Here is a 57671-nt window from a genome sequence, read left to right as displayed (position 1 = left end):
CCAATAGCTTCTTACAAACAACCCTGCATGAGCACCTTCAACAACAGAAGACAGATCAGCTAGTTATCTGTGGCATGATGACACACATGTGTGTTGACTCTACCACTCGTCAGGCAGTTGAATTCGGTTATCAACCAATTGTTATTGCAGATGCATGCGCAACACTGAATCTGGAGTTCAATAGCAACATCATTAGTGCAACAAATGTGCAAAACAGTTTTTTAGCCGCATTGAATTATCTTGCGACTGTACAATCTGCTGAACAGTTCCTCAGTTAATACTTTTAACAGTATACAATTTTACTTGAATCACAATTCAGTCAGCAGTTTACATAAATTTTTAGAAATACGCCTGTTAACCTTATCCACTTACAGAATAACGAGACGTATTTCTGATGCTGAATTTAACTTCTTGTCAAAGTTACCGATTTTATCCAGCAACCATTATTAATTTTTTCAATCGGGTTTAGTCTGTCTCTATCTATATATAAGTTAATTTATTTATGCATAAAAACAGCACTTACTTTCTGAATTTATTTATCCAGTGAATAAGTGCTATTTTATGTGTAAACAGAATTAATTAACTCTGATGCTCACATTGGCAGGAAACGGCTGGGATCCTGTGGCTGTCCATTTTCACGTAATTCAAAATGCAGCTGAGTGCGTTTAGCATCAGTATTACCCATAGTAGCAATCTGCTGGCCACGTTTGACCTGCTGACCTTCTTTTACCAGAATATTCTGGTTGTTACCATAGGCGGTCAGATATGTCTGATTATGCTGTACGATAATCAGATTACCATAGCCACGCAAACCATTACCGGCATACACTACTTTACCAGAAGCAGCTGCCAAAATAGGCTGCCCGGCATTACCACCATAATCAATACCTTTACTGCTGCCGCCATAACTCTGCAGAATATTACCAGCGGTCGGACGCTGCCATTCAATTCCGCTTACATTGCGGACGCCTCCAACACTCACTGTTTTACTGGTTGATACAGTACTTGTACTGGTTGGTGTAGTTGTCGTGGTTGTACTGGTGGTGGTAGTGACATTTGCTGTTTGTACAGGAGCAGTCACAGTAGTAGTTGTGTTTGTACTACCAGCCGGCGCCACATAGCCGGCTGGCTTCACGCGCAGAACCTGCCCCACCTTAATTTCATTCTCTATTATATTATTCCATGAACGCAGATTATCCTGAGTAATCTGATAACGTTTGGAAATGTTATATACCGTATCTCCGCGCTGTACCGTATGCGTTGCTGCATTAATATCAACCGGAGAGTAATTGCCCACATAACCAGTAGAAGTACCTGCAGCGGCAGGTGTATAAGCCGGAGCTGTATTTGCCGGTGGCGTATAAGGAGCAGCACCATATGGATTGTCGGCAGTGGTAGCAGCAGTACCTGTAGTGGCATCACTGCTGCCCGTTTCTGTCGGCGCTGCCGGCTGTTTGAAAAGAGTACAGGCACTTAATGCCAGTACCAGCAAGCACCAGCCGGAACGATTCACACTTTTTTTCAACATAACGGTTTACCTTAAATCATTGCAATATTCAGGGGGTGCCAGCGCAACAGCGGCGGCAATAGCCAATTCAGACAGTATCATAAACAATGACCAGCATTGTGTAAAATAGCATCGGGCATAAATTATTTTAACATGTCCTAATGATTGTGTTTATTCTGATAACTTTTTAGCATTAATTACCCAATCATATAAAGCTTTTCTGTTTTCACCACTAATCTGCGCAGCCAGTACGGCAGCCTGCTTGGTTGGCAGTTCCTGCACTAAAATCTGCATAATATTAATAGCTTCAGCAGACAGCTCGGTATTTTTTTCTACTGGTGCCGGATGAAGTATCAGTACCATCTCGCCACGTTTCTGATTAGCATCTGCCTGCACAATCGACTGAATTTCAGAAACTGTGCCGCATAGATAGGTTTCATGGGTTTTACTGATTTCACGTGCCAGCATCAGAGTACGTTGCGGATAAAGTAAAACCATTTGTGCCAGTGTATCTGTAATTCTGTGAGGCGTTTCAAACATAACTACCGGATAAGATACTTCTTTCCATAACTGTAGCTTTTGATGACGTTCACCACTTTTTGCCGGTAAAAATCCCGCAAAATAAAAATCTGACTGAGTAACTCCCGCAACACTCAAAGCTGTCATCACCGCACTCGGGCCGGCTACCGGCACTACCTGATAACCAGCTGCACGTACCCGCGTTACCAGCCGTGCCCCGGGATCACACACTGCCGGCGTACCGGCATCAGAAACCTGCGCCACTACCTGACCGGCAGCCAGAGCAGCAATAACGCGTTCTGCCATACTTTGTTCGTTCTGTTCACGCACACTGATCAATCGTGCAGAAACACCGTATGCACGCAGTAATTGCTGTGTTACGCGTGTATCTTCTGCACAAATTAAATCTGCCCGGGATAATACTGCCAATGCATGAAAACTCAGATCTGCCAGATTACCAATCGGAGTAGCCACTACATAAAGGGTTTGCGGTACAATGCTGGCAACAGCTTTCTGGTAATGGGCTTGCATTTATAAATCCGTAATCTGATTAAACTTTAGCATCAGGCATTAAACTGAAAACTCAGCACATAAGCCTGAAACTGTTACTATACCATGTAGTGATAATGTTTCAGAGTTTACGGTTAACAATTACACGGGTTATAAACCGTATAATAGTGCCGTTTCAGAAGTCACGCAGCCTGAAACCTGCACAGGGGTATTTACGCGTAATACATTGTAAATACCAAGCATATTGCCTGCTCCCGCCTTAATTAACAAATTAATTTATATGACAGAATCCATCTCCGTCCATCAACATTTTGCCGATAGTGCCCAGCTTCTGAACGAGTGTGCAGACTTACTGGCTGAACCAATTGCCGAAGTTGCTCAGGGAATACTGATGGCCTTGATGAGTGATGGCAAGCTGCTTATTGCCGGTAATGGTGCATATGCATCACTGGCAAACACGCTGGCTGCCTATATGGTGACCCGACTACAACAGGAACGCATGGCACTGGCTGCCTTATCACTGTGCAATAATCCTTCTGTACTCAGTATATTGACCGACAGCGGTCCTAACGATATGTTTGCCAAGCAAATTCATGCGCTTGGCAAACAGCATGATATGCTCTGTGTACTATCGGCAGATGGTCAGAATATCAATCTGGTTAGTGCGATTAAAACCGCGCATGAACGTGATATGCGAGTGCTGGCGATTACCGGCGGAAGCGGTGGTGAAGTTGCCGGATTATTGCGCGATGACGATCTCTGGCTTAATGTACCCGGCGACCATCCTTTACGTGTACTTGAGGCACATCAGGTAACTATTCATGCTTTGTGCGCACAGATTGACCAATTATTGCTAGGTGGTATATAACCAGCAACAACCAATTTACAGGTGTATTTCATGAAAAAATATCTTTCTGCTCTGGCATTGGGACTTTGCCTGACCACTACCCTGACCGGCTGTCCGGCTGTTCTGGTAGGTGGCGCCACTGTTGGTACGCTTTCAGTTATCGACCGACGTACTACTGGCGCACAGGCAGATGACAAAATAATGGAAGTTCGGATTCATGATGGTGCTATCTCATACCTGAATAGTCAGGCACAGGAAAGTAAATTCCAGCCTACACTGTCCGTTATCAGCTACAACCGGCAGATATTACTGCTTGGCTTAGTAGCCAGTGAAAATGATAAAAATCTGGTAGAGCGCGTTGCCCGTGCCCAGCCTGCGGCACAAAAAATCTATAACTACATTGATATCGCCACTCAGAATCGTAAATTAAGTCATGTTACAGATGATACCTGGGTTACCTCAAAAATACGTTCCAATCTGCTAAATACCAAAGGCGTATCGGCAAACCACGTCAAAGTAGTTACTTATAATGGCGTCACCTATGTAATGGGTATTCTGACACCAGATGAACAACAGGCCGCTACAACGGCCATCAGTACAACGTCTGGTGTTCAGAAAGTTATTACTTTGTATCAAACCTTTGAAAATACTCCGAAGAGTACACCGACCAATCCCTGATAACCGACATTCTGCTGCGATACAACCATATAGACCAAGCTTATCGAAGCAGTAAATTGCCAGTATCTGATTAGCGTAAACAAAATTTTGCGTATAATAACGATATTATACGCAACAATATCCCTGAAGGATTACCTGTCATGAGCACTAAACCTACCGCACCGGGAACAAAAAACAAAAAAAAAGCGGTTAAAACTGGTCTGAGTACATTCACCAAAATTCTACTGACTTTATTTCTGATTCTGGCCATATTTGTTGTCTGGTTTGTTTTTCACGCATGGCAAGTTCTGAATTCTACCTCTGAAACCACAGAGTTCGCCTCTCAGGCAAGCTTTGAAGTACTGACTCCGACCGGTGCACCGGTAACAGGCAGTAATGTTCCAACACCAGTATTTTCACCCAATCCCGCTATAGCTGCTTCAGAGAGTACAGAACCTGACACTGCTTCCGAACCTGCTCTACCTGTTACTACCGGCAGAGCTAATACCAGAGACAGAGACAATCCGGAAAATACACAAGAAATTCGGCCTATTACACCCATAAACGTACCCGCTACCACTAATAGAGAAAATAACTCTGAAACTCCTGTTAATACCGCTCCGACAACAAAACCAAAACCGGCAGCAAACGGAAATAACGGCAAACCGCTGGATAATCTGTTTTAAACCAATATTCACAGCAACAATAACGCCCATCCTGATGATGGGCGTTATTTATGGACAACTGGCGACCCTGACAAAATTTCATAGTTGTATTTTATCATTTTAAAGGCAACAGAAAACCATTGCTATGTACACAATAAATTGGGATACATAACCAAATATTCAGAACTCCGGCAGATAAAGTTCGATGAGTGCTTAAGCAGTACACACTATCAATACATTATTGATAGGGGTTCTCCACTGCGTTCATCAGTTCGCTCAGATAAGTGCGTAACTGTTTTTCCTGACATCCCATCAGTAATCCGTCTTCAAAAGCTTCCTGTGCCAGCTCATAGATCTCCTGCATATTTTGCTGCATCACCTTAATTTTTTCAGTGCAAGAGACCACATTGCCCGCATCATCTACCCACTTTGGCATCGGTGGTAAAGGTTTCATCAGTGTTTCACCCTGCGCGCAGTCACAAAAGCACGAGACCAATAACCCTGTTCAATACTGGTAATTTCAATATTCTTACCCGTACGCGGCGCATGGATCATCCGGCCATTACCGATATACATACCCACATGGGAAATTCCACCACCACCCGGACTAAAAAATACCAGATCCCCCGGCTGCAAACTGGTTCGGCTGACTGCTTCACCTACCGTAGCCATCTGCCGTGAACTGCGCGGCAAAGTAACACCCATACTGCGCCGAAAGATATATTGCATAAAACCACTGCAATCCAGTCCGCTTGTGGGTGAATTTCCGCCAAAATGATAGGCAACACCAAGCAGTCCCATTGCGTTCATAATCAGGTCACTGGCGTCATCACCTGTACGCACAGCCGGTGTAGCAGTTCGGTCACGAATCAAACGCTCCAGCGCCGCATTATCCAGACCTTCATCCGGTGCCGCCATTACCGGCGAAATCAGAATGAAATTGGCACACAAGCATACCGTTGCCGTCTTCATTAATGTTTTTATCCACTTCATGCCAACATTATTCCATCAGTTCATCAAACAATTCTGCTATCCTGTAAATAGCAATTGTTCGGGACATCATCATATGTACTCACCCAGCTCATCCCATATCAGCGATTGGGCGCGTATGCGCGAAATTATCACCATTCTGGCCAAACACGGTCTGGGTGAATTTCTTGTTCGTATCAAATTACCAAGACGCTGGTACAAACACTCCGACCCATCAGGCCAGAATCACCAGCACTACCTGAGCACACCAAAACGAGTGCGGCTCGCCTTTGAAGAGCTCGGACCAACATTCATCAAACTCGGACAAATATTGGCTACCCGTACCGATGTCTTCGGAGAAGAATGGACAGAGGAATTTGCCCATCTGCAAAACAACACACATCCTCTTCCGATTCCAGACATCAGAAATATTATTCAGGCTCAGCTTAACCAGCCACTGGAAAGCATTTTCAGTAATATAGAAGCTCAGCCTGTCGGCAGCGCATCCATAGCACAGGTTCACCGCGCCACACTTATCAGCGGAGAACAGGTCGCCATTAAAGTTAAACGCCCGGGCATTGAGTCAACCGTAGCAGCTGATCTGCGTATTCTTAACCACATAGCACAACTGCTTGAATCGGAAATACCCGAGTCCAGACGTTACTATCCGGTACAAATGGTGCAATATTTTGCCCGTTCACTCGAAAAAGAAACAGATTTGTCTGCCGAACGTCGCAATATGCAACATTTTTCCCGTCTTTACAACCATCAGCAGCAAATCCATATACCACAAACTTATGCGGCATATTCTAACCGGCAAATATTAGTACAAGAATATATTGACGATACTTTACTTAAAAATCTTGATTTCACCGGCTGGGACAAGCAGCAGCGAAAAAAACTTGCAGCCACACTGGTCGATACCATTCTTGATATGATATTACAGCATGGTTTATTTCACGCAGACCCGCATCCGGGTAATATTTTAGTACGAAATGATGGACGAATCACCTTAATTGATTTCGGGCTTGTCGGCCGGTTAAGCCAGCAGCGCCATCAGGAAATCATCACTCTGATTCATGCACTGCTGGAGCACGACCAGTTTGCACTGCAATATGTTCTGTCCAACTGGGCGCAGGGAGAAATTATTAATGAAGACCAGCTCGGAACAGATGTATTGGAAATGCTGAATAATTATGAGCAGCTCAATAGTAAAGAACTGCGTATCAGTCAGATAATTAACGATATTACCCATATTATTCGTGAACATGGTCTCACCCTGCCTGCGGATCTGATTATCCTGTTCAAATGCCTGATTACCCTTGATGGCGTGATAAAAAAAATAGACGGCGACTTTGAACTGTTAAATCATGCACGAAACACCATCAAAAACGTACTGCGCAATCGCTTTAATATCCAGACAATCTGGCGCCACAATAAAATACAGTTACATCTTTTAGCTCAGGTAATAGATACACTACCCCAAAATCTATTACGTCTAAGTAAACGCATCCGGCACGGACAGCTCCCTGTTAACCTGAACATTCAGCACATCGATAAATTTAATAACCAGCTGGATAAAGTTGTTAATCGCCTGACAATGGGAATTGTTACAGCGGCACTTATCATTGGCTCATCTATTGTTATGAGTATTAATTCCGGCCCGAAAATATTCGGCCTGTCGTTTTTCGGACTGATTGGCTATTTACTGGCATTCAGCAACAGTCTCTGGGTAATCTGGTCAATCTGGCGCTCAGGTCGACACTGAATCAACACCGCAGTTACTCAGTTACCCTTGTAAGAAAACAGCTGATACCATTAAAATATATACTTGAAGTAATAGAAATCCTTTCACACAGCAAATGTGTTATTGAAAACTGAATAACCACGTGGTTCGCAATCCATCCCACGAAAAAAAACTAGGAGCCCTGCTACACATGTATCAACTGTATTCTGCAATATCATCTTCTCTTAATGACAAATCTTTCTTCTTTGGCTTTTAGACAGAAAATATGTTTAAAATCGCCAAAGAATTCCAGTTTGATGCCTGCCATATGCTGGACGGGCATCAGGGCAAATGTCATAACCTGCACGGACACACCTATCGCCTGATTGTCGAAGTAAGCGACCAGCTACATCAGCAAGGATCCAGCAAAGAAATGGTTATGGATTTTTCCGACATCAAAAATATCATTAACCAGCATATTATCAGCCAGCTGGATCATGCCTATCTGTATGATGAAACCAATAGCAATGAATGTAAAATCGCAGCCCTCCTTCGCCAAATGGAGCGAAAAGTATTTGCCTTTCCCTGTCGCACTACTGCTGAAAGCATGAGCCGGTTTATCTTCAACAAGCTTACAGCTCATCTGCCAGTATCCAAAATTACCCTATGGGAAACCCCTACTTCCTATTGCGAATATCAGAATACCAGCTCATGATCCAGTTTAATATTGTCGAAATCTTCGAATCCCTGCAGGGCGAAGGCTACAATACCGGTATGCCTGCTGTTTTCATCCGTCTGGCAGCCTGTAACCTCAAATGCCCATGGTGCGATACTGACTTCATGAGTTACCAAAGTATGAGCCTGGAGCACATCCTCAATACCGTCAGTCAGTTTCAGAGTAAAAACATAATCATTACCGGCGGCGAACCTACTATCAACAAAAAACTGCCCCTACTTTTACACGCACTTAAACAGGAAAATTATTATCTTGCCATCGAAAGCAATGGTTTGGGCACAGTAGATCCGCTTATCGACTATATAGCCCTGAGCCCGAAATTTTATTATCGTCACCAATATCCATTTCCACTACAGCGTCAGGCTGACGAAGTACGCATCGTAGTTGAAAACCATCTGGATTTTCTTACCTTCTGCCAGAACATAGAACAACATATTCAGGCCAGACACTATTTTCTTTCGCCCTGCGAACAAAACAACCAGTTCAATATGCTTACTACATTACAATATCTCGGCAGACTGAATCAAAACCGCCATAATAATAAATGGTTGCTAAGCATTCAGACACACAAACTGGCCAATATAGAATAATATCTCTGCTCATCTATGTATTCTGCCGGCGATTCAAAATCCTTGAAAAAATCCAAATCAGCCTAATATTATTAGAAATATATTTAAAAATAAAAATCAACATTTTTATTGTAACAATTCATCATTATTGTGCATATTTTGCCAACAATTGTTACAATATAATCAACCAGAGAAATTATTTACTGACAAAATCACGGAGAATATTATTCATGAAATCTCGTAACACTTACGATTTTACCCAGCTGGGTCAGGCAGAAGACAACCAGCAAACCGTTGTTCTGCGCAAAGCCTACAGCCTGCTCGGACTTTCTTTCCTGCCCTGTGCCGCAGGTGCTTACGCAGGTAATTATATAAATTTCTATGCTCTGTTTAGCAATTCATGGCTATCAGTTGTAGCGTTTTTTATTCTTGCTTACGGGCTGATGTTTGCAATTGAAAAAAACCGTTATAACAATCTGGGTATAGCCTTGTTAATGGTTTTTACTTTTGTTATCGGATTTTTCATCTCTCCGCTTTTACAACTGGCTGTGGCTTCTGCTGTCGGATCACAAATTGTAGGTATGGCAGCATTAATGACAGCGGCCGTATTTTTTACCATGGCAACAATTGCTCATCGTTCCAAATCTGAAATGAAAGGTATTGGTCAGTTTCTGGTTGTTGGAGCAGTTGTTTTAATTATCGGTATGATTCTGAATATGTTTATGCATTTACCGGTTTTGTCACTCACTATCGCAGCCGGTTTTGTCATTTTCAGTTCACTGATGATTATGTGGCAAATCCGTACTGTTATTGCCGGTGGTGAAGACAGTGCAACCAGCGCAGCACTCACTCTGTTTGTCTCTTTGTACAATATCTTTACCAGTCTGATACAAATTCTGCTGGCTATAATGGATAACCGCTAAAATACATACCAACTACAAACCTGCCTGAACATCTGTTAAGTTCAGGCAGGTTTTATTTCTGCAAAATCATGTACACCCAATCCACAGCCATATTATTTACCTGCAACCCCGTTTAACATAATATTCTCTTATATAATGCCTTTTATATAACAAACCAACATGAACGAAACCATTCACTGGACAGAAAACGCACAAAACATGCAGGCAGACTGGGGAGGCGACAGCCGCCATCCCGCTCCGAAACACATTCAGGCTATCACTCAGATCAGCGCCGAACAGGCGATTCAACTCATGCGTCAGCATACTGCATTGCTCTGGCGCGGTGATTATCATCAGGGTAAACAACTACTGGCTGCGATTAAAAAACGTGTTCGCAGTAAAGCCCGTATTCATACTGATTTTCATAAACATCGTTTGCAACAGGCTCAGCACAGCCGCCTGTTCCAGCTTCTATTAGTAGAGATTCAACCTCAGGGCATACTTAACAACAGTCGCGCACCAGACATTGCAGCTGCTCTGAACGACGTATTCGGCAAACCCAATCAGAACGCCCTACTTCTGCCATTGCATCTGTTATTAGGCTATATTGGCGCTTATGAGTGGCATAAAACCGGTGTTTCCATTCCTGCATTGCAAGGACAAAAAATCCATGTTCCTTACGGTGTATTTTCGCCCGTACGCGGTGAATATCTTGAACTGGTTGCCCATGCAGCATTTCCCTCTGCCTGTCAGACAGCATGGGACATCGGAACCGGCAGTGGCGTACTGGCTGCTATACTCGCACAGCGTGGAATACCTGAAATCATTGCAACAGATAATAATCCGCGCGCCATTGCATGCGCACAAGCAAATATAGAGCGTCTCGGTTTAAATAAACAAATTCATATTCAGCATACCAGCCTGTTTCCAGAGGACAAGGCCGATCTCATTGTCTGTAATCCTCCATGGTTACCCGCTAAGCCAAGCAGCGATATAGAAACAGCACTCTATGACCCCAACCATCAAATGTTGAAAACATTTCTGGAAAATGTCAGAAACCACCTCTCAGCAAACGGGCAGGTATGGCTGATTATGTCCGATATAGCTGAACATCTTGGCTTACGCCCCTCAGAAGCCTTACATCAATGGATAGAAGCAGCAGGGTTAAAAATTATTCATAAAATCGATACTCAACCCACGCATCAAAAAGCCCGGGAACAACATCATCCACTTTCCTATGCCCGTAATCGTGAAATCACATCTTTGTGGCAATTGGGCATTCAATAAAACAGGTGTTTGCATAGTAATGCAAACACCTGTTTTATTCCTCATCAGTACATACAGACAAAAAATCTATTCACAAACATAAACTATAATTTAGTGAACTTAATAGCACCGGAAACCACTTTCAACGTCCAGCTCACCCTTAACATAAAAATTATTGATTTATTTAGAAGTACAAGTTATAAATATCTTTTTCAGATATATCACCATTGCCTGGCGCCAAATTGAAATTAATTTCAGTTTGTAAGAAATTCAGTTGAAAAGCATATATTTTAATTACTAATCCAGACACATATTGCAAAAACCTTCTTCCTTAATCAATATTTGCTTCATCATTTTTATTACTCAAAACACTATCTGTACTCTTTACTTGCAGATACAGTAAACCTTTTACTTAAACTATCTAAATACAATTCCAGATAATTACAGATATACTTAATATTGAGTATAAATATACAACTGAATTCAAAGCTGAAATATATATCAATAAAACATTGATTGCAGCAAGATATATTTTTCATTCCGAGTATATGAACCAAACCATTTCTTCATTGTATGATTTATCTAAATTAAGAGATCATCAATTTATATACACCACATCATTATGCATTACTTAATTGTTATTTGTTTGCTCACAGCATCCAATCTGGTCATGACTACTGCATGGTACTGGCATATTAAACCCAATAATTATCAATTTCCGCTTTGGCAGATTATTTTGATTAGCTGGGGAATTGCTCTATTTGAATATTGTCTTGCAGTGCCGGCCAATCATCTGGGGGCACATTGGGGGATAAAACCGTTTCAACTGAAGATTATTCAGGAAGTAGTGACACTGGTCGTATTTACCCTGTTTGCGATTCTTTATTTAAAAGATGAATTCAGACTTAACTATTTAATCAGCTTCGGCTTTATTCTTGGTGCAGTATATTTTGCTTTTAAACGCTAATCTGTAAAACCGCCGCCTGAACATCCAAATTTTTAAGGACGCAATCGCGTCCTTTTTCAAACACAGACTTATATCAAGCTTTAGGTAGAGTTACGCCCGTCTGCCCCATATATTTACCGGCACGATCCTTATAAGAAGTAGCGCACTCTTCATCACTTTCAAAAAACAATACCTGTGCCACCCCTTCATTAGCATAAATCTTTGCCGGTAATGGCGTGGTATTGGAAAATTCCAGAGTTACATAGCCTTCCCATTCAGGTTCAAATGGCGTGACATTAACGATAATACCGCAACGGGCATAAGTGGATTTACCCAGACAAACAGTCAGAACATTGCGCGGGATACGGAAATATTCCACAGTACGTGCCAAAGCAAACGAGTTAGGCGGAATGATGCAAAAGTCGTCTTCAACAGTTACAAAATTACGCGTATCAAAATTTTTCGGGTCTACAATAGTACTGTTGATATTAGTAAAAATCTTGAATTCGCGTGCACAGCGAATATCGTAACCATAGCTGGAAGTACCATAGGAAATGATTTTTTCACCGTTTAACTGCTTAATCTGATTAGGTTCAAACGGTTCAATCATGCCGTGCTCTTCACTCATACGGCGTATCCATTTGTCTGACTTAATACTCATGACAGTATCCTTAATAAATTTAGCGCATTATACCGAAGCCAATGCCACTGTTGCAGGCAAATTGCGACTATTTACGCCGTTTAAAGCCATTATTCCGGTAACCAGCCGCCCAAATGATGCACCAGCTCAGCAAGCAGATCGCCTAAGGCTTCTGCCATCAGTATTTGTGATGCAAAGGTTATACTTTGCATATCGTCTCCCTGCCCTGCAGCTTCCTCCTGAATCACATCCAGAAACTGAATACGTTTAAGAGTAAAATCCTGCGTCAGCACAAAACGTACTCTGTCCTGCCAGCATAACCCCAACTGAGTAACAACCTTACCATTTTTGACCAGATTAACCACTTCCTCTGCGGTTAAATCCTGATGGCTGATACGAACTACTGGTGCAGCATCACCCAGTCCTTTGAGTTCACAATCACAGTCCAGCTCAAAATGACCGGCAGCATCTCCTCTTAACAGCCATTCCGTCATCAGACTGCCAGGCGACTGCTGAGTGCGTGGCAGCTTCGCTTCCAGTCCGCCCAGTGCCTCACGTAATTTCGTAAGCAGCATTTCAGCACGATTGGCATTAGCCTGATTAATCATTAATAAGCCGCGCTGAGTATCAATAATGGCTTCTGTTTTACCACTTTTAGTAAAAGCACGCGGTAACAAATCATCGGTGATGGTTTCTTTCAGTTCCATCTTCTCCTTACGCCCGACATTCCGCCCCTCAGCTTCGCGTATTTCATTAATTTTTTCGTCAAGAATATCTCGCACTACGGCTGCCGGTAATACTTTTTCTTCTTTTTTTAGCGCAATACGCCATGTATTCTGTGCCGGAAACACCATCTCCGGGCTAAACGATACAGGACTGGCAAAGCCAATACTGTCCCAATCCAATCCCATACACGGCTTAAACTGAGCTTCAGTCAGCTTATCAACCAAAGTTTCTAAATTCGGCAGATTGTCTTTATTGAGCGGATAAATACTTAATTGCTTAAACCACATGCGTAATTTCTTTCACAGCCAACTAGGAAATGAGTGATTATACGGCAGCTTGAACCTAAGTGCGTTATCTATAGAACTTAATAAAATAATAATTGCTCAAATAAATAACCAAGTTAATTTCTTCAAAAATATTAATATAGTATAAGAATTGACCTAGTTAATCATCTCAATAGCTTTATACACATCAAATTTATTGTACATAAAACAACACAAATTAATAAATTATTTCATTTCAAATTAAAAAAAGCCAAATAACTTGGCTTAAATATATATATGGTCGTAATATCTAAAAATATATTTACATAAAATGTGTATTAGGCAGTCAGCTTTTGTTTGTTAACTATTTCTATATGTTTTTAACATTGAATTAAAGTGGAATGGCATTTTATAAAATGGTGATTTTTACTTGTATAGCAATTTTTTTTTCATTAATAATCATCTTTTCCAATAAAAAGCAAAAACCACCAGCTCCAACATCACGCAATCGTATTCAGAAAAGCTCGGCTTCGCAAATAGCCAAACCTCATCAAGATAATATTTTGTCTATAGAAACAGAATCTGAAAAATCAGAATATGATAGCAACACACAACAACCCTATTCTCAAAATAATATCAATTCAGTTATTATCGAGTTATCGACTCAATATAATAATGATAAACAATCAGTTAATAAAAATGAAGATGATGAACTGGTAACTTTTACAATTACCTCCGATAATTATTCAAAAAAATCAGAAATTCAGGATATCGAAGACGGACGCTGGCTCCCGCAGGATAGTTCAATTACCATTCAAAACCGGGAATTGAACAAAGGATTTATTTTCTACGGCAGTAAATTAATGGGATTAAACGGATACAGTAGTGAAGATAGTTTGATTGATCCTGCTTTACCTGTGTCTGAACCAGTTGAAATTGAAAATGAGACTGAATTCTATACTGATGCTACATTATGCTATTGGCCAAGCTATTCAGAACTTTCTCCTCAATGTCGCGGGATATATTTAGATTGGCTGGCATCTGATCGTTCTCATCCCAATATGCCTATAGGCTATGTTTTCCTATATTTTTATGGTTTGGAACGTCGCATCATTGCCAACAAAAACTCCATTCATTCAATTGATATAAAAGAATATTTTGAAATATTTTATGAAATAATACGTTTACGGAAAATTTATGACAGTAATTATTCTTTCAATAATTATTCGGGCAATTTACTGGCATTAATGATCTATTTACGTCCAGCTATTACCAAACAGCTGAAAAATGAATTATTCCAATTTTCAAATGAATTATTTTTTAAACTGATACTGGCTGTAACAGTAAAAAATGAAAAACCTGTAAAGGCAAGCTTAGCATTAGACTGGTTAGATTACACTTCTGAATATTATTTCAGAACAGCTGCACGACGCTGTAAAGAGGAGTTTCGACAGCTTTTCTTTCTGAAATTTAATGAACATTTTCCTGAGGGTATCCTAATTAAACCTAATAAGACAAGATTAAAAATCGACTATCAGGCTGCAAATCGCTCCATTGGCTTTTGCCAATGGGATAATCCCAATTTACCAGACCCAAGCATATTAACAAAACCTTTAAAAAGCTTGATTGCAATAGCGGAACTATGTACAAATTTATTAAGCGAATACAGCCGTTACTTAGCAAGAGAAAATTCTTCCCGTAATGATATTACTGCCCTAACTTTGTTGCCGGCAGAACTGTTTAATATAAACAATTCTCCTGTAATTAAACAATTCAGAGCATGGGTCAATCATGTCTTGCTGGAGCGGAACGGTTTGGCTTCGGTAAAGGATTTTTGGAAAAATATTAATACTGAATTACCAAAAGCAATTAATAAAAAAGAAAATGAGCTGATGCAGCGGATGGCAAACAAATTTGGTTTAACTATAATACCTGATAGCCGCATACAAACAATTAAAATCAATCCTGAAGATAAAATTGTACTACATGATTCTCTGGATTTAGTGAATTTTCAGCCCAGTGCAGAGTTTCGATATACTGAGCTATTAATAAGACTAGGCGTAATCGTAGCAAATATTGATGGTTTCATTCATGAGAAAGAAAAAGAATTACTAAAACGTTTTATAGATTCTAATCAAAATTTACAAGATACAGAAAAACAGTATTTACAACTTTTTCTATTATCGTGTTTGAATAATACTCATGGCATGCAAGGTTTAAGAGATAAAATAGCAAAACTTGATTCCAACCAAAGAAAAATTATTAGTCATCTGCTCATTTCCATTGCTCTGGCAGACGGTGATGCAGCACCTGCTGAAATCAAACAGATTGAAAAATTATACACTGCTTTAGGATTAGACAAATTTACCGTAGTCAATGACATTCATACACTATCAGCATCCTCCAACAAAACTCTGCAAAAACAACCATTAGCAGCATCAGAAAATAATAAAACTGATACAGATAAAAAAAGCAATATTATCCTTGACTCGACTATTCTTAAACTGCATGAAAGCGAAACCAGTGATGTGCAGTCGTTACTAAGTTCTATATTTACTGATATTGAAGAAGAACCGACAGTACCTCAGCCTGAATTGCCTGATAACCAGAATCTTGATAGCACTCATCAACAGCTCTTAAACATTTTGATTACAAGAGAACATTGGAAGCGTGATGAATATATTGAATTATGCAAAAAATTTAATTTATTGCCCGACGGTGCAATTGAAACCATAAACGAATGGGCCTATGAATGTGTAGATGCACCACTTATAGAAGAAAATAATGATATTTATATAGATTTTGAAATATTAACTGAATTACAAGGATAAAATGATGACAGAAAAAAAAATCAGAGCAAAAGAAAGAGATGCAATTATTCAATCCCTGAAAGCAGGTGTTACTCCGAAAATCGGTATTCAGTATATACAGGTGGGAAGAGTTAATGAATTAAAAGCCATGATACAAGATATCCAGCGTATAGAAGATGGAGGAGCTGCTTTCAGGCTGATTATTGGTGACTATGGTTCAGGCAAAACTTTTTTTATGAGTGTAGTAAGAGCAATTGCACTGGAACGGAAATTTGTAACATTACATGCAGATTTATCTCCAGACAGACGCCTGCATGCTACTGGTGGTCAGGCCAAAAATCTCTACTCAGAATTAATGAAAAATATGTCTACACGTAATAAACCTGATGGAAACGCCCTGACCAGTGTTGTAGAAAAATTCATTACCCAAGTTCAGAAAGAAGCAGAAAGCAACGACTACAGTGTAGAGAAAGTTATTCATAAAAGACTCACAGCCATATCTGAAATGGTTGGAGGTTATGATTTTGCCAAAGTTATTGAAATATATTGGAAAGCAAGCGAAGAGGATAATGAACATTTAAAAGCTTGTGCGATTAAATGGTTAAGAGCAGAATACAGCACCAAAACCGATGCCCGCAATGATTTAGGGGTGAGAACCATTATTTCCGACGCTTTTTTTTACGATGCTTTAAAAATAATGAGTCTATTTGTACGACAGGCTGGTTATAGCGGATTATTGGTTAATCTGGACGAAATGGTAAATTTATATAAGCTAAGCAATACACAGGCCAGAAAGTCTAATTATGAGCAAATACTACGCATATTAAATGATTGCTTACAGGGAAATGCTGAATATATTGGCTTCTTATTAGGAGGAACACCTGAATTTCTGCTTGATCCTTACAAAGGCTTATATAGTTATGAAGCATTGCAAACAAGACTTGCAGAAAATAATTTTGCTAAACAAGCTGACGTAATCGATTACTCATCCCCAGCATTACATTTAGCCTGTCTTTCCCCTGAAGAATTATATATTTTACTAAAAAATCTTCGGCATATTTATGCCTCAGGAGACAGTACTAAATACCTTGTCCCAGATGATTCTTTAACGGCATTTCTGATTCATTGTAACCAAACCATCGGAGAAGCCTATTTCAAAACACCACGTAACACTATTAAGGCATTTTTGGATATGCTTACTGTTATAGAACAACATCCAGAGATTTCATGGCAGCAACTACTTGAATCACTCAAAATAGAAGAAGAAAAAAACTCTGATATGGAAATAGAAATTGATGATAATCTGACAGATTTCAGACTGTAATGCAAAGCTATCATTTACTAAACCAAAAAGTAAAGAAGTGGATTTACCAGCAAGGTTGGAATAGCCTGCGAGAAATTCAGCAACTTGCTATTGCTCCGATACTTGCTGGAAAAACCGATGTACTAATTAGTGCCTCAACAGCTGCAGGCAAAACAGAAGCTGCATTTTTGCCTGCCTGTAGTAAATGCATGGAAATACAAAATGGAGTAAGTATCTTATATATCAGTCCATTAAAGGCATTGATTAATGACCAGTATCGTCGCCTTTATAGTCTGACGAAAGTGCTGTCGATGCAACTTACCCCATGGCACGGAGATATTCCTGCAAACCAGAAAACTAAATTTAAAAAATCTCCCTCTGGTATTCTGCTAATTACACCAGAATCGTTAGAATCAATGCTTCTCAATGATTCTGGCTGGTTCCGAAAAGCTTTTCAGTCATTGCAATATATCATTATTGATGAATTTCATGCTTTTATCGGTCAAGAAAGAGGCATACAATTATTATCTCTGCTAACTCGTACTGAGCACCTTATTGGCAAGCTAAAAACACCAGTTCCACGCATTGCCTTAAGTGCTACATTAGGCGATTTAAACAGTGTTCCTCTGTCGCTACGACCAAATCAAAGACTCCATTGCCAGATAATTCGCGAAACCCATGCACATTCTTCACTTAAATTACAAGTACGTGGCTATATTGATCAATCTAAACAGGATGAGATAGAAAATCGTTTTTCTAAAACTACTAATACTGTTACAGATCAAATTTGTCAGGACATATTTCGTTTTTGCCGCGGTAGTAACAATCTTGTTTTTGTTAATAGCCGACCAAAGTGTGAAAAAATTGCTGTTTGCCTGAGTGATATGTGTGAGCAAAAAAATCTGCCGAATGAATTTTTCCCGCATCATGGCTCTTTAGCAAAATCATTTCGGGAATCCTTAGAACAACGTTTACAGAAAAGTTCACTTCCTACTACTGCAATTTGCACCATGACTCTTGAATTAGGAATTGATATTGGTAAAGTTAATTCGGTTATACAAATAGGTAGCCCGCATTCAGTTTCTAGTTTGCGACAGCGGGTAGGACGAAGTGGCAGACGTGGCAATTCATCAATATTACGGATGTTAATAGCTGGAACAAAAAAAACAGAAACATCTAATTTTATCGATTTATTACATCTGGAATTAATTCAAGCTTTAGCGATGGTACGTCTGTTAATCAGCAGTAACTGGTTTGAACCAGTCGATAACGGCTTGCTTCATTTCTCAACACTTTTGCATCAAATTTTGTCTGTACTTGCTCAATGGGGTGGTATCCGGATAGAACAGCTTTACCAATTATTATGCAAGGAAGGACCTTTTCAAAACGTTACCACATCACAGTTTAAAAGTTTGCTCAGACATATGGGTTCAGAGCAATTAATTGGCCAGACACACAACGATATTCTGATTTTAGGCGTAAATGGTGAAAAACTCGTTAACCATTATACTTTTTATAGTGTCTTCCAAACTCCGCTTGAGTATCGGGTAATAACCAAAAACAAAACGCTAGGATCTATACCTGTCACGAATATACTCATAAAAGGACAAAATATCATTTTTGCTGGCCAGCGCTGGCAAATAATCAGCATTGATATTACAGATAAAATCATTTTAGTTGATAAAACAAAAGGAGGAGTTCCTCCGACATTTCAAAATAATAGTTTAAATATTCATGAAACTATCCGTAAGGAAATGTATCAAATATTATGTGATGAAGATTTCAGGATATCAGCAGCAAACGGGAAAGCAGATTTTACCGATAATAATGCTAAAAACCTGTTTATTGAAAGCTGTCGTTTTTTTAAGTATTTTAAACTTTCTACAGAAAGATTAATCCAGTACGATAACACAGTATATATATTAACGTGGGAAGGAGACAAAGTTATTAATACCCTCTTTGCCCTTTTACACCGGAAAGATCTGACCCTAGCGATAAATAATGGAATAATCTTAGTATATGATGAATCAATTGAAGATGTGGAAAAAATATTAAAACAACTTGCAGAAGAAGATTTTGGTGAAGATTGGGCACTTGCACAACTTGTTCCAGAACAAAAACAGGAAAAATTTGACTCTTATCTTCCTGAACATTTGTTATTAATGAAATATGCCCGTCAGGCTTTTGATCTACAAGCAACAAAAAAATGGTTACAGCAATTTGCTCATACAAAATCAGAAATTACTAAAACATAATATTCATATAATAATTATTTTCAAATCAATAATTAAAGTTATTTTTCCGGCACGATGCGAATAAATCCAGCTGAGTATGGTATTCACTGGTTTTCACATTCATTAGTCCCAGCACTGAATGAAAAATATTATCATGTGATAATTCTTGCTGATGCGCATGCCGGCGTAAGCAGTTCATATCCAGATTACTGATATCAGCAAAATCATGGTTTGCCCAGAACAGCATAGGTACACGGGTTTGCTCTTCCGGTGCAATAGCATAGGGTGTTGCATGCAGATATATACCATTTTCACCCAAAGATTCTCCATGATCAGAAAAATACCACATCGCACTGGCCAGACCGGATTCATTTTGTAATAACTTAATTATTTCTGCCAGTATATGGTCTGTATACAGTACTGTATTATCGTATGTATTACGCAATTGCTCCCTTGTACACTGCTGAATCTGATTCGTATTACACGTCGGTGTGAAGCGCCGGAATGCCTCAGGATAACGCTGATAATAAGCGGGACCGTGACTACCCATTGTATGCAATACCAGTACAGCATCATCAGGCATATTAGTAATCATATCGTGTAAATTAATTAACAGGCTTTCATCCAGACAACCATCACTATTACATTTCAAATTCGGCGCCCAGTCCCGCACATCCAGATGACGGATACGGTCACATACACCTTTACACCCGCCATCATTATCACGCCAGCTTACTGCAACTCCTGAACGTTGCAAAACATCCAGCAGCCCTTCCTGATGTTTTGCCAGATTAGCCTGATAATGCTGGCGTGGCATATTCGAGAAAAGGCAGGGTAAAGACACAGCCGTTGCTGTACCACACGAACTAACCTGAGGGAAATTGACAACCTGATTACCCATAGCAGCAAGCTCCGGCGTAGTCTGACGCGGATAACCATTCAATCCCCAATTCTGGGCGCGCGTTGTTTCACCCATCACCAGTATCAATAACCGTTTATTCCCATGACGCTGATGACTAGCATCCAGTCCTATGCGTTGCAAAGGCTGATGAGCATCATATGTGTTATAAGCTGTTTTTACTGCTGCTCCGACAAAATTTGTGGGGACTATTAAATGATTCACAGTTTTATTATTTCGGAAAAAAGAAATATAACTGCCATACGCAAGCAGAATAACTGTAAAAACCGTAATCAAAGAAACAATTATGACCACAATTCGTTTGCCGAATTCACGATACCATGGTTTTGTATAATGGATATTAACACCCCAGCAATACCACTGCGCCGGTAATAAGCCGGTAATGCCCAGCCACATCCAGAATTGAGGCGTCAGCCAGGCACCGGCTTCACCTATATTAGTTTGCATAATGTTTTGCAGCATATTGGCATCAAAATAAATATGCTGCATCATCACTGCATAGCTTACAGCTGAACCCAGCAACAGAAGCAATGGCACCATCAACCGATGTAAATATGGCCAGAATAACAACTGCATACAAAAATTCATTGCGGCCAGAATCACAACAGGTATGGAAAACCAGAAAATAACATTATTTTTCAGGGTTACATGCTGAAACAGATAGCTCCAGAAACCTACATTAAATATCAATAAGATATAAATACTGAGCAATAATATGGCCCGATTGCTGCTTAATACCCATTTCGACTGCATCATCAGCCCCTGTTAACTAAACAGCGGCAAGTGTAAAAAAACAGCCTTAAGTGAAGCTTAAGGTAAACCATGCCAATAGGCGGCGTCATTGTGGTACGGTAATTAATATGTCTGCAAAGTACTAATTTGTACTTATCAGGAGCCCGAAATGAGCCAGTCATGGCATGATGAACAACATTTTTCTAATCGTAACAATTGGTTACGCGCAAGCGTTCTTGGCGCTAACGATGGACTGATTTCCACTGCCAGCTTGCTAATGGGGTTGGCAGCAGCCGATCCGGATCAGCATACCTTGCTTATATCCGGTATTGCAGCGCTTGTTTCAGGTGCTGCCTCTATGGCTGCCGGAGAATATGTTTCCGTTTCCAGCCAGCGCGATACAGAAGCAGCTGATTTACGCAAAGAACTGGACTCACTTATCCGATATCCGGAAATAGAACTGGAAGAACTGGCTAATATTTATCGTCAGCGTGGTTTAAACAAAACACTTGCACAACAGGTTGCCGAAGCTCTAACCAAACATAATGCCCTTGAAGCCCACGCCCGTGAGGAAATCGGTATCACCGAAGTCAGTAAAGCCAATCCGCTTCAGGCAGCTTTGGCTTCCGCACTGTCTTTTGCTTGCGGTGCTTTATTACCAGTATTACTATCTCTGTTAAGCTCTACCGTATGGCTGATGAGCATACTGTCTGTTACCACCATAGCCGGTCTTGGTATTCTGGGCTGCATATCAGCATATCTGGGCGGAGCTCCCAAACGTCCGGCTGTAATCCGAATAGTCATATTAGGTGCACTTGCACTGGCCTTTACCAGCATGATAGGTCGGATTATTGGTATCACTATATGAAAAAATATGCGTATACTGATTCTTGAAGATGACAGAGACATTGCTGACGGCCTTACTGCCGGTCTGAGCCAGCAAGGTATGGCTTGCGATATTTTTGCATCCGGCCGCCTTGGAGAACAGGCATTAAGTGTAGCGCCATACGATGCTGTAATACTTGATTTAAGTCTGGCGGAAAGAGATGGTATGGACGTTTTAAGCCATTGGCGCAGCAAGAATCTCAGCACACCGGTTTTGATTCTCACCGCCCGCGATGCCCTGCCCGACAGACTTGCCGGTCTGAATGCCGGTGCTGATGATTATTTATGTAAACCTTTTGCGCTTGATGAAGTGATTGCACGTTTGCATGCGCTTATTCGTCGCAGTCAGGGCATCAGTCAGACCGAAATTAACTTCGGGCAGCTGAGTCTGAAACTTAACTCCTGTCATGCCTGCCTGTATGGCAAACCACTTAATCTTACCCAGCGTGAATGGCTGTTATTACAGCTACTCGTCACTCATCCGCAACATGTTTTCAGCCGTGCTCAAATCGAAGATAAACTGTATAGCTGGGAACAGGAAGTCGAGAGCAATGCCATAGAAGTACACGTGCATCATTTACGTAAAAAAATCAGCACAACCATTATTCGTACCCGGCGCGGACTGGGCTATCAGCTCGGAGAGGCACCTTGAAGCCAACCACTGCTATCAGCCGGCGCTTAATTATCTATCTTGGTATCACCCTGCCACTTCTGTGGATTCTGACAGCCATCATTAGCGCAGTGGCGGTAATGCATGAAATCAATGAAGCCGGTGATACACAAATGAGTCAGCTGGCACAGCGATTATTACATACACCGATCAACCTCAATTCCAGCCAATATCCCGCTTTACCATCTATTCCAAAACCACAGCGCGGGCTTATTGATGCCAAAGAATCCGGATACGCCATCTGGTATAAAGGTAAACTGATTAATGCCGATGAAACAGGCCAGTCTATTCCCTATCAACCGGATTATCAGGGATTTATCAATCAGGGATACTGGTGGCAAAGCCATGCATGGCGTATTTTTTATCTGAACAGTCCTCAGCAGCAACTCAAAGTAGCCGTATCATTCAGTATGCACGAACGTTTGCAAACTGTATTGCGTGCAGTATGGTCACAACTGGCAGTATCTATACTTGCTCTGCCGCTTTTACTATGGCTAATTGCATGGAGTGTACGCCGCGGTACACAGCCACTTCAGACACTGGCACAAACTCTGTACCATAGAGAACCGCACAGTATTACACCTCTTTCCAATATTGTGCCTACCGAAATTCTGCCTATTATCAATGCATTGAATGATTTATTTCAGCGTATAGAACAATCTCGCGCACGTGAACTGCGCTTCACAGCAGATGCAGCACATGAACTGCGCAGCCCATTAGCTGCACTTAAAGTACAAACAGAAGTGCTGGCACTTACCAGTCTGAACGATGCTCAGCAACAGCGTGTACGCAACATTGAACACAGCATCGACCGCACTACCCGCTTAGTCGATCAGCTTCTTACTCTTTCCCGTCTTGATCCACTTACCGAGTTACCCCATACCGAAGCAGTTAACTGGAAAGATATTACCAATGACGCTATAGAGAGTGTCAGCTTGCTGGCACGTGAACGCCACTGTCATATCCTGCGGCAATTTAATACTGATGAGGCGCCAGTATTACCTATTTACGGTGACCATACCCTGCTGACTATTCTTATCCGTAATCTGCTTGATAATGCCATTCGCTATAGCCCTGAACACAGTATTATTAATTTAACCCTAAACACAAACTCTATCAGCATAACTAATCCCTGTAATGATATTGCCTCAGAAAACCTGAAACGTCTGCGTGAACGCTTTTTCCGGCCGGCAGGGCAAGAAAGCAGTGGCAGTGGCTTGGGGCTGTCTATTGTTGATGGTATTGCCCAGCTGCATTGGCTGCAAATGGAATTAGGTATAGTAAAGATTAGAAAGTATAAAAATGAAACTATTAATTTCCAGATTAAACTGCAACAAAAAGCATCATAATACAATAATATTAACTAAGGATTTGTTTGTAAGATGGTGGGGCTTTTAGCTAATGTTTGCACTATTCGCACAGCAACAGACTTGTTAATCGACGCCCAAAATTCATATAAATGAACCAAATCTTATGTTAAGCGATTTTATTCACTCGACCAAAGAAAATATAGGCAATAACAGCAATAACACCAAATACAAGAGATACAAAAAACATTACATGATAAGCATTGTTTACTGAAATTAATTGAGCTTGCGTTAGGTAGATAAGTATTCCTGATAATACTCCCCCAAATGCACCGCCAATCTGCTGTACAACACGCGTGACAGCACTCGTGTCCTTGATTTGATTTTTATCACAAAACTCGAATGGAGAAGAGAGAACAGCAATCGTGGCGATGCCTAATCCGGAGCCTCGGACAGTAAAACCGATGATTTCAGAGGCGTTCCCACCAACTTGAATAATTAATATACTGATTGCTGATATTATTAATCCTACACCAATAATTAGAAATGAATTTATCTCACTTAGAGATTTATAAATAAATTTTCTAGCCAACCAGGCACCTACACCTTGCAGGGCAAGCAGCATACCAATATATGTAATAGATACATTATCCTTTATTGCTTGTATTAAAGGAAAAAAAATCATAAAACCAAAAAAGATAAGCGATGTCAGAAACCCCATCATTATTGACATTGAGTATTTAGAGCTATTAAATGCACTTAAATCGATCAGTTTACTGTCTGACTTGTTATTAATAATAAGCGAAACCATCATCAAACCAATACCTAAAACCAGCATAATAATATTAGAAATATCAAAAAAATGCCCAGATGCGATATTTTTAATAGAGATAAAAAATAGAATTAAAGAAATTAAAAATGTCAAAAATACATAAATATTCATATTGTATTTAGACGTTTTAATATCAGGTATTTTCGTCCAGCCAAAGAAAAAAGCCAAAAGCACTAAAGGTATATTGATAAAAAAAGCTATTCTCCAATTTAACTGTTCTGATATGATTGCTCCAAAAACTGGTCCTAGTGCAGGGGCAAAGACTGACGGAATAGCAATCAATGCCATAACCGGCTTTAGTCCTTCCTTACCAAAATAAGTCGCTATTGTGGATTGAGTAATTGGAATTAATATTCCTGCACCAAAACCTTGTAGACATCTAAACAGAATCAAAGACACCAGATTATATGAAAATCCAACTAATATAGAACCTACAAGAAAAACAAAAATTGAGCATATCCATGCTTTCTTGAGTCCAAAATTTTCATGTATATAAGGAGATAGTAATATACCCGTAGAACAGGCCAGCATATATACAGTAACAGCCCATTGTATATAAGCATAAGAGGCATTAATGTCATTCGAAATTGAGGATAAAATAACATTAACAACGCTGCTATCCAGTAATGGCAATATACTAGATAGCGTCATAGCAAACACTAACTTTCTTTCTGCGACCGTCAGCTCAACTGAATGTGCCATGTCAAACTCTCTCTAGAGATTAATAAATTTGAAAATAACCAATAAATTTGTATAAAAAACTATTATTTTGCATATCTACAACTTATCTATTTATTGCTAACTTGTTATCTTCAATACAATTAAGAGGCTTCAGGATAGACAGTAGAATAGAGTTTTACTAACCAATTTAAGCCACAAAATATCCCATCGGGGCCATATAAATGAATACTCCGCTCATTTCTCCACAGATCGCTTCTTCTGATAGCGAACCAATGATCATATCGACAGTCAGCCACTCTTCACAAAGAGTGACACAACGCCATGGTCATGCGAGAGGACAATTACTCGGCACATTACAAGGTTTAATTTCAATTGAAGCAGAAAATTGTCAATGGGTAGTGCCCGCAACTCATGGTGTCTGGATACCTCCGAATGTACAGCATAGTCTTCTTGGATCACATGGACCATTCGAAGGATGGAGCATCTATATACAAAAAAACGCATGTACTAAACTACCTGTCAAACCATGCGTTTTAGAATTATCTGACTTACTGCGTGAAGCAATTACACGAACCATGTCATGGCATAATTTAGAACTGGAACCGGAACAGAAGCGATTAATTGCCGTAATCCTTGACGAGATTAGAACAATGCCTCAAGTTGAGCTAGCACTTCCAATGCCAAAAGATATGCGTCTGTTAAAAATCGCTTTAGCTTTGTGTGATAATCCTAGTGATGACAGAAAAATTAACGACTGGGGCATTTGGGCTGGCATTTCCCGACGCTCATTAACACGTCGGTTTACAAATGAAACCGGATTTAATTTCACAGAATGGCGTCAGAAACTGCGCATGTTAAAAGCATTGGAATTGCTTGCTGCCGGAAAACCAGTCACAGAAATATCTTTATATTTAGGTTATGACAATATTAGCGGGTTTATTTCTATTTTCCGACGAAATTTCGGGGTAACGCCGGGAAACTACCAAAAAGCCATGAGAAACCGTCTTTCATATCGAGACTTCACTCACACCACTATCTAAAATAATAATCATATTAATAGTAAATTAACCAAATAAATCTCTACAGAAAGTATATTTGCTTTTTACTTATTGCAATGCATAATTATCGTCACTCTTAAGCACAACAACTTCTCATTCGTAAATTTAAAGTATAAACTTGCTGGCACGTGAACGCCAATGTCGTATCCTGCGGCAATTTAATACTGATGCGGCGGCAGTATTACCTATTTGCGCTGATCATACTCTACTGACTATTCTTATTCGTAATCTGCCTGATAATGCCATTCTCTATAGTCCTGAATACAGTATTATTAATTTAACCTTAGACACAAACTCTATCAGCATTACTAATCCCTGTAATGATATTGCCTCGGAAAACTTGAAACGTATGAGTGAAAACTTTTTCCGGCCGGCAGGGCAAGAAAGCAGTGGCAGTGGTTTGTGGCTGTTTATTGTTGATGGTACATAGATTATAATTATGCTTAAATGGTTTTAAACATAACAAAAGTATCAAGGTTAAATTTCAAACGACTATAAAATATAAGAAATTTATAATATGACCAATTATATAAATTTAATTTATGTAAAAATATTTAACAATTAAAATGAACGTGTAATTTGGACATGCGTGAAAACCTTATACATTGATCAACTATCGATACACAAAATATTTCTTAAAAAGAATATATTATTTATATTGATAATATAAAATATAATTTTTAAAATTACCAAAAGATATAAATGTACCTACTTTATTTAATATAGTAAATTATTTATTGAACTCCAATATAATTGTTTATTTCAGAATTTTGATAAAAATAATTTGCAAGAATCTACTTTTAACTTTTTCATTTAGTAAATTGTAATATGAATATTGTTCTTAATTTAGTCAAAATAGTAATATATTTACATATATAAGCTATTGAGATATTATACGTAATTTACAGAATATAATACAGCAATATTGTTGGTACATATACATGTTTAAGCGGATACTATCATTTAAAGTTATTAAATTATTGGGGATTACTCTTTATATTAAGACAATTAAATCAGCAGAGGAATATGGTTAAAAATTTCCCTTTTTAAAAATAATATATTTATTTTTGAATATAAATATTCACTCGAAAATATATCAAAAAATATTTGTATAAGTTTTGACTTAATATCAGCGAATGATGGTTGGGATAATATGTTACCTGCTAAATATACACTTTCAATTGGTATAATTACTTATAATAATCCTATTGAGGAAATTGAACGAAATCTGGAGGCAATTTATAGCCAGCAATATTCTCAAAATAAAATTCACATAATAATAAGAAATCAGGGAAATTACCACACTTTGGAAGAAATACTTCTTCTTATCCAACAAAAGCAGTGGACTAACATTGATGTTTATCATGGAGAAAATATAGGATTTGGTGCTGGCCATAATGATATTTTTTCAAGGGTATCTTCAGATTCTAAAGCTTATATTTGCTTGAATCCTGATGGATTTTTACATCCGGCAGCTTTGACTGAATTAGTTAACATAGCTGAATATAATAACTGGCATGGTATATTTGAAGCAATTCATGAACCAATAATGCATCCTAAAAGTTTTAATCATAATACAGGAGAAACAGATTGGTGCTCTGGTGCCTGTATGCTTATTCCAGTTGATATTTACCAAAAAATTAACGGTTTTGATAAAGATTTTTTTCTATACTGTGAAGATGTTGATTTTTCTTGGCGAGTTAAAGCAGCGGGATATAAATGCTTTACATGTACAAAAGCCTTATTTTTTCATTATGCTATGGATAGAAAAGATAGGGAATTAGAAATATGGAAATCTGCGACATTGATAGCACATAAATGGCGCTCAGTCAAATTTAAAAATTTCGCCTTAAATCAATGGAAAAAACGTTTAGATTTATCAGATATAGATTTAAATGAACAATTAATTAATGTTCAACAACACACTGTAGATGAAGTCATGAAAGCAAATCCGGATTTTAAAAACGGTTTAAACTTCTCTAAACCGATGTGGAGATAATAATGAAAAAAAACGATTTAATTTCAATTATTATACGTACTATGCCAGGACGAGAAAAATTCTTGGATAAATGCCTGTTTATTTTGTCAGGTCAGATACACAAAAATATTGAACCAATTATTGTAGTACAAAAATTACAAAATGATGATTCTTTAGAAAAAATTGAGTCTATAGTTTCTATATGGAAAAATTATTTTAAGTGTTTTAAACTACTTAGTCATACAGCTAATCATGATGCTCGCTCTCACAGCCTAAATTTAGGAATGCAAGCAGCTACAGGACGTTATTTAGCTTTCCTTGACGATGATGATAAAGTTTATCCTGATCATTATTCCAATATGATTAGCAAGTTGCAAACGAGTACTAATGCATGGGCCTACTCCGATATTATTTTGGCAACATATAATATAAACAATCAATTGATATCCAGATTAACGCCGTTTAAAAAAGATAGATATTCATTTATTACACATCTCCAAGGTAATTTTATTCCCATTCATAGCTTTGTCATAGATAGAAATAGAGCGCAAGATATAGGCTGGGTAGACGAATCCATGGATAAAAATGAAGATTATGAGTTTTTATTACGTCTTGCATATCACTATGAACCTCTTTATGTCGAAAAATATAGTGCTGAATATAGTGTACGTTCTGATGGAACCAATACTATAATAAGTACAGGTTCATCTGTGACAGAATTATATGAAAAAAAACAAAAGTGGAATGAAGCTGAATTAAAATTAAATCAAAAAAAGATTCAGAACTTTGGATGGTGGATAAAAGAAGTTGAGTCATTATCTTCACAACACCTACATTCAGGTGTACGAATTAATTATAAGGGTGCAAAGAATAATTTAAAAAATATATATAAATCAATTTCTTGGAAATCAATTAGAATTTTTAAAAAAATAAATTGGAAACTACGCGGACGTAAGAAAAAAAGGGATATTGTACCTAAAGATGATTTACAAGCAGTAGAAATATTACTCAAAATATACTCATCTAAAAGTTGGTTGATTATTTCCCCTTTATATGCAATTGAAAGCTATCTAAGAAAATTTTAAATAATATGGTATTTATTTGAATTTTTGAAAATTAATTAAATACGATGATTTATTTAAAGAAAAGTGTTTTAAAATTATTTAGGTTATAAAAGTTTAATTAATTATAATGGTGATAAAAAAGATTTGAATAAGATAATATAAAACCTCTATAGGAAACATATATTAAGTTATATTATCTATCTATTTTTATCACCACCAACTACTTTATTGCTTTGAAATGTCTAAATGATCAATAGTAGCTGATACTATAAAATAAGGCAAAAATAATCAAATAAGTAAAAATAATATTTATAAATAAAATTCATTCATTCATTATAATTTTAATATATCAAGCATTTTTTATGGTATCGCCATTTAATATCATATATTACTTTTCCAATATATAAAATAAAGAACAATAAACTGAACAACTAAAATTTTACTTATAGCTTCAGATGATAAATTTTATAAAAAATATAAATTATACTATAAAGGGCTATTAAAACTATTTATTTAAAATAATATATTTACCATTAATATGCTATAAACGTTTTCAATATTTTCTCAAATTGATTTGAGTATAGTATTTTTGTTAGTTGATTTATGCATATACAAATCAACTATCCCCAAGAAAATAAAAAGTATTTTGAAATTAAATATATATTTCAACTATTAAGTAAAGTATATTAACCAGATAACATGCAATACAACACATACATTTTATTTAATTCAATAATATATAAGAATTAAGCTGCATCAGAACCGTCATTCTGATACAGCTTGCAGAGTTTAAATCTGTCAACTTTGTAGCCTGATTGGCCTAATCAGGCTACATTTGTACTTACCTTTTCAGATAAGATTCATTTATTGTTCATGAATTACCCGGTAAGTTGGCTGATTTTCATCGATTTCGATTTTTTTCAGCTTGTCACAACTAGGCGTACCAGCGAAGTCTTTAAATGGTGACTCCTGCTCATTTTTACAATTTTGTTTCAGGCGAATTTTATCAAATTGAGAAGGTTTATATGCAAAAACATTGCTAAATAAAAAAGATAACAGTAATATTAAAAGAATGCATGTTAAATCAGTTTTCATTTTATGAATTCCTTCTCAAAGAGAATAAAATTTAACCTATACAACTTTTATTTACTATTTAAATAATCCCAAATATAAGACAAACTTTCTCTAACTTGAAAGTTATTAGTATCACTTCCTTGATAAATGGCACGATAATTACCATAATCAATTACTTTATTAACCATATCTCTGTTAATAAGTGCTTTACACCCATTAGCTGCAGTAACAGTAAAATAAACCATATTTTCACCTTTGTAAATAAATATATAATAATTGATATGTTGTTTAAACAACAAAAATATTATATCATAAAATATTTATTTATACATAGATTTAACTAAATTTAACTATTGATCAATTTTTTATGAATATATCATTAATTGATTTTTATTTTTATAAAATTTATTCAAATAAATTTTATCATTTAATTTGTCTTTTTAAAAACAAAGCAAAGTAATATCGAAGTTGACAATATAATAATTCTGATAAAGAGATATTTCTTGTAATAATTAAAACTGTTAGAATTACTTTTCATACTTGTGAAAATGATATATGTTTATACAAATTGTAGTATCATATACACACTAACACATATTAATGCGCCTATCGTCTAGAGGCCGAGGACACTACCCTTTCACGGTAGCAACCGGGGTTCGAATCCCTGTAGGCGTGCCATTCGTTCTTACTATGAACCGCTTTTGCATTCACAATCCGTTCAGGTATATAGTTTATAACTTTTTCATCATCAAATACTTCAATACTCTCTATAAATGATTGTAATAAAATCCTTATTTTTCGTATATTCTTTATATTTGTTATGATATCCCGCAAAGCTTTAACAGCTGAATCAATTTCAATACCAGATGCCTCCACAAAGACAGGCTCAGCAGATATTTTTCCTGTTCAATTAATAGAGCTCTTTCTCTTTCATCTTAATTTGATATTTGTTTCATAATTGAACTTACTTCATCTAAACTGTTCTCAATTGTATTTATTAACGTATCACGTTTACGCTTTACATCGTTCAGTTTATTCTTAATAAATTCAATTTGTTCTTTTTGTTTAGAATTTTTAAGCATAGATATTAGGCATTCTTTTATTTTATTTAATTATATTTTAAATAAATAAAGTATTCTTAACGTGAATACTTAAATTTATACTATAGTTAATTAAATTGTATTTATTTAATAAATTGATTAATCTTTAGCTATATAACTTACTGTTTGGTTCACGAAATATTAAGATATTAATTGATTAGAAATATATTGTTTTCCATTATTAACACATTTTAATAATACCGGATATGGATTTATTAAGGTATCGATTATGAATAAACAAACACCAAAGGCTAAACCATTAGGTCGTTGTCCGTTTTGTTATAAAAAAATCCGAGCAACAATTTTAGTCAAAAATAAATTTAGAAGAGATATGTGTAAATGTCCAAATTGTGGAAAAATCATTTATGTTTGCAGAAACTTTGTATGTAAAAATTATGCAGCGGGAGGGAAATATTATGATTTTGAGCTTTGTCCTAGGTGTGCAGCGTTTATTTTAATAATCCTTGAGGCAACCGGCTAGTTAAGTTGTCCCCGCATTTCTGATCAAGTACGCTGGTCGGTATCAGTTTCAAAGATCTGCATCTGGTAAGGCAAACGCTGCAATGTTGTTATATGTAAATTACCGGCATAAATCAGTTTAATCTTCACAATACCTAGCTGATTTTTTCTTTAGTATATAAAACCTACTAACTCACGGTACTTGTAGCTTCTTCGCTCACCTGCTCACCCCCTGTCAACGTGGCACCAGGTGCGGAATGCATCCGCTGTGCATTAACAATAGAAAATAAAAATTTCCCAGTTTCCAGATTGATAATGTGAATATCAAAATTTACTATAATAAAAAGAGATATTATTACAAAAAATATAATGAATTTAGAAATCAGAGTTAGTTGATATATTAATCTGCAATAACAGTTTATTGTGCAATGTGTTCAATTATTACTGTATTCATTTTTATAATAATATTTGTTACATGAAAAATTATTCTCTATGAGGATATATAAAAAAATACTAATAAAATATTTATATAATAGTAATTTATATGATTTCTATTAACATTAGATATTTTCGAGACAGCTAGTATTGAAGCTATTTTTTTATTTTTCTTAAGTATAATGGCATATAAATATACTGTAGAACTATTTTATTTAAGTCTGTATAACTCAGAAGATATACAAAAAAACAGCGCTTTTTATGCGCTGTTTTAATTAATTAACTGTTATTTTTTTATTATTTGCCGTACCAGAATTGCCATAAATGAGATAAAGAGAAGTAAACCTAATAGTTCTCCAATTTTATCCCAACCCTGCAAATTCAAAGCCAGCGGAGATTCGCCGCCACCCAGAGCAATAGATGCAACAATTACCATAGCCATTACTACACCTACGATACTTTCACCGACTATTAATCCAGCAGCCAGTAATGTACCACGACGATCTGTGGCTTTAACCTCTTTCTCCTGAATAGCTGGATCAGTATGGCGCTTTTTGATATAACGCAAACATAAATAGGATAATACTGTTCCGATAAAGATTGGCATATTGACGGAAGCCGGCAGATAAATACCCATACCCACTGCCAGCGGAGGTACACTCCAGCCCGGACGAAGATATTTAACCACCACATCAAGCACAATCAGGAATACACCCAAAAATACGCCTGCTCTGATGTATGCCCATTCCAGATTGTGAGAAAAAATCCCTTTGGCAATAGTGGTCATCAGAGTTGCCTGCGGTGCTGACAGTGCCTGAGCAGCATCCATTCCGGCACGTGGTAAGGCTCCGGTAAAACCATAAGCGTTATACAACAGTTCAAGTACTGGTGAGATTACTATCGCACCAACAATGCTGCCAATAATTAGTGCTACTTGCTGGCGCCACGGAGTAGCCTGAACCAGATGGCCGGTTTTCAAATCCTGCAGATTATCATTAGAAATAGTGGAAATGGCCATAACCACAGAAGCAGTAAATAATGCTAAAGCTGTCATAAACTGATTACCGCCAGCTTGTGCGAAAATACCGCTAGACTGACCAATCACCATGAATACCAGCGATATAATGATGATTGAAACAATACCGATACTAGATATCGGGCTGGAAGAAGAACCAATCAGACCAGCCATATAGCCACTGGCTGCAGCCACAAGAAAACCTATAATGAAGGCCATGATGGTGGCACACGCAACCAAAGCACAGGCCAGTCCGAAAGATATCGGCGCAGTGGCAATAAAGCTGTAGAAGGTAGCAACCAGAATGATCAGAGTAGCCACTACAATCAGCATCATGGTTTTAGGCGATAAATCCTGATTTACCCGCTCCTGTGTCTTGCTGGTTTGTGAATCCGATCCAAAGGCCTGAAAAGAAAGTTTCATGCCTTCAAGCATAGGTTTGAAAAGGGTAATTAATGTCCAGATTGCAGCAACAGCGATGGCTCCGGCGCCAATATAGCGGACTTTGGTTACCCAAAGTTTAATTGCAAAATCCATCATTGAAACATTTTCAGGCATTGCAGTGGTGCTGGTGAAATACGGTACGGCTATTCCCCATGAAAAAAACATGCCTAGCAGTACAGCAATACCACCGGTAATACCTACCAGCCAACCGGCACCCAGCAAAGCCAGTGAAAAGCCCATGGGCACCTGAAATACGGCTCCGCCTACTTTAAACCAGTAACTGGCACTTTCACTTATTACGCGTAAGCCGCCGGCCAGAAAGCTGAAAATACCGGATAAAATACCACCGGTAACAATCTGCTTAACTCCGCTTTGCGGTGAATCTTCATCATTTTCCTGTGGTTGATTGTGGTCACCAGCCTTGAGTATTTCAGCGGCGGCTAAACCTTCCGGATAAGGTAAATCACTATTAACAACCAGTACATGGCGTAAAGGAATAGTGAAAATAACACCAAGAATACCGCCGGCAACGCATATCAAGGTTGTCTGCCAGAATGGAAAACCCTGCCAGTAACCAATCATTAACAAACCGGGCAGAACAAAGATAATTGAAGACAAGGTACCGGCCGCCGATGCCTGTGTTTGTACCATATTGTTTTCAAGAATATTTGAACCATGAAAGCATTTGAGTACAGCCATAGAGATTACGGCAGCGGGTATGGATGAAGCGAATGTCAGGCCAACTTTCAGCCCCAGATATACATTAGATGCAGTAAATATTACTGTAATTAATGCACCTAAGATCATACCGCGAACAGTAAGTTCGCGATACTGATCGACCGCCGATGAGGTGGTTGAGGGGTGTTGCATGTAATAACTCCATAAAAATGCGACTTGGAATAATAGCAATAATACTAAAATTTCTGGATATTTATTTATCCTTTCACAACCGCAATTTTGGACAAAAAGTTGCATTGTACAAACTCATTTGTAATTTTTCTTTATGTTTAAAGAATTTAATGTAAATTAAGTTTTTTATTTTTATTTTTAGTTTAAATAAGATTAATTTTACTCAATTTCCGGATTCTGATTTCAGCACTTATTTTCTTTTTAACTGTTGGTTGTCAAGCCTATTGTGGATGTCTATACTGAATTTTTTTTCTGGCTGTATATTTGTTATGCTTCCTGTTCTGGTTTTACAACATACGGATTTACATCTGTGTGACTTATCCCATTTAAACGCAATTATGCCGTTAAATCCGGAATATACATTTGATAATTCTGTGCTGCGACTGCCGGTTAGTGTTGATTTCGAATTATCTGAATCAGCACAGACTCAGCTGATTGAGCAAAAAATTGATTTTGCCATTTTGCCTGACCAGAATTTTGCAGACTTAGGATTAATTGTTAGTGATATGGATTCCACTTTGATTACCATAGAATGTGTGGATGAAATTGCTGCCGGAATGGGATTACAGGCACAGGTTGCGGCCATCACCGAACGCTCAATGCGCGGTGAAATTGATTTTGAGCAATCGTTACGGGCGCGTGTAGCTTTATTAAAGGGTTTACCGGTTGAAGAATTAAAACAGGTTTATGAACATGTACTGAAACTTTCTCCGGGTGCAGAATGGCTGTTGCAGCAGTGTCAGAAATATGCAGTTAAATTCATGCTGATTTCCGGTGGATTTACTTATTTTACTCAACGGCTGCAGCAACAATACGGACTTGATTATACTTTTGCTAATCAGCTGGTGATACAAGATAATGTTCTGAACGGAGAGCTGGCAGGCAGAATTATTGATGCTCAGGCTAAAGCTGATTTACTGGTTCAATTCAGAGAAAAACTTGGACTAAACCCAATGCAGGTACTGGCAATGGGTGACGGTGCTAATGATATTCCGATGCTACAGGCTGCCGGTTTTGGAGTTGCCTACCACGCCAAACCGAAAACACAGGCTGCAACGTCTATTAATGTACGCTTTGGCGGTCTGGATGCCGTGCGTAAGTGGTTTCGCTGATTGATAACCGCAGACAACCGGCAGAACAGTGATAAAACCAGATACAAATTGAATTATAATTTAATAATAATCATTTAGTTAGTTTGCAGTTGCTTTCGGGAACACATTTATGTATCCAATAACTGAACCATATCAGTCTGGATTATTGCAGGTTTCTGCAATTCATCAGATTTACTGGGAAGAAAGCGGCAATCCGGCCGGTAAACCAGTTATTTTTTTACATGGCGGGCCGGGAGCCGGAGCCTCGCCTGCATGCCGCGGCTTCTTCAATCCGGAAAAATACCGTATTATTATTATTGACCAGCGTGGATGCGGTCGTTCCCTGCCCTATGCCTGTATTGACGACAATACTACATGGGATCTGGTTGAAGATTTAGAAAAAGTTCGCAGGATGCTGCACATTGAACGCTGGCAGGTATTTGGTGGTTCATGGGGGAGCTCACTAGCACTTGCTTATGCTAAAACTTATCCGCAAAGAGTCAGTGAGCTGATACTGCGCGGTATTTTCTTGTGCCGGCCACATGAAATTGCATGGGTTTATCAGCAAGGCGCAAATCATATTTTTCCGGAAGCATGGGAGAATTATCTCGCACCGATTGCTGAAGATAAACGGCATAATTTAGTAGATGCCTATCATGAGTTGTTATGCCATCCTTATACGGATGAAACAACTCAGCTCAATGCAGCTAAAGCATGGGCCCAATGGGAAAGTAGTATTGTACATTTAGAACATAATCAGGCTGGTATAGACGAATATAATGATCCGCAGCGTGCCTTGGCAATTGCAAGGATTGAAAATCATTATTTTGTCCATCGCTGCTGGCTGGCAAGCGAATTTGCTTTACTGGAAAATATTCAGATACTGGCTGATATTCCGATTGTCATTATTCAGGGGCGCTATGATATGTGCACACCGATTGAAAGCGCATGGGAATTGCAGCAGGCTTTACCGCATGCCAGACTGGTAGTCACTATAGCCGGTCATTCTGGCTTTGAACCGGCAAATCAGGCTGCTCTGGTGGCTGCTACCGATGCTTTTGCCAGTTTATAACATTTACTTCGGACATTTCTTGCAGGTCTGAATATATTCAGACCTGTTTTATTATCAGAAATATTATTTTTTAATCAGCATAAATATTTCGAATATTAATTTCTTCCCATACAAAGTATCAATATCTTTTAAAGTTAAGCTATTAGCTCAGCTTCATTAACAACTTCAGTACTTTTACGGCTTGCATTATTTTTCATTTTACTATCCGTGAGCTTGATTCTGGCCTGTTCTCAGAAAAACCGATAATCCCGAATTTCTTAATCATTCTGTGCTTATCGTATACAAACGCTCTGATTGGATGAATGTTATTAATAATCTGGAAATATCATCCGCAAAAATTAAAACAATTCGTTCGTTTCCGCTGCCAGGCAGCTGTAAACAGTCTGTATTTCCAGTGTTTTAACCAGTATTAATTTTAGAATCTTATGTATTTGTGATGGAATTAATTCTGACATAATTACTTGATTTATCCATGAATAAAGTTGACTAAAATTGTCGGGTATTAGATAATTCATACATTGTCAATCTGTTTCGGGTTTTGTCATGCGTTTAACCACCAAAGGGCGTTTTGCCGTCATTGCCATGCTGGATTTAGCTATGCATGCGCAATCTGGTGCAGTAAACCTGACTGCAATAAGTGAACGCCAGCGCATTTCCCTGTCTTATCTTGAGCAGCTGTTCGGAAAATTACGCCGTGCCGGGCTGGTAGAAAGTATTCGCGGGCCGGGAGGCGGCTATGTACTGAGTCATGATGCTGCTCAGATTAATATTGCAGATATTATCTCTGCAGCGGAAGACACTCTGGATGCTACCGTTTGCGGCGGTCATGCTGATTGTCAGGACGGTTCACCCTGTCTGACTCATGACTTATGGGCAAATCTGAATAAAACCATAGACAGCTATTTGCGCGGCATTACTTTGCAATGCATTCTGAATCAGCGAACTTACCATAACAACAGTAATGAAAAAAAAAGCAACCCGGAGCAGCCTGTTACCTTAATTAATCTGCATTAATACTCCGGCGCAGCCATAGATATTTAAAGAGAACACGACAATGACCGTAAAACTTCCTATCTACCTTGATTATTCAGCTACAACACCGGTTGATCCGCGTGTGGCTGAAAAAATGATTCCTTACTTGACGGAATTTTTTGGTAATCCGGCATCCAATAGCCATAGCTTTGGCTGGCAGGCAGAAGAAGCCGTAGAAAATGCACGCAATGAAATTGCTGCATTGATTGGTGCGGATTCTAAAGAAATTATCTTCACTTCAGGAGCCACTGAATCTGACAATCTGGCATTGAAAGGTGCGGCACAGTTTTATGCTAGTAAAGGTAAGCATCTGATTACGGTCAAAACTGAACATAAAGCTATTCTGGATACCATGCGAGAGCTGGAAAGAGAAGGCTTCGAAGTTACCTATCTAGGTGTACAGGAAAATGGTTTGATTGATATGGCAGAGCTGGAAGCTGCTATCCGTCCTGATACAACCTTAGTCAGTGTGATGTGGGTAAATAATGAAATCGGTGTGATTCAGGATATTGCAGCTATTGGCGCACTTTGTGCTGAAAAAGGAGTTATTTTTCACGTCGATGCCGCTCAGGCTACCGGTAAAGTTCATATTGACGTAAAAGCCAATCAGATTGGTTTGCTGAGTATGTCTGCACACAAAACCTACGGCCCTAAAGGAATTGGTGCTTTGTATGTACGCCGCAAACCCCGTGTCCGCCTGAATGCACAGATGCATGGCGGCGGGCATGAGCGTGGTTTCCGTTCCGGCACACTGGCTACTCATCAGATTGTCGGCATGGGTGAGGCATTCCGTCTGGCGCGTCTGGAAATGGATAAAGACAATGCTCATGCTAAAGCACTGCGTGACCGTTTTCTCAATGCAATTAAAGGTGTTGAAGAAGTATATATCAATGGTGATTTACAACATCGCGTGTATCAGAATCTGAATATCAGCTTCAATTTTGTTGAGGGTGAGAGTCTGATTATGGCTGTTAAAGATATTGCTGTTTCCAGCGGATCTGCCTGTACTTCCGCAAGTCTGGAGCCAAGCTATGTACTGCGCGCACTGGGTCGCAATGATGAGCTGGCGCACAGCTCTCTGCGTATTACATTCGGACGTTTTACTACCGAAGCCGAGATTGATTATGCTGCTGAACTGATTAAATCCAAAATCGGTAAATTACGCGAATTGTCTCCATTGTGGGAAATGCATCAGGAAGGCATTGATTTGAGTAGTGTCGAATGGGCAGCACATTAATCAGCTCAGACTGAAACGATATATTCTGCCCTGCTATATCGCAGGGCTGCACACCAAAAACAGGTTATTTGCTGCGAATATAAAAGTAATTGTAGTTATTCTGGCATTAGAAGAATTGTAAAAGGAACTTATTATGGCCTACAGTGACAAAGTCATTGATCATTATGAAAATCCGCGCAATGTCGGCTCTTTTGAAAAGGGTGACCAGAGCGTGGGTACCGGTATGGTAGGCGCACCAGCCTGCGGCGATGTAATGAAATTACAAATCAAAGTAAGTGATAACGGTATTATTGAAGATGCCAAATTCAAAACTTATGGCTGCGGTTCTGCTATTGCTTCTTCAAGTCTGATTACAGAATGGGTTAAAGGTAAGAGTCTGGATGAGGCTTTGGCTATTAAAAACAGTGCCATTGCTGAAGAACTAGCATTACCGCCAGTAAAAATACATTGTTCTATTCTGGCAGAAGATGCTATTAAGGCTGCTGTAGCTGATTATCGAAAAAAACATAACGAGTAATATGATGATTTTTGGCAGTACCGCAAATAACAACGAACCCACTACTGAAAATAATGACAATCAATCGGTTAATGCAGTACGCCTAAACGATATCAGAATGTGTACCAGTCAATTTTGCCTGGAATGCGGTGAATCAATATCATCTGAACATCAGCTTGAGTTTTCTGGTACACGTTTTTGTATTAACTGTGAAGAAAATATTGCCATTAAGCGCTCATTTCTTTCATCTTACAAACGTCGTTTTAATCATAATTGTAAAAAACCTGAAGGTACTGCATAGTAAATTCAGGACAAATTTCCAACAGGTGAGAATATGATTTCTCTGACTGAAAAAGCCGCTAAGCATATTAGCAATTATCTGACCAAACGTGGTAAAGGCGAAGGTATTCGTCTCGGGGTTAAAAACAGTGGCTGTTCGGGTATGGCGTATACTCTTGAATTTGTTGATAACATCCAGCCGGAAGATCTATTGTTTGAACAACATGGTGTCAAAGTATTTGTTGATCCTAAAAGCCATGTTTATCTGGATGGTACTGAACTGGATTTTGTTAAAGAAGGATTACAGGAAGGTTTTAAATTTGCCAACCCCAATGCCAAAGATGAATGCGGTTGTGGTGAAAGCTTTCATGTTTAAATAAATAACCCTGTTGCCGGAATGTCGCAAAATTCTGCTGGCTGATAAGCAAAATACAGCATTACAGCCAAATTTTGCGAAAAGCCTGTTTTTCATGTCCGGTATCTTTAGCTTTGACCCAATTTTCACCATAAAGGTGAGCCACATGAACCAATACTTTGCGCTTTTTCAATTACCTGAACAGTTCAATATTGATGATAAGCAACTGGAGCAGAATTATCGCTTGCTGGCAGCACAGTGCCATCCGGATAAATTTGCTGCCAGAAGTGCTTTTGAACAAAAGCAGGCCATGATGATGGCTGCTACCGTTAACGAAGCTTATCGTATTCTGAGCAATCCGCTTGACCGGGCTGCATATTTATTGAAACAACAGGGAGTAGATGCGGATGCACCAGAGCATACGCACTTTCCGGCTGAGTTTTTAATGCAGCAGATGCAATGGCGTGAAACACTCGAAGACGCCCGTGCAGAAGCTGATTGGACAACACTTAAAGAACTTGCAGCAACTATTGAGCTCGAACAAACCGGCTTATACCAGCAACTGGATGCGGCCTTTATTCAGAATCAGCCGGAAAAAGCAGCAGAATTGGTACGCCAGGGGCGTTTTTTACACAAATTACAAAGTGAAATTCAAGCTGCGCTTCCCTGACATCATCAGAATCAATGTATCAGAGATATGCTTTGATAAAAAATCGAAGTATTAAGTAATATTTAAGAAATCAGGACTAAATTCAGATTATGGCTTTATTGCAAATTGCCGAACCCGGCCTTTCCGCTGTACCGCATGAACATCGTCGTGCTGTAGGCATTGATTTAGGCACAACTAATAGCTTAGTTGCAACCGTACGCAGTGGTTATGCCGAATGTCTCGCAGACGAACAGGGAAGGATTACCCTGCCCTCTGTTGTCCGCTACCAGCAGGATAGCGTACCGGAAGTAGGCACAGATGCATTAAAAGCACAGCGTATCGATCCGGCCAACACCATCAGTTCAGCTAAACGTCTGATTGGCCGTACTCTTGAAGATATCAATAATCAGTCTGAAACCCGTTATCTGCCCTATCATTTTACTAATGATGAACACATTATCAGCATTCACACTCGTGCAGGAAATAAAACCCCGATAGATGTCTCTGCAGATATTCTCCGTGTTTTGAAAACCCGTGCAGAAAACACACTCGGTGGTGAACTTGCCGGCGCAGTGATTACCGTACCGGCCTATTTTGATGATGCACAGCGCCAGGCAACCAAAGATGCCGCCCGTCTGGCCGGTCTGCATGTTTTACGCTTACTGAATGAACCCACCGCGGCTGCAATTGCTTATGGTCTGGACAATGCCGCTGAAGGAACATTTATCGTTTATGATCTTGGCGGCGGAACATTTGATGTTTCAGTTTTAACCTTAAGCCGCGGTCTGTTTGAAGTAAAAGCAACAAACGGTAACAGTGCTCTGGGTGGTGACGATTTCGACCAGCGTTTGTTTTGCTGGTTGCTGGAACAGAATAAATTATCACAGTTAAATGCTCAGGATAGCGCATTATTACAATCACTTTCACGTGCAGCCAAAGAAGCTCTGACTAGTGAAACATCAACCACCATTGCCGCCACTCTTTCTAACGGACAAAAAATTCTCACTGATATCAGCCGTGACACTTTTCATCAGCTAACTCAGCCTCTGGTAGCCAAAACACTGGAGCCGGTTAAACAGGCAATGCGCGATGCCGGCATCAGTAAAAGTGAGATAAAAGGGGTAATTATGGTAGGCGGAGCTACGCGCATGTTGCATGTACAGCAGGCTGTAGCCACTTTCTTTGGTCAGACTCCGCTGAATAATCTTAATCCGGATGAAGTCGTAGCATTGGGAGCTGCAATGCAGGCCAATGTACTGGCAGGCAATAAAAATGATGATGAATGGCTGTTACTGGATGTAACCCCGTTATCACTCGGGCTGGAAACTTATGGCGGACTGGTTGAAAAGGTTATCCCGCGCAACAGTACCTTACCTACAGCACGCGCTCAGGATTTTACAACCTTTAAAGACGGGCAAACAGCCATGATGATCCATGTTGTACAGGGTGAGCGTGAATTAGTCGCAGACTGCCGCAGTCTGGCACAATTCACACTCCGCGGTATCCCGCCGATGGCCGCCGGAGCAGCACGCATACGGGTAACATTTCAGGTTGATGCCGATGGTCTGCTTTCTGTTTCTGCTCGCGAACAAACTACAGGAGTACAGGCTCATATTGAAGTAAAACCTTCGTACGGACTTGACGATACCGTTATTACCCAAATGCTGAAAGACAGTTTTACTCATGCACAAACCGATGCCAGACAACGTGCCCGTACAGAAGCCACAGTAGAAGCAGAAAGCATTATTGTAGCGGTCACCAATGCACTGTCTATGGACGCAGACTTACTTAGCAATGATGAACAACAGGCTATTCAAACTGCATTGGAACACACCCGACAACAAATCCGGCAAGGAGATGCTCAGGATATTCGTGATGCTATTCATGCATTGAATCACGCAACTGATGAATTTGCTGCCAAACGCATGAACCGCAATATCCAACGTGCTTTACAAGGTAAAAACGTCAGAGAAATCTGATATTTCAAATGCAGACAAATTGAACTGTCTGCCGATACAATGGAGATAACATCATGTTAAAGCTATATTACATACCAAATACCTGTGCATTTATACCGCATGTGGCACTAGAATGGAGCGGACTTGAATATACCGCTGAAGAGGTAGGCCGCGACACAATCAAATCGCCGGAATATCTGGCACTGAACCCTCAGGGGCAAGTACCATTACTGACTGACGGCAACTGGGCACTGCGTCAGAATGTGGCAATCATTGATTACATCAATGATCTTGCACCGGATAAAGGTATCTATGGCGTTACAGCACAAAATGATCCCAAAGCACGCGCTCTTGCCCGCCAATGGCTGGCCTTTGCCAATTCTGATTTACACATGAGCTTTAAACCTTATTTCTATGCAGCACGCATGGTAGATGATGAAAAAGCACAGGAGAATCTGAAGGCCTATGCTAGCGCTACTCTGAAAAATTTATTTTCCTTCGTTGATAATATTCTTGCTCAGCAGGATTATCTAACTGGCGATAATATCACTATTGCAGATGTTTACATTTTTATAGAAGCACATTGGACAAAAAGATGTAACATTGATCTGAGCGCATATCATAATCTGAGTAAATTCTATCAGCGCGTAAGTGCTGATGCCGGTGTATCCACCGTGCTAAAAGTACAAGGTATAATTTAATAACATTTTCGGCGTGAATGGTTTTATTTTAAAACCGGACACGCCTGCTTTATTTAGAAACACGGAATTACCATGCCCAAAATTACTGTACTGCCCCATCCTCAACTCTGTCCTGAAGGTAAAGTTTTAAGTGACATTCCCACAGGAACCAGTATTTGTGATGCATTACTTGAGCATGATATTGAAATTGAACACGCCTGCGAAAAATCCTGCGCCTGTACAACCTGTCACGTTCTTATCCGCAAAGGATATGATAGCCTGCCTGAACCGACTGAACAGGAAGAAGATTTACTTGATCAGGCATGGGGGCTGGAAGCCGATTCACGCCTGAGCTGTCAAGCACGTCTGGCTGATAGTGACGTTACCATCGAAATTCCCAAATATACCATCAATCATGCACGTGAAGAGCATTAACCTTACTTGATAAGAATACTCTCTAAACCGATTGATTTAATAATATTTTTTAATTATCTAATTAAGTGCAGGCTTAAACCATGAAATGGACTGATATACACCGAATCGCCGAAGAACTGGCCGACCGCTACGAAGACATCAACCCTACCAGTATCCGCTTTACCCAACTACGTGATCTGATACTGGCTTTACCAGAATTTGATGACAATCCGGAGCACTGCGGCGAGCGCATACTCGAAGCAGTTCAGCAGGCATGGATTGATGAAATTGCCTGAATTTAGTCATCTAAACTTATCAGAATATCCGTACAAATAATGATGTTACAGATGATGTCCGGCTTATAACTGAAACAAACCGGTTGCCAACTTCTATAGGCAACCGGTTTGTTTAATATATAAATTAAATCACTAAATCTTATCAGCTTTTCTGCGTCTCAAACGCCAGCTGCAAAATTGCCAGCAACGATTAAATACATGCCGGTAAACAAAAACCGCACATAATAAGCAACCACCGGCAGAACCGGCACAAATCAGAAACATAGTAAATAGCTGAAACCTGATTGCCTGATCAGGAGAGGCACCGGCCAGAATCTGCCCGGTAATCATACCCGGCAAGCTTACCAACCCCACTACACTCAATTGATTAATTGTTGGCAACATCCCTGCTACTACCGCTGAACGCGCAGTATCCCGATAAGCCTCCCAGCCTGTAGCGCCCATAGACAGCATCACTTCTACACGAGCCTGCTGCTGACGTAAATCCTGTGTTAAACGGTCCAGACACAATGCTACAGCTGTCAGACAATTACCCAATACCATCCCCAGAAGGGGAATCACATACTGCGGTGAATACCATGGGCGGATATGCAGTACCGCATATAATCCCACAGCAGCACTTAACCACGAAGCCAGCCATACAGATGATAAAGCATCACGGGTCAGACCACGATATACATAACTGCCCCGTGAACGCGCAGAAAAACCGGCAATCACAGTCATAACAACAATTATCAGCAGTACCCAGTACCATTGATTAGAGGCAAATATCCATTTTAATAACAAACCCACAACGGACAGCTGCACAATAGCCCGAACTGCTGAAATCAGAATACGTTTTGTCAATCCAAGCTTCAGCCATAATGAAACACCGGCACTCACCAGAATCAGCAATGAAGCCAGAGCCAGTTCTGCAACACTAATATAATTAGTTCCCTGCATTATTGCCTCCCGCCCGTGGTGATTTTCTGGTGTGAGTAATCCGGCCGGCATCCAGATACCAGATTTCATCACCTACCTGATTAATCTGCTGCTCACTATGTGAAATCCAAATATAGGCAGCCTGAGGATTATCTTCCTGCCATTGACCGACCAGCTTTTGTACGGCCTGTGCCGAATCTTCATCCAGAGAAGCCGTTGGCTCATCCAGCAGCAAAACCGGCGGATTTAATTGCAATATACGCAACAGACACACCAGCTGAGCCTCTCCTCCGGATAAATCCGTTGCATCCCGTTCCAGAAAATTACCATCTTTACCCAGACTCTCTAACACCCGCTGTACATTATCCGGCTGAAATTTTTTATGCTGATAATGATGCAAAGTAAAAGGTAAAAACAGATTATCACGCACTGTACCCGGAACAAGCACCGCCTGCTGCCGTACGTAAGCGATCTGGCTGCGATGCTGTGCAATACAGTGTGCATTCAGACGAACCGGCTGATTATGACAATACAGCGTGCCCGAAGCTGGTAAATCCAGCAGAGAAATCGTACGTAAAAAAACCGATTTTCCTGCCCCGGATGCACCGCTGATTGCCACACGCGCACCAGCCCAGAGCTGAAAATCGATATCCTGTAATAACATCCTGCCATCATCATGGGCACGCTGACACACACCCTCACCGGATAAAATCGGCGTATTCATGATGAGCCACGCAGTTCTTTCGGTAGAACAAACATAATATTTTCCTCCACACCAGCACCTTCGGTAACTGTCGGGTATCCCCAGGAAACAATAGTTTGTACAACATCATTCACCAGTACCTCAGGTGCTGAAGCACCGGCTGTAATACCAACCTGATGCTTACCACTGAACCACTGTGTTTGCAGACAGCCGGCATTGTCAACCATATAGGCATCAACACCCAGTAATGCTGCCACTTCACGCAAACGATTACTGTTCGAACTATTAGGAGATCCCACCACAATCACCACATCACAGGTAGCAGCCAGTTTTTTCACTGCATCCTGACGATTGGTGGTTGCATAACAAATATCCTCTTTATGCGGACTTTTAATGTGAGGAAAACGCTGTTTTAAAGCGGCAATAATACCGCTGGTTTCATCAACCGAAAGCGTTGTCTGGCTCACATGCGCCAGCTTTTCTTCATTGCGGACCTGTAAACTTGCCACATCAGCAACTGTTTCCACCAGCAACATCACACCCGGCGGCAATTGCCCCATCGTTCCTTCAACTTCAGGATGGCCTTTATGACCAATCATAATAATCTGATAACCCTGTTCATCCAGCCGAGATACCTGTCGGTGAACCTTAGTTACCAGAGGACACGTAGCATCAAAAATACGAAAGCCGCGTGCAACTGCTTCCTGCTGTACAGCCTGAGATACACCATGAGCAGAATAAATCAGCGTCGCATCAGGAGGCACATCATCCAGATTTTCGATAAATACCGCACCCTTATTGCGCAAATTATCAACCACAAACTTATTGTGTACTACTTCATGCCGTACATAAATCGGAGCACCATACTCTTCCAGTGCCCGTTCTACAATACTGATAGCACGGTCTACACCGGCACAGAATCCACGCGGATTGGCCAGTAAAATCTTTTTGTCACTCATTAAACATCCCGTTACCTGGCTGAATTCATCACAGACGAATCAATCAGACCGCCTTTTTCTTCTGATGGAAAATACTTTCCAGCACCAGCAACACCGCACCGACACAAATCAGGCTATCAGCAACATTAAATGCCGGATAAAACCAATTATGGTAGTAGAACAATAGAAAATCAACCACATGCCCGTGCACCAGCCGGTCTGTTACATTACCTGCGGCCCCTCCTATAATCATGGCTGCAGCAACTTTACCCAGCTTTGCGAATTCATCACGGATAATTGCACGTAACAGATAAACACAAATCACCAGAGCCAGTCCCATAAAAAAGAATTTTTGCCAACCTCCGGCATCTGCAAGAAAACTGAACGCCGCGCCGGGGTTATATGTCAGTGTAAGATCAAAAAAACCCGGTATTACCGTAATTCTTTCCAGATATTGAATATGGCATAAAACCAGATACTTCGTTAACTGATCAGCTATCAGCCCAGCAATAATAATTGCACCATATAAAAACAATTTTTTACTCAGCATAACCTTCCCTAAAAACCAAACAGGCGTAACCGGCCAAACCAATTACGCCTGAATCATTCAAATCATGCCAAAATAACCGGCAATATTAAAATCATTAACCCGCATCAAGCATATAACCGCTGTTCACCGGCACCATCGATATTAAGTGCACAACGACCGCAGATTGTCGGGTGTTTCGGGTCAGAACCCACATCATTTGTATAATGCCAGCAACGTTCACACTTAGTACCCTGATCAACAGTGACCGTAGCCGACAGCTCATCACCCTGCTCAACAGTAACCTTGGCAACCATCAGCACGAAGCGCAACTCATCTCCAATTGCCGTAACAAAAGGCAGAATATCCGCCGGTACTCGAATAGCCACATCGGCCTGTAATGACGAACCAACATTCTTATCAGCACGCAAAGGCTCAATCGCCGCATTAACAGTATCTCTTACTGCACGGATTGCCTGCCACTTCTGCGCCAGACCGGCTAATTCCGCCTCAGCCATAGACGGGAACACATGTGCAGTATGATACAGCACACTATCCTCATCATTACCTGTTAAAACAGCCCAGGCTTCTTCAGCCGTAAAGCACAGAATCGGACTCAGCAGCAACACCAGATTACGCGTAATATGATAAAGCGCAGTTTGTGCACTCCGACGGCCATGGCTGTCTGCCTGCATTGTATACAGACGGTCTTTCAGAATATCCAGATAGAAAGCACCCATATCTTCCGAACAGAAATGCACAATATCCTGTACCGCAAAATGGAATGCATAACGGGTAAAGTGATCATTGGCTACGCGCTCCTGCAACTGCTGAGCCAATACCAGAGCATAGCGGTCCAGCTCAAGCATATCTGAAATCGCCACTGCATCCGTTTCCGGATTAAAATCACTCAGATTGGCCAGCAAAAAACGCAGCGTATTGCGCAAACGACGGTAGCTTTCAGAAACCCGTTTCAGAATTTCATCAGAAATGGCCAGTTCACCGGAGTAATCCGTAGAAGCAACCCACAGGCGCAGAATATCAGCACCCAGACTGTCATTGACCTTTTGTGGTGCAACCACATTCCCAACAGATTTGGACATCTTCTGTCCATTACCGTCCACCACAAAACCATGCGTCAGCAACTGTTTATAAGGAGCACTGCCAACCGTTGCACAAGCTGTCAGCAATGAAGACTGAAACCAGCCGCGATGCTGATCCGAACCTTCCAGATACAAATCAGCCGGCCATGCCAGTTCAGGGCGCTGACGCAATACTGCATAATGCGTACTGCCCGAATCAAACCAGACATCCAGCGTATCCGGCAGCTTTTCATATTCATCTGCATCAGCCCCTAACAGCTCATGCTTATCCAATGCAAACCAGGCTTCAATTCCGTGCTGCTCAATCCGCTTAGCTACCTCTTCCAGTAACTCAGCCGAACGCGGATGCAACTGACCGGTTTCCTTATGCGCAAAAAACGCCATCGGAGTACCCCAGTAACGCTGGCGGGAAACCACCCAGTCCGGACGCCCTTCAATCATTGCCTCCAGACGCGCACGTCCCCATGCAGGGAAAAATTCAGTAACATCAACAGCATTCATAGCCTTATTGCGCAATGTTTTACCATCGGTACCTTCCTTATCCATACCGATAAACCACTGACCGGTTGCCCGGTAAATCAATGGTGTTTTATGGCGCCAGCAATGTGCATAACTATGGGTAATTTTGCCATTAGAGAGTAACTTACCTTCTTCCGCAACCCAGTCGATTACCACCGGGTTACCTTCCCAGACTGTCATACCGGCTAACCGTGGCACATCACTGATATAGCGCCCTTCAGCATTTACCGGGTTATACAACTTAATTCCATAGCGCAGACAGGCAAAATAATCATCCAGACCATGTGCCGGAGCAGTATGTACCATACCAGTACCAGCCTCGGTAGTAACATGGTCACCCAGTAATACCAGAATATCTCTATCCAGAAACGGATGATTTAAATGCAGATTTTCCAGTTGCCGGCCAGCTGTTTCAGCCAGTACCGCCGTATCATCCGCACTAAAACCAAACCGGGCTAAAGCCGCCTCAGCCAGCTCTTTAGCCAGCACCAGCTTACCTTTAGGCGTATCAATCAACTGATAAACCACTTCAGGCCCAACACAAATTGCCTGACTGGCTGGCAAAGTCCACGGAGTTGTTGTCCAGATAACACCATATACCTCACCCGGCAGCTCATTCAATCCGAAAGCTTTCGCCACAGCAGCATTATCTTTAAACTGATAAGCCACATCAATCGCATAAGAAACCTTATCCTTATACTCTACCTCTGCTTCTGCCAGCGAAGAGCCGCAATCCAGACAGAACTGTACCGGCTTCTCACCACGATACAAATAACCGCCCTGCTGAATTCGTCCCAGCGTACGCACAATATCTGCCTCGGTTTGATAGTCCATAGTCAGATATGGATGTTCCCAGTCACCCAGTACACCCAGACGCATAAAATCTTTTTTCTGCCGGTCAATCTGTTCCCGTGCATATTCCCGGCATAACTCGCGGAATTTTGCAGCCGAAATATTCTTGCCGTGCTTTTTCTCCACCATCAGCTCAATCGGCAAACCGTGACAATCCCAGCCCGGAACATATGGTGCATCAAAACCAGCCAGCGTCTTACTCCGGATAATAATATCCTTCAATACCTTATTTACTGCATGGCCGATATGAATATCACCATTTGCATATGGAGGACCATCATGCAGAATAAACTTAGGTCTTCCCGCTGCCAGTTTACGCAGTTTCTGATAACGCTTCTGTTCATACCAAGATTTCAGCCAGCCGCCTTCACGCTTGGCCAGATTACCGCGCATCGGAAACGGCGTATCCAATAAATTTACTGTTTTACTATAGTCAGTCATGACTTTCTCTTTAAAATATATTTAACTTTTAATATTCAGAATAAATTCAGTTCAATAAATTTTACGGCCACCCGAACATAATCCTGCTATTCAGGCAGCCTGCCATATTCGGGCAGCTTCCATATCAGCAAAAATCTGCGTCTGTAACGCAGCCAGCGACTCAAATTTCAGCTCATCGCGCAGCTTATGCAAAAAATGCACCTGTAAACGCTGCCCGTATAAATCATCTTCACAATCAAAAATATGCACTTCAAGCTTTTGTAAACTGCCCGAAGACACAGTCGGGTTTTTACCAAAACTGGCTACCCCGCGCTTACGCCCGAAAGCTCCGGATACATCGACCACAAATACCCCGTTCAGAGCATAGTGCAAAGCCGGTAAATGCACATTAGCAGTAGGACAACCCAGTTCACGCCCCAGTTTGGCCCCGTGCTTCACACGACCGCTCAGCGTATACTCGTGCCCCAGCAACAACTGTGCATAAGCCAGATTACCCGAAGCCAGTGCCATCCGCACCGCAGTACTGGATGCGCGCACATCTTCAACCACAATTGAAGGTGTGTGCTCAGTAACAAACTCATTCTGCGCCTGCAATAAAGTAAAATCACCGCTGCGCCGTGTACCGAAGCGGAAATCATCACCTACCAGCAAATAGCGCGTGTGCAAATGCCTAACCAGCATCTGACTGATAAAATCCATCGGTTGCATAGCTGCAAACTGCTGATTAAACCGCACAACATAAACCGCATCAACACAGCCGCTTGCAGCAAGCAGATCCAGCTTATCGCGCAGCGGAGTCAGACGAAACGGAAAAGTTTTCCCTGCCTGCTGCGCAAAAAATTCCTGTGGTTGCGGCTCGAACATCATCACCACCGAACTAAGCCCGCGCTGTCCGGCTTCCTGACGCAAACGCATCAAAATATGCCGGTGCCCGCAATGAACCCCGTCAAAATTACCGATAGTCACCGCAGTACCATCCGACCAATCCGGCTGCTGCCCGCTCCCCAACCAAACTCGCATACAATTCTTGAATAAATCAAATAATAAAACGTATCATTGTAAACATTTCAGCTAACCTTAGCCAGCGCAATTGCTCAGGATTTTCCAGCCGTTTCAACCATCAAATCCACTTTATTCTCAAGAACAAACAAATTTTAATACAGTTATCCCCCTATTTCTTGCTAAAATAGCCGCCAACCTGACGCTAAGGCTATCAATAGCCAGCAACACCTCAGAAAATTTATTAGGTAACACAATGGCCTTTCGTTTTGACATCATCTACGAATACCGTGAAATGTTTTATTACGGTGCGCTTACAACACTCGGCGTCACCCTGATTTCCACATTTATGGGCACACTTCTCGGTCTGATTTTTGCCCTTGCACGCATTATCCGCATTGAAAAAGGCGGGCTGCCCATGCGTGCTTTCGTATGGTCATTGCGCCAGATTTCCCTGCTCTATGTAACCATTTTCCGTGGCACACCCCTGTTTGTACAGATTTTCATCTGGTATTTTGTCTGGTTTCCACTGCTCATCAACCCTGCTGACGGTCTGATTATCAGCGGCGATCTGGCTGTCGAACTGCGCCGCAGCTACGGTGCACTGATTGCCGGCGTACTTGCACTTTCAGTTAATTCAGGAGCCTACATTACCGAGATTTTCCGTGCAGGCATCCAGTCAATAGACCGTGGACAATTCGAGGCCTCCCGCTCTCTTGGTCTGAGTTATACACAAGCCATGCGCTATGTCATTCTGCCACAGGCTATCCGCCGTATGCTGCCGCCAATTGGCAACGAATTTATTACCTTACTTAAAGACAGCTCACTTTTATCCGCCATCGCCGTAGTCGAACTGGCTTTTGCTGCCCGCGCAGCAGCCGGACGTTATCTTAACTACGAGACACCGCTATACACCATTGCCATAATCTATCTGATAATGACCATCGCCTTAAGCTGGTTCTTCTCATGGCTGGAGAAAAAATACAATAAAGGTTATCAGCACTGAGCTTAGACAGAAATCAACAACATGAGAACAGGACGGTTAAAAATCAACCGTCCTGTTTCATTTTATAAAATAGCAGAATTCAACCTCATAACACCAATGTACAAACTGATTTATAGCTTTACTGACACCAGAGTCAAATCAATTACATTTATTACATATGGTTTTCCGACCCAATCAATATTATTGCAAACCAGCTATTTCAAATTGCAAATCCAACACTGAAAAAATCTATTTGAATCAGCTATCAAATATTAATCATCATAAATAACACCAGTCAGTTATCGATTAGTATCAATGATGAAACTCATCAGGAGACATATATCAAAAATACCTTAATTGATACAGCTTTATTTACATTTTAAAAATTTGTACTATAGATTTAAACAAAATCCAGAATAAAAAAATCAGATAAATCAGCAGAAAAATACAAATTTAATTTAAAAATAACATAAAAAAACAGAACTATTAAAATAAACAAAATATATAATAAAAACTAGTAACTTGACACAAATTAAACAAATTGATTAACTATTAACTTATATATTTATCTTATCAACAGAAAAAGAGAAAAACATGAAAGCTGTCAGATTGCATGCACAACACGATATCCGCATAGATGAAATCGAAAAACCAAAACCCAAAGCTGGTGAAATACTGATTAAAATCGGTGCAGCCGGCGTGTGCCACTCAGATATACACCTGATCGAAAGTGGTATCCCTGCTGGTGCGCCTGCATTTACCCTAGGACATGAAAATGCCGGATGGGTTGAAGAACTAGGCGAAGGAGTAACTGATTTTAAAGTAGGCGATGCAGTCATGGTATACGGACCATGGGGTTGCGGACATTGCCAGCCTTGTCAGCAATCTATGGAAAACTACTGTGAACATCAGTCGGAATCTCCGATCCTCGGCGGTGGACTGGGTACCAATGGCGGCATGGCTGAATACATGATTGTTCCTTCCAGCCGTTTACTCGTACCTTTGCATGACCTGCACCCGGAAGAAGTGGCCCCTCTCTCCGATGCAGCCTTAACTCCCTATCATGCAATTAAACGTTCTGCCGGCAAAATAACACCATCTGCTTTTGTTCTCGTAATCGGCATAGGTGGTTTAGGACATATGGCTGTACAAATCCTGAAACAGCTATATTCAGCCACCATTATTGCCGGTGATATTAATGATGAAAAACTGGAACTGGCCAAAAAATATGGTGCGGATTATGTAATACGTACCGACCGCGATACCGATAGCATTGTCGAAGAAATTACCCGTATTACCGGTGTGAAGAAATGTGCCGTCGTACTTGATTTTGTTGGTAATAAGCCAACTCTGACTTTGGGCGCACAAACAGTCGGATTAAACGGCGACTGGACAGTAGTTGGTCTGGGTGGCGGCAAACTCGACTGGCACTGCATGAATCAGCCATGGGGAGCATCGCTTTGTACACCCTATTGGGGTTCACGGGTTGAACTGATGGAAGTACTGGACATGAAAAGAAAAGGTATTATAAATATCGAATACACCACCTACCCCCTTTCACAGGCTCTGGAAGTATACGATAAATTGATTAAAGGGCAGATTAATGGCCGTGCAGTACTGATACCTTAATCTTTCCTAATAGAATCAGGCTGAGCAATATGTATAACCACAGCCTGATTCTATAAAATCCACGTGCTCTGGAGCGATAAACAATTAATTACTATCATCAATAAAAAACCATCCGGTGGCTGTTGTATCAACGCAGACCAAGCTTAAAAATAAAATTTGTTTCGCAATAACTCATTCTCATTAACAATTTTACTGACTTCATATATTTTTTACTGCATCACTACCATCAATACTTTTAGTTATCCTCCTAGTAAAAAAATTAATCCTCTGAATTTTCAAAAATTTTCCGGTATAACTAACTATTCTTCAACCAATCTTATGTTTTTAACATATACTATTTCTCGTTTTTAATATACATTCACTATATTAAAATCAGCCAACACAACACCAATGAACTAATACTTAACTTAATAAACTATGGTTTCAAATTAATACAATATAGAACATATGAATACAAAATTAATGTCAGAGAAAATTATCAAAACCAGTAAATTCCTAAGTTATATTCTAAGACATAAGCCGGAAACAATAGATATCACCTTAGATCAGCAGGGATGGGTAAATATAGAATACTTAATCAAACAGGCAAACCTGCATGGAGAACAACTCACCAGAAATATTATCGAAGTGGTTGTTAAAACAAGTGATAAAAAACGATTTACCATATCTGAAGATGGCTTAAAAATTCGTGCAGCACAAGGACATTCAACTGATCAGGTTCATATCAGTCATAATGCGCAAAAACCGCCAGAGTTTTTATATCATGGTACAGCCACAAGATTTATGGATTCAATCAAACAGCAAGGATTAATCGCAGGGAGCCGCCATTATGTACATCTGTCAGCAGATGTGAATACTGCGATAAAAGTCGGCACACGTCATGGCAGCCCTATTGTGCTGCAAATACACGCCTTAATAATGTATCAGGCAGGATATCAATTCTATCTGGCGGAAAATGGAGTATGGCTGGTTCAAACCGTACCAACACATTATTTACAACCATATGAATGAGCAAATAAATTATAAATATTTAAAAACAATATTTTATTAAAAACGAAGAGTTTACAAAATTTGTCTTTTCAATAGAGTTAACTCCTCATCAGATAGTTTATTTACTAACTTATTACTATTGATAATCGACGAAATATACTGAATAACTTCTTTATAGTCATTATAAAATAAGATCGAGAAAAATGATGTAATAAAATCAGAATTAATTCTATTTAATTTTTCAATTAGATCTGCAATATAATCCATCAAATCTTGCTTACTAAATAAATGATTTAATAAAGTGTTCATATTAAAGGGGTCAACGGAATTTCTGCATAGAATCTCCATTTTTTCCATTACTATATTTTTCAATTTATATTTTTGAGCACTATTAAAATCTCTCATCGATACAAAATAATAAGCAAAATTATCAAAAGTAACTTGGGATATTATTTTATCATCAGAAAACATATAAACTATAAATTTAAAGATTTCTTCTGATGAAACATCCATATGATAATAGTGTCTTGATAAAATATATATAGCTCTTCTTAATTGTTTTTCTGAAAGATTATCTAAATATTGTTTTAAATCATATCCAAAATTATTACTTTTTTTGATTATCTCATCAATTTCAATTTCAATCTCTTCATCAAAGGCACTCATTACTTTATTACTCCTCATAAATTAACAATTACTTTTTTGTGTAATCAACATTGTATTATACTTTATTATACAAAAAACATACTTTATTAAAAATAAAGAGTTTACAAAATTTGTCTTTTCAATAGAGTTAACTCCTTATCAGATAATTTATTTACTAACTTATTACTATTGATAATCGACGAAATATACTGAATAACTTCTTTATCGTCACTATCTAACAGAATAGAAAAAAATGATCTAATAAAAGCGGAATTAATTCTATCTAATTTTGCAATTATATCTGCAATATAATTCATTAAATCTTGCTTACTAAATAATTTATATATATTGGTATATCTATTTACCAAAATTCGATATCCATCGTTAATTTACTACCTAAATCAGCTATGAAATCTAACGTATTTTTTTCAAATATATATCTGATCGCTGTTCATTCTTATATACATGACCATAAATTGTGAATACAAAATCTATAGGTTTCTATAGCCGGGTTATATTTGAATTTTTCATACTTCCCCTGATAGTATATTTTGTCGGCGAAATTTCAAGTAATTTGGTTACACTATCTGGATTAAAATCTGGTCCGCATATTATAAATTCAATAATCAATTCAGTTTGTAACATTTTATTATCCTATCAGTAATATCCATTTAGAATATCATTTTCAGTTCCACCATGCCTGAATATTCATAAATTTATGTATATTTATTTACTATTTCAACTATTTCTTTCTAACTACCAATTTATGTACATAATCCTTTTATTTAAATAATTATCTTTTGCACTTTTAGAATTGCCCTAACTTTTATTTTAAACTGGTTCAAGTGATTCAGATATTGCTTTTCGGCAATAAGAATTATTTATTTTAACATTTTTATTCCTACTATTATCAATAAGCTTTAGTTAGCACATCAAAAGTAGCTATATTTCTTTTATCTAAATTTTATTTCATTTTTTTCCATATACCAGTTAATATGCTTTAACTTATTCCTACTACATAACATTTTATTTGCAATTCAAAATATTAAAATAGGCACAGTAATAAAATTTATATCCAAGTCTCTATAGGGAAAAAATTTCGTATGTTTAGTCATATTGGTTTATATAACCATTTTTGTGATTAGCTGAATTTGTTTATCTTATTTCGTGTAGACATTATAATTTTAGAAGATAGATTTATAAAATTATGAGTAATATATATCTAAAAAAATATTGCTTTGCTTTGAAAGGAATAAGCCTAGCAAAATAATTTTTTTAGCAAAACTGGAATTTAAATAAATTTTTGTATATCACTCATGGTAAAAAAGTCCCTGTTTAAGAACAGGGACTTTATATTAGCTTTATTAAATGCTTAATTTTTTTTAAGAATTAAGGACCACTTCATTCAAGTATTCCTTTTGTAAATACCCCATTGTTAGCACACAAACCAAGTAGAAAATCATGCTATTTGTTTCATGTTTCTATATTCAATTGGTGTCATATT

General features: G+C 39.5%; 54 protein-coding genes, 1 tRNA gene and 1 riboswitch (1 of these 56 running past the window's edge). Of the genes, 37 read left to right on the top strand and 18 right to left on the bottom strand.

All coding sequences use genetic code 11. The annotated features are described in order from the left end of the window. A protein-coding gene (locus H3T75_RS07620) for a cysteine hydrolase family protein (RefSeq protein WP_174829896.1) crosses the window boundary here: on the top strand, positions 1–278 show its 3' portion. 268 nt of this gene lie to the left of the window's left edge; only the last 278 of its 546 coding nucleotides appear in the window; its start codon lies beyond the left edge, outside the window; it ends in the stop codon at positions 276–278. Positions 279–592: 314 nt separating this feature from the next. Here H3T75_RS07620 and H3T75_RS07615 read toward each other — a convergent pair whose 3' ends face one another. Both H3T75_RS07615 and rsmI read right to left on the bottom strand, forming a co-directional pair. After that, a complete protein-coding gene (locus tag H3T75_RS07615; protein WP_078475108.1) occupies positions 593–1528 on the bottom strand; it encodes a peptidoglycan DD-metalloendopeptidase family protein in 936 nt (311 codons plus the stop codon). 150 nt (positions 1529–1678) lie between these two features. Beyond that, positions 1679–2557 (bottom strand): 16S rRNA (cytidine(1402)-2'-O)-methyltransferase, encoded by an 879-nt coding sequence (gene rsmI / locus H3T75_RS07610; protein ID WP_084551847.1) that lies wholly within the window; start codon positions 2555–2557, stop codon positions 1679–1681. Positions 2558–2816: 259 nt separating this feature from the next. Between rsmI and H3T75_RS07605 the strand changes: the two genes are divergently transcribed. From H3T75_RS07605 to H3T75_RS07595, 3 genes are all read left to right on the top strand, one after another. Then, positions 2817–3404 (top strand): SIS domain-containing protein, encoded by a 588-nt coding sequence (locus H3T75_RS07605; RefSeq protein WP_025330207.1) that lies wholly within the window; start codon positions 2817–2819, stop codon positions 3402–3404. 30 nt (positions 3405–3434) lie between these two features. Further along, on the top strand, positions 3435–4061 hold the full coding sequence (locus H3T75_RS07600; protein WP_084551848.1) for a BON domain-containing protein: 627 nt from the start codon (positions 3435–3437) through the stop codon (positions 4059–4061). A 140-nt stretch (positions 4062–4201) separates the two neighbouring features. Continuing rightward, entirely contained in the window at positions 4202–4726 is a 525-nt protein-coding gene (locus H3T75_RS07595) for a hypothetical protein (RefSeq protein ID WP_084551849.1), read from the top strand. A gap of 217 nt (positions 4727–4943) precedes the next feature. Here the strand turns inward: H3T75_RS07595 and H3T75_RS07590 are convergent, their stop codons facing one another. Then, entirely contained in the window at positions 4944–5159 is a 216-nt protein-coding gene (locus tag H3T75_RS07590; RefSeq protein ID WP_084551850.1) for a hypothetical protein, read from the bottom strand. Continuing rightward, positions 5159–5698, bottom strand: a complete 540-nt coding sequence (locus H3T75_RS07585) for a C40 family peptidase (protein WP_025330203.1) — start codon at positions 5696–5698, stop codon at positions 5159–5161. Before H3T75_RS07585 ends, H3T75_RS07590 begins: the two co-directional genes overlap by 1 nt. Before the next feature lie 73 nt (positions 5699–5771). Between H3T75_RS07585 and H3T75_RS07580 the strand changes: the two genes are divergently transcribed. From H3T75_RS07580 to H3T75_RS07555, 6 genes are all read left to right on the top strand, one after another. Further along, positions 5772–7442, top strand: a complete 1671-nt coding sequence (locus H3T75_RS07580) for an AarF/ABC1/UbiB kinase family protein (protein ID WP_198185719.1) — start codon at positions 5772–5774, stop codon at positions 7440–7442. A gap of 115 nt (positions 7443–7557) precedes the next feature. Beyond that, positions 7558–7603, top strand: a riboswitch (PreQ1 riboswitch). Between the two features lie 83 nt (positions 7604–7686). Then, the gene (gene queD / locus H3T75_RS07575; protein ID WP_037393608.1) at positions 7687–8115 is read left to right on the top strand and encodes a 6-carboxytetrahydropterin synthase QueD; all 429 of its coding nucleotides are present in this window, start codon (positions 7687–7689) and stop codon (positions 8113–8115) included. Continuing rightward, positions 8112–8726: a 7-carboxy-7-deazaguanine synthase QueE gene (locus H3T75_RS07570; protein WP_144235853.1), complete on the top strand. Its 615-nt coding sequence runs from the start codon at positions 8112–8114 to the stop codon at positions 8724–8726. Before queD ends, H3T75_RS07570 begins: the two co-directional genes overlap by 4 nt. Before the next feature lie 209 nt (positions 8727–8935). Next, a complete protein-coding gene (locus H3T75_RS07565; RefSeq protein ID WP_078475113.1) occupies positions 8936–9628 on the top strand; it encodes a Bax inhibitor-1 family protein in 693 nt (230 codons plus the stop codon). A 159-nt stretch (positions 9629–9787) separates the two neighbouring features. Further along, a complete protein-coding gene (locus tag H3T75_RS07560) occupies positions 9788–10894 on the top strand; it encodes a class I SAM-dependent methyltransferase (protein ID WP_232339956.1) in 1107 nt (368 codons plus the stop codon). 601 nt (positions 10895–11495) lie between these two features. Next, positions 11496–11840, top strand: a complete 345-nt coding sequence (locus H3T75_RS07555; protein ID WP_084548254.1) for a DMT family protein — start codon at positions 11496–11498, stop codon at positions 11838–11840. A 73-nt stretch (positions 11841–11913) separates the two neighbouring features. On the opposite strand, the gene dcd is transcribed toward H3T75_RS07555, so the two are convergent. Further along, complete coding sequence (gene dcd, locus H3T75_RS07550; RefSeq protein WP_025330196.1) at positions 11914–12480, bottom strand: dCTP deaminase; 567 nt, start codon at positions 12478–12480, stop codon at positions 11914–11916. Positions 12481–12569: 89 nt separating this feature from the next. Continuing rightward, positions 12570–13472 (bottom strand): recombination-associated protein RdgC, encoded by a 903-nt coding sequence (locus H3T75_RS07545; protein WP_025330195.1) that lies wholly within the window; start codon positions 13470–13472, stop codon positions 12570–12572. 392 nt (positions 13473–13864) lie between these two features. Between H3T75_RS07545 and H3T75_RS07540 the strand changes: the two genes are divergently transcribed. The 3 genes from H3T75_RS07540 to H3T75_RS07530 are packed head-to-tail and all read left to right on the top strand — an operon-like array spanning position 13865 to position 19816. After that, entirely contained in the window at positions 13865–16279 is a 2415-nt protein-coding gene (locus H3T75_RS07540; RefSeq protein WP_198211423.1) for a TerB N-terminal domain-containing protein, read from the top strand. 4 nt (positions 16280–16283) lie between these two features. Next, the gene (locus H3T75_RS07535; RefSeq protein ID WP_232339954.1) at positions 16284–17582 is read left to right on the top strand and encodes an ATP-binding protein; all 1299 of its coding nucleotides are present in this window, start codon (positions 16284–16286) and stop codon (positions 17580–17582) included. Then, positions 17582–19816, top strand: a complete 2235-nt coding sequence (locus H3T75_RS07530) for a DEAD/DEAH box helicase (protein WP_198211421.1) — start codon at positions 17582–17584, stop codon at positions 19814–19816. The genes H3T75_RS07535 and H3T75_RS07530 overlap by 1 nt, the downstream gene beginning before the upstream one ends. 25 nt (positions 19817–19841) lie before the next feature. Here the strand turns inward: H3T75_RS07530 and H3T75_RS07525 are convergent, their stop codons facing one another. Continuing rightward, positions 19842–21467 carry a phosphoethanolamine transferase gene (locus tag H3T75_RS07525; protein WP_232339952.1) on the bottom strand — a complete coding sequence of 542 codons (1626 nt, stop codon included), beginning with the start codon at positions 21465–21467 and terminating at the stop codon, positions 19842–19844. Positions 21468–21615: 148 nt separating this feature from the next. On the opposite strand from H3T75_RS07525, the gene H3T75_RS07520 reads away from it, so the two are divergent. Genes H3T75_RS07520 through H3T75_RS07510 form a run of 3 tightly spaced genes read left to right on the top strand, consistent with a single transcriptional unit; the run spans position 21616 to position 24350 of the window. Beyond that, positions 21616–22314, top strand: a complete 699-nt coding sequence (locus tag H3T75_RS07520) for a VIT family protein (RefSeq protein ID WP_084565473.1) — start codon at positions 21616–21618, stop codon at positions 22312–22314. A 6-nt stretch (positions 22315–22320) separates the two neighbouring features. Then, positions 22321–22983 carry a response regulator gene (locus H3T75_RS07515; RefSeq protein WP_037475621.1) on the top strand — a complete coding sequence of 221 codons (663 nt, stop codon included), beginning with the start codon at positions 22321–22323 and terminating at the stop codon, positions 22981–22983. Next, positions 22980–24350 (top strand): histidine kinase dimerization/phospho-acceptor domain-containing protein, encoded by a 1371-nt coding sequence (locus H3T75_RS07510; RefSeq protein WP_198211419.1) that lies wholly within the window; start codon positions 22980–22982, stop codon positions 24348–24350. The genes H3T75_RS07515 and H3T75_RS07510 overlap by 4 nt, the downstream gene beginning before the upstream one ends. A 127-nt stretch (positions 24351–24477) precedes the next feature. On the opposite strand, the gene H3T75_RS07505 is transcribed toward H3T75_RS07510, so the two are convergent. Continuing rightward, entirely contained in the window at positions 24478–25842 is a 1365-nt protein-coding gene (locus tag H3T75_RS07505) for an MFS transporter (RefSeq protein ID WP_025330187.1), read from the bottom strand. Between the two features lie 200 nt (positions 25843–26042). On the opposite strand from H3T75_RS07505, the gene H3T75_RS07500 reads away from it, so the two are divergent. The 4 genes from H3T75_RS07500 (at position 26043) to H3T75_RS07485 (ending at position 29942) form a co-directional block, all read left to right on the top strand. Continuing rightward, positions 26043–26861, top strand: coding sequence for a helix-turn-helix domain-containing protein (locus H3T75_RS07500; protein WP_198211418.1), 819 nt, complete (start codon positions 26043–26045; stop codon positions 26859–26861). 136 nt (positions 26862–26997) lie between these two features. Next, positions 26998–27309, top strand: coding sequence for an ATP-binding protein (locus tag H3T75_RS07495; protein WP_198211417.1), 312 nt, complete (start codon positions 26998–27000; stop codon positions 27307–27309). 723 nt (positions 27310–28032) lie between these two features. Further along, positions 28033–28878 carry a glycosyltransferase family 2 protein gene (locus H3T75_RS07490; RefSeq protein ID WP_174829887.1) on the top strand — a complete coding sequence of 282 codons (846 nt, stop codon included), beginning with the start codon at positions 28033–28035 and terminating at the stop codon, positions 28876–28878. Positions 28879–28880: 2 nt separating this feature from the next. Continuing rightward, positions 28881–29942: a glycosyltransferase family 2 protein gene (locus tag H3T75_RS07485; protein ID WP_198211416.1), complete on the top strand. Its 1062-nt coding sequence runs from the start codon at positions 28881–28883 to the stop codon at positions 29940–29942. Positions 29943–30785: 843 nt separating this feature from the next. Here H3T75_RS07485 and H3T75_RS07480 read toward each other — a convergent pair. Both H3T75_RS07480 and H3T75_RS07475 read right to left on the bottom strand, forming a co-directional pair. Then, a complete protein-coding gene (locus tag H3T75_RS07480) occupies positions 30786–31016 on the bottom strand; it encodes a hypothetical protein (RefSeq protein ID WP_198211415.1) in 231 nt (76 codons plus the stop codon). A 47-nt stretch (positions 31017–31063) separates the two neighbouring features. Beyond that, the gene (locus tag H3T75_RS07475) at positions 31064–31240 is read right to left on the bottom strand and encodes a hypothetical protein (RefSeq protein ID WP_172349974.1); all 177 of its coding nucleotides are present in this window, start codon (positions 31238–31240) and stop codon (positions 31064–31066) included. Between the two features lie 357 nt (positions 31241–31597). Here H3T75_RS07475 and H3T75_RS07470 point away from each other — a divergent pair. Both H3T75_RS07470 and H3T75_RS07465 read left to right on the top strand, forming a co-directional pair. Then, positions 31598–31673, top strand: a tRNA-Glu gene (locus H3T75_RS07470). 651 nt (positions 31674–32324) lie between these two features. Then, positions 32325–32576, top strand: coding sequence for a hypothetical protein (locus H3T75_RS07465; RefSeq protein ID WP_174829885.1), 252 nt, complete (start codon positions 32325–32327; stop codon positions 32574–32576). Positions 32577–33275: 699 nt separating this feature from the next. Here the strand turns inward: H3T75_RS07465 and H3T75_RS07460 are convergent. After that, complete coding sequence (locus H3T75_RS07460) at positions 33276–35318, bottom strand: OPT family oligopeptide transporter (protein WP_084549935.1); 2043 nt, start codon at positions 35316–35318, stop codon at positions 33276–33278. Positions 35319–35626: 308 nt separating this feature from the next. Here H3T75_RS07460 and serB point away from each other — a divergent pair, with 308 nt between their 5' ends. From serB to iscX, 12 genes are all read left to right on the top strand, one after another. Beyond that, positions 35627–36469, top strand: coding sequence for a phosphoserine phosphatase SerB (gene serB / locus H3T75_RS07455; RefSeq protein WP_084586669.1), 843 nt, complete (start codon positions 35627–35629; stop codon positions 36467–36469). Positions 36470–36578: 109 nt separating this feature from the next. Next, the gene (gene pip / locus H3T75_RS07450) at positions 36579–37520 is read left to right on the top strand and encodes a prolyl aminopeptidase (RefSeq protein WP_198211414.1); all 942 of its coding nucleotides are present in this window, start codon (positions 36579–36581) and stop codon (positions 37518–37520) included. 543 nt (positions 37521–38063) lie between these two features. Then, entirely contained in the window at positions 38064–38534 is a 471-nt protein-coding gene (locus H3T75_RS07445; RefSeq protein ID WP_025330177.1) for a Fe-S cluster assembly transcription factor, read from the top strand. A 40-nt stretch (positions 38535–38574) separates the two neighbouring features. Beyond that, positions 38575–39789, top strand: coding sequence for an IscS subfamily cysteine desulfurase (locus H3T75_RS07440; protein WP_025330176.1), 1215 nt, complete (start codon positions 38575–38577; stop codon positions 39787–39789). A gap of 133 nt (positions 39790–39922) precedes the next feature. After that, positions 39923–40306 (top strand): Fe-S cluster assembly scaffold IscU, encoded by a 384-nt coding sequence (gene iscU / locus H3T75_RS07435; RefSeq protein WP_025330175.1) that lies wholly within the window; start codon positions 39923–39925, stop codon positions 40304–40306. A 1-nt stretch (position 40307) separates the two neighbouring features. Next, positions 40308–40586: a hypothetical protein gene (locus H3T75_RS07430; RefSeq protein WP_198211413.1), complete on the top strand. Its 279-nt coding sequence runs from the start codon at positions 40308–40310 to the stop codon at positions 40584–40586. A gap of 33 nt (positions 40587–40619) precedes the next feature. Next, positions 40620–40940, top strand: a complete 321-nt coding sequence (gene iscA, locus H3T75_RS07425; RefSeq protein WP_025330173.1) for an iron-sulfur cluster assembly protein IscA — start codon at positions 40620–40622, stop codon at positions 40938–40940. A gap of 145 nt (positions 40941–41085) precedes the next feature. After that, on the top strand, positions 41086–41589 hold the full coding sequence (gene hscB / locus H3T75_RS07420; RefSeq protein WP_198211412.1) for a Fe-S protein assembly co-chaperone HscB: 504 nt from the start codon (positions 41086–41088) through the stop codon (positions 41587–41589). Between the two features lie 89 nt (positions 41590–41678). Continuing rightward, positions 41679–43547: a Fe-S protein assembly chaperone HscA gene (hscA, locus tag H3T75_RS07415; RefSeq protein ID WP_198211411.1), complete on the top strand. Its 1869-nt coding sequence runs from the start codon at positions 41679–41681 to the stop codon at positions 43545–43547. A 53-nt stretch (positions 43548–43600) separates the two neighbouring features. Further along, positions 43601–44227, top strand: a complete 627-nt coding sequence (locus tag H3T75_RS07410; protein ID WP_198211410.1) for a glutathione S-transferase family protein — start codon at positions 43601–43603, stop codon at positions 44225–44227. A gap of 72 nt (positions 44228–44299) precedes the next feature. Then, positions 44300–44641, top strand: coding sequence for an ISC system 2Fe-2S type ferredoxin (fdx, locus tag H3T75_RS07405; RefSeq protein WP_025330169.1), 342 nt, complete (start codon positions 44300–44302; stop codon positions 44639–44641). 80 nt (positions 44642–44721) lie between these two features. After that, a complete protein-coding gene (iscX, locus tag H3T75_RS07400; protein ID WP_198209715.1) occupies positions 44722–44916 on the top strand; it encodes a Fe-S cluster assembly protein IscX in 195 nt (64 codons plus the stop codon). A gap of 132 nt (positions 44917–45048) precedes the next feature. Here iscX and fetB read toward each other — a convergent pair whose 3' ends face one another. The 6 genes from fetB to ribF all read right to left on the bottom strand — a co-directional run bounded on the left by fetB (position 45049) and on the right by ribF (position 51939). Continuing rightward, positions 45049–45927: an iron export ABC transporter permease subunit FetB gene (fetB, locus tag H3T75_RS07395; protein WP_198211409.1), complete on the bottom strand. Its 879-nt coding sequence runs from the start codon at positions 45925–45927 to the stop codon at positions 45049–45051. Continuing rightward, positions 45845–46561 carry an ATP-binding cassette domain-containing protein gene (locus H3T75_RS07390; protein WP_078474330.1) on the bottom strand — a complete coding sequence of 239 codons (717 nt, stop codon included), beginning with the start codon at positions 46559–46561 and terminating at the stop codon, positions 45845–45847. The genes fetB and H3T75_RS07390 overlap by 83 nt, the downstream gene beginning before the upstream one ends. Then, complete coding sequence (gene ispH, locus H3T75_RS07385) at positions 46558–47499, bottom strand: 4-hydroxy-3-methylbut-2-enyl diphosphate reductase (protein ID WP_037475651.1); 942 nt, start codon at positions 47497–47499, stop codon at positions 46558–46560. Before ispH ends, H3T75_RS07390 begins: the two co-directional genes overlap by 4 nt. A gap of 43 nt (positions 47500–47542) precedes the next feature. Next, positions 47543–48028 carry a signal peptidase II gene (gene lspA, locus H3T75_RS07380; RefSeq protein ID WP_037475735.1) on the bottom strand — a complete coding sequence of 162 codons (486 nt, stop codon included), beginning with the start codon at positions 48026–48028 and terminating at the stop codon, positions 47543–47545. Positions 48029–48132: 104 nt separating this feature from the next. Next, the gene (gene ileS, locus H3T75_RS07375) at positions 48133–50919 is read right to left on the bottom strand and encodes an isoleucine--tRNA ligase (RefSeq protein WP_198211408.1); all 2787 of its coding nucleotides are present in this window, start codon (positions 50917–50919) and stop codon (positions 48133–48135) included. 90 nt (positions 50920–51009) lie between these two features. Continuing rightward, on the bottom strand, positions 51010–51939 hold the full coding sequence (gene ribF, locus H3T75_RS07370; RefSeq protein WP_198211407.1) for a bifunctional riboflavin kinase/FAD synthetase: 930 nt from the start codon (positions 51937–51939) through the stop codon (positions 51010–51012). 235 nt (positions 51940–52174) lie between these two features. Here ribF and H3T75_RS07365 point away from each other — a divergent pair, with 235 nt between their 5' ends. The 3 genes from H3T75_RS07365 (at position 52175) to H3T75_RS07355 (ending at position 55543) form a co-directional block, all read left to right on the top strand. After that, positions 52175–52924 carry an amino acid ABC transporter permease gene (locus tag H3T75_RS07365; protein WP_025330161.1) on the top strand — a complete coding sequence of 250 codons (750 nt, stop codon included), beginning with the start codon at positions 52175–52177 and terminating at the stop codon, positions 52922–52924. Positions 52925–53497: 573 nt separating this feature from the next. Further along, a complete protein-coding gene (locus tag H3T75_RS07360) occupies positions 53498–54532 on the top strand; it encodes an NAD(P)-dependent alcohol dehydrogenase (protein WP_084549961.1) in 1035 nt (344 codons plus the stop codon). A 462-nt stretch (positions 54533–54994) separates the two neighbouring features. After that, complete coding sequence (locus H3T75_RS07355; RefSeq protein WP_198211406.1) at positions 54995–55543, top strand: RNA 2'-phosphotransferase; 549 nt, start codon at positions 54995–54997, stop codon at positions 55541–55543. A gap of 51 nt (positions 55544–55594) precedes the next feature. Here H3T75_RS07355 and H3T75_RS07350 read toward each other — a convergent pair whose 3' ends face one another. Beyond that, on the bottom strand, positions 55595–56188 hold the full coding sequence (locus H3T75_RS07350; protein WP_198211405.1) for a hypothetical protein: 594 nt from the start codon (positions 56186–56188) through the stop codon (positions 55595–55597). Positions 56189–57671: the final 1483 nt, after the last annotated feature.

Origin of the sequence: Snodgrassella sp. W8135, from assembly GCF_016101225.1 — a bacterium.
GTDB lineage: Bacteria > Pseudomonadota > Gammaproteobacteria > Burkholderiales > Neisseriaceae > Snodgrassella > Snodgrassella alvi.
This window is presented reverse-complemented; position numbering and strand designations above follow the sequence as displayed.

What these genes read in the sequence shown, in the direction of transcription:
- H3T75_RS07590 (WP_084551850.1), bottom strand. Translation starts at nt 5,159, where the DNA reads ATGAAACCTTTACCACCGATGCCAAAGTGGGTAGATGATGCGGGCAAT.
- hscB (WP_198211412.1), top strand. Translation starts at nt 41,086, where the DNA reads ATGAACCAATACTTTGCGCTTTTTCAATTACCTGAACAGTTCAATATT.
- H3T75_RS07445 (WP_025330177.1), top strand. Translation starts at nt 38,064, where the DNA reads ATGCGTTTAACCACCAAAGGGCGTTTTGCCGTCATTGCCATGCTGGAT.
- H3T75_RS07615 (WP_078475108.1), bottom strand. Translation starts at nt 1,528, where the DNA reads ATGTTGAAAAAAAGTGTGAATCGTTCCGGCTGGTGCTTGCTGGTACTG.
- H3T75_RS07490 (WP_174829887.1), top strand. Translation starts at nt 28,033, where the DNA reads ATGTTACCTGCTAAATATACACTTTCAATTGGTATAATTACTTATAAT.
- H3T75_RS07525 (WP_232339952.1), bottom strand. Translation starts at nt 21,467, where the DNA reads ATGCAGTCGAAATGGGTATTAAGCAGCAATCGGGCCATATTATTGCTC.
- ribF (WP_198211407.1), bottom strand. Translation starts at nt 51,939, where the DNA reads ATGCGAGTTTGGTTGGGGAGCGGGCAGCAGCCGGATTGGTCGGATGGT.
- H3T75_RS07565 (WP_078475113.1), top strand. Translation starts at nt 8,936, where the DNA reads ATGAAATCTCGTAACACTTACGATTTTACCCAGCTGGGTCAGGCAGAA.
- rsmI (WP_084551847.1), bottom strand. Translation starts at nt 2,557, where the DNA reads ATGCAAGCCCATTACCAGAAAGCTGTTGCCAGCATTGTACCGCAAACC.
- H3T75_RS07515 (WP_037475621.1), top strand. Translation starts at nt 22,321, where the DNA reads ATGCGTATACTGATTCTTGAAGATGACAGAGACATTGCTGACGGCCTT.
- H3T75_RS07580 (WP_198185719.1), top strand. Translation starts at nt 5,772, where the DNA reads ATGTACTCACCCAGCTCATCCCATATCAGCGATTGGGCGCGTATGCGC.
- H3T75_RS07410 (WP_198211410.1), top strand. Translation starts at nt 43,601, where the DNA reads ATGTTAAAGCTATATTACATACCAAATACCTGTGCATTTATACCGCAT.
- H3T75_RS07465 (WP_174829885.1), top strand. Translation starts at nt 32,325, where the DNA reads ATGAATAAACAAACACCAAAGGCTAAACCATTAGGTCGTTGTCCGTTT.
- H3T75_RS07390 (WP_078474330.1), bottom strand. Translation starts at nt 46,561, where the DNA reads ATGAATACGCCGATTTTATCCGGTGAGGGTGTGTGTCAGCGTGCCCAT.
- ispH (WP_037475651.1), bottom strand. Translation starts at nt 47,499, where the DNA reads ATGAGTGACAAAAAGATTTTACTGGCCAATCCGCGTGGATTCTGTGCC.
- H3T75_RS07480 (WP_198211415.1), bottom strand. Translation starts at nt 31,016, where the DNA reads ATGAAAACTGATTTAACATGCATTCTTTTAATATTACTGTTATCTTTT.
- H3T75_RS07520 (WP_084565473.1), top strand. Translation starts at nt 21,616, where the DNA reads ATGAGCCAGTCATGGCATGATGAACAACATTTTTCTAATCGTAACAAT.
- H3T75_RS07585 (WP_025330203.1), bottom strand. Translation starts at nt 5,698, where the DNA reads ATGAAGTGGATAAAAACATTAATGAAGACGGCAACGGTATGCTTGTGT.
- hscA (WP_198211411.1), top strand. Translation starts at nt 41,679, where the DNA reads ATGGCTTTATTGCAAATTGCCGAACCCGGCCTTTCCGCTGTACCGCAT.
- fdx (WP_025330169.1), top strand. Translation starts at nt 44,300, where the DNA reads ATGCCCAAAATTACTGTACTGCCCCATCCTCAACTCTGTCCTGAAGGT.
- fetB (WP_198211409.1), bottom strand. Translation starts at nt 45,927, where the DNA reads ATGAAATCTGGTATCTGGATGCCGGCCGGATTACTCACACCAGAAAAT.
- dcd (WP_025330196.1), bottom strand. Translation starts at nt 12,480, where the DNA reads ATGAGTATTAAGTCAGACAAATGGATACGCCGTATGAGTGAAGAGCAC.
- H3T75_RS07535 (WP_232339954.1), top strand. Translation starts at nt 16,284, where the DNA reads ATGACAGAAAAAAAAATCAGAGCAAAAGAAAGAGATGCAATTATTCAA.
- H3T75_RS07600 (WP_084551848.1), top strand. Translation starts at nt 3,435, where the DNA reads ATGAAAAAATATCTTTCTGCTCTGGCATTGGGACTTTGCCTGACCACT.
- H3T75_RS07365 (WP_025330161.1), top strand. Translation starts at nt 52,175, where the DNA reads ATGGCCTTTCGTTTTGACATCATCTACGAATACCGTGAAATGTTTTAT.
- queD (WP_037393608.1), top strand. Translation starts at nt 7,687, where the DNA reads ATGTTTAAAATCGCCAAAGAATTCCAGTTTGATGCCTGCCATATGCTG.
- H3T75_RS07355 (WP_198211406.1), top strand. Translation starts at nt 54,995, where the DNA reads ATGTCAGAGAAAATTATCAAAACCAGTAAATTCCTAAGTTATATTCTA.
- H3T75_RS07595 (WP_084551849.1), top strand. Translation starts at nt 4,202, where the DNA reads ATGAGCACTAAACCTACCGCACCGGGAACAAAAAACAAAAAAAAAGCG.
- serB (WP_084586669.1), top strand. Translation starts at nt 35,627, where the DNA reads ATGCTTCCTGTTCTGGTTTTACAACATACGGATTTACATCTGTGTGAC.
- H3T75_RS07570 (WP_144235853.1), top strand. Translation starts at nt 8,112, where the DNA reads ATGATCCAGTTTAATATTGTCGAAATCTTCGAATCCCTGCAGGGCGAA.
- H3T75_RS07485 (WP_198211416.1), top strand. Translation starts at nt 28,881, where the DNA reads ATGAAAAAAAACGATTTAATTTCAATTATTATACGTACTATGCCAGGA.
- H3T75_RS07540 (WP_198211423.1), top strand. Translation starts at nt 13,865, where the DNA reads ATGGTGATTTTTACTTGTATAGCAATTTTTTTTTCATTAATAATCATC.
- H3T75_RS07605 (WP_025330207.1), top strand. Translation starts at nt 2,817, where the DNA reads ATGACAGAATCCATCTCCGTCCATCAACATTTTGCCGATAGTGCCCAG.
- H3T75_RS07530 (WP_198211421.1), top strand. Translation starts at nt 17,582, where the DNA reads ATGCAAAGCTATCATTTACTAAACCAAAAAGTAAAGAAGTGGATTTAC.
- iscU (WP_025330175.1), top strand. Translation starts at nt 39,923, where the DNA reads ATGGCCTACAGTGACAAAGTCATTGATCATTATGAAAATCCGCGCAAT.
- ileS (WP_198211408.1), bottom strand. Translation starts at nt 50,919, where the DNA reads ATGACTGACTATAGTAAAACAGTAAATTTATTGGATACGCCGTTTCCG.
- lspA (WP_037475735.1), bottom strand. Translation starts at nt 48,028, where the DNA reads ATGCTGAGTAAAAAATTGTTTTTATATGGTGCAATTATTATTGCTGGG.
- iscX (WP_198209715.1), top strand. Translation starts at nt 44,722, where the DNA reads ATGAAATGGACTGATATACACCGAATCGCCGAAGAACTGGCCGACCGC.
- H3T75_RS07460 (WP_084549935.1), bottom strand. Translation starts at nt 35,318, where the DNA reads ATGCAACACCCCTCAACCACCTCATCGGCGGTCGATCAGTATCGCGAA.
- H3T75_RS07350 (WP_198211405.1), bottom strand. Translation starts at nt 56,188, where the DNA reads ATGAGTGCCTTTGATGAAGAGATTGAAATTGAAATTGATGAGATAATC.
- pip (WP_198211414.1), top strand. Translation starts at nt 36,579, where the DNA reads ATGTATCCAATAACTGAACCATATCAGTCTGGATTATTGCAGGTTTCT.
- H3T75_RS07560 (WP_232339956.1), top strand. Translation starts at nt 9,788, where the DNA reads ATGAACGAAACCATTCACTGGACAGAAAACGCACAAAACATGCAGGCA.
- iscA (WP_025330173.1), top strand. Translation starts at nt 40,620, where the DNA reads ATGATTTCTCTGACTGAAAAAGCCGCTAAGCATATTAGCAATTATCTG.
- H3T75_RS07475 (WP_172349974.1), bottom strand. Translation starts at nt 31,240, where the DNA reads ATGGTTTATTTTACTGTTACTGCAGCTAATGGGTGTAAAGCACTTATT.
- H3T75_RS07440 (WP_025330176.1), top strand. Translation starts at nt 38,575, where the DNA reads ATGACCGTAAAACTTCCTATCTACCTTGATTATTCAGCTACAACACCG.
- H3T75_RS07505 (WP_025330187.1), bottom strand. Translation starts at nt 25,842, where the DNA reads ATGGCACATTCAGTTGAGCTGACGGTCGCAGAAAGAAAGTTAGTGTTT.
- H3T75_RS07360 (WP_084549961.1), top strand. Translation starts at nt 53,498, where the DNA reads ATGAAAGCTGTCAGATTGCATGCACAACACGATATCCGCATAGATGAA.
- H3T75_RS07555 (WP_084548254.1), top strand. Translation starts at nt 11,496, where the DNA reads ATGCATTACTTAATTGTTATTTGTTTGCTCACAGCATCCAATCTGGTC.
- H3T75_RS07430 (WP_198211413.1), top strand. Translation starts at nt 40,308, where the DNA reads ATGATGATTTTTGGCAGTACCGCAAATAACAACGAACCCACTACTGAA.
- H3T75_RS07500 (WP_198211418.1), top strand. Translation starts at nt 26,043, where the DNA reads ATGAATACTCCGCTCATTTCTCCACAGATCGCTTCTTCTGATAGCGAA.
- H3T75_RS07545 (WP_025330195.1), bottom strand. Translation starts at nt 13,472, where the DNA reads ATGTGGTTTAAGCAATTAAGTATTTATCCGCTCAATAAAGACAATCTG.